The organism is Sphingomonas phyllosphaerae FA2 (assembly GCF_000427645.1).
In the GTDB taxonomy this organism is placed as follows: Bacteria; Pseudomonadota; Alphaproteobacteria; order Sphingomonadales; family Sphingomonadaceae; genus Sphingomonas; species Sphingomonas phyllosphaerae.
Genome location: NZ_KE386571.1, coordinates 2512099 through 2566857 on the forward strand (window position 1 = coordinate 2512099; position 54759 = coordinate 2566857).

Here is a 54759-nt window from a genome sequence, read left to right on the forward strand (position 1 = left end):
CCACACGCCCTCACAGCTGCCCCGTTCACATCATGGGTCACGACGCCGATCGCGCGGTACCACCGATACTGGCCATCCTTGTTTTGAAGACGATATTTCACATCATATCGCGCGACAGGTGCAGCACTCTTTACAGCTACGCCAACAGCTCGAAACGTACCTTCAGCGTCTTCCGGATATAGAGCATCAACCCAGGACGAGAAAACATCCGGAAATTCCTCAACTGTTTCGAAGCCTAGAAGTCTTCTAAATTCGCTCGACCATCTCCACCGCGACCTCGCATGGTTGGGGTCACTGTTATATAATACGGCATCCCATAGAGCCACGCCTTCATCGCTATACAAAATAGTAAGCAGCTCGGATCTATCATGCAGAGTACTCATGTCCACATAACGACCGAAACGGCTTTGGTGTCACGTGGCCCTGTTGATTCTAGCTGGTGGCCTCGGGCGGACGACGAAGCGCTGGTACTCGGCGGGTACGGAAGGCCCCAGCTATCCTACAACACGAGGGGAAGACCTCATTGAGGCGGAGGGTTCCTCCGCCTCGATGTCACGTTGTGGTAAACTCCGGCCTAGCCGCTTTAAAGAGCAGCGGGCTGCAAGCAGACCCTTGTTCAGGATGCCTGTCGTCACTTGCCGCCGGCGCCTGCCCGGATCGCTAACGGCCGGTGCTCAGGCCGGGGTGGGCCCCGGCTCGTCGCGGAAGCGCATCCGCTTCACCTTTTGGTCGGGGTTGACGTTCGCGCTCTTTGTGCACCTTCCGTTAGGGGTAATCGGACCAGTGGCCGCGCGCGAGCAGACCGGTCGGCGGTCGCTCGTCCTCGTCGCCGCACGCGCTCAGCCAAGCGCCGCGGCGTCCGCGGCCTCGCCGTCCGCGTCCGCTGCCGCGTCGCGATCGGGCAGGACGCCCCAGGCCTGCAGCCGTTGCCGCCGCAGCTCGGACCGGGCGGCGATCCGCCGCAGCGACTCGGCGCTCGCCGCCTCAATCGCGTCGCTGGCGGGTAGGTGGCTCCGGCCCATGGCCCGCACCATATCGAGCGCCGGCTTGAGGGCCGGCCCGCGCAGCGCCAGGAACATCCGCTCAAAGTCGTCGGCCCCCTGCCGTGCCATCAGCGCCGCGTCCTCGTCGTCCCAGCCCCGCCGCTCGCCAATGGACCGGAGCACCTCGAGCGGGTCTCGCGGGTCGACGTGGGCTGCCAGGCGCGCGGCGAAAGCATCGCGCAGCGCGTCGTCGAGACGGTCCCCCGCGGTGAAGTGGTGGCGGCCAATCTCGAAGAAGCCGGGCGCCTCGTCATCTCGCGCCGCCACGTAGTCGGTGACCAGCCGGTCCGCCTCGTCGCCGCGGCCCGCCTCCCGCAGCACCCTGACGGCACTGTTGATGTTCAGCGGCGAAATGGCGGCGGCCTCCGCCGTAGCGCTGTCGCGCAAGGCGTCGAGAAACTCGTGGTCCTCGGTGGCGAGTGAGCCGTGGTAGAGTTCCTCCCAGACGCGCGTGAAGGCGTTGTCCCGCGAGTTGACCCTTCGTTCGGCGGCGACCGCAGCAGCGGTGGCGCGCAGCGCGTCGTCGGCGAAGTAGCCTTGTTCGGCGCCGTCGATGATCGCGCGGTCAAGGTCGCTCGCCCAGCGGTACGGGTAGTCAGCGAGCATCGCACGGAAGCGCTGTGCGTCGGCGTGAAGCGGTTCGCGCCCGGCCCGCATCGTCATGGCGATGGAGTTGTAGTCGCGCAGGAAGCCGAGCGTGGGCGCCTGCCCGGGCTGCTGCACGGCCCAGCCCGCGAGCGCAATCGTCGCGACGGATTCCGCGACGAGCCCCTCGTCGTGGCCCGCCAGCAGGTCGAGCAGGCGGACCGCAAGCCGTTCGATCTTCTTGATGACGCGAATGTTGGTGATGCCGAGCTCGACGACGCGCGGGGTGAGCAGGTGCCCGGCGTCGCTAGCGGGGTCGAGCGCGATGGCGGCGGCCTCGGCGGGAGTGGGATCGAAGCGGACCGTGACATCGGCGACCTTCTCGAGCTGCCGCTCGAATTCGTCGCGCTCGTCGTGCTCCTCGTCGTTGAGCAGCAGCACGACCTTGCACTTGCGCTCCTCCTTGAGGAGCGACGAGAGGCCGAGCACGTCCCTAATCCTGATGCCGGTGCCGGCGCGCTCGAGGTCGTCCAAGCAGACCAGCTGGCGCCGGACCATCAGAAAGGCGGACTGGGCGAGCAGGTCGGCGACGCCCTTCCGGTTGAAGATGGTGCCGGCCCAGCCCACCAGTCGGCCGAGCTTCCGGGCGGTGTCGCGGTCGGCGACCAGCTCGCCGAAGGTCGCCTCGTCGGGCTCGCGGCCGATGTTCGCGCCGGTGACCGTGGTCTCGAACAGCGCGTAGCGCAGGCCGTCGACCGAGTTCTGCCCGAAAAGCGAGACGTAGGAGTAGCGTTGCATTGCGAGCGACCCGTCCGCTTGGGCGGCCCGCAGGAAGGCCCGCCAGCCGTAGGTTTTGCCGACCCCCCAGCGACCCTTGATGCACAGGACCTCCGGCGCGTCGGTCGACAGGAACCGCCGGATTTCGGCTTCGATCTGCGCTATCGACATGTGGTAGCCTCCTGGTCGCCCTGCCCTCAGCGAGCCCTTTGTTCGTTAGGACCGAGCTCTCGCCTCAACTATCTACATATTGGCATGCGACAAGCTGGGTCATCGTGCAGGTCGGTTGTGACGCATCGCGGACGTCGCCAGAGGCTCCCGTGTGGGTACAGGAGGTGTCGTCGGCTCCTTTTCGTTAGAGCATGCACGCCGCCTGGGCGGACGGCCTCTCCGCCGCTATACCCGCTTTTGCCAGGTTAGGTGCCACCGCCGGTAGCGATGCGTTCAGCTTCGTCTGCCAACGCTAGAAGCTCGCGTTTCCCGTCTGCGTCCACTGGTAGGTCCACATCGCTCGCCCGCAATCGAATGCTATCGATCAGCAGGTCGCGAAGGGAGCATGAAGTGAAATCATCCCAGTCGTATGAACCACATGTCTCATCCAGGAAGGTGCGGATAACGCGAGCGGCGTAAGCTGCCTCTTCCTGTTGGGTCTTCATCGGGCGAGTTTAGCAGTAGGGCTTCATGTCCGCCATTGGGCGCAAGCGGACGCCTGTGGGTACCCGGCGGGTATAATCGGGTTCGCCCCCGTATTGCACCGAGGACAAAGGGCCATTGAGGCGGAGGGTCTCTCCGCCTCGATCAGCCGAATGCCGCGTTGTGGTGGAAAGGGGACCGACGGCTTTTCAGAAGCCGAGGGCTAAAGCCGCCGTTGGAGCATCGCGCCTGTTGTCACTCAGTGACGTTCACGGAAATTGTATTAGACACCACCTGCGCATACCGAACAGGCTCCGACAGGAAGCTAAAAAGGAAGACTCTCGCCCTCAATTTATATCGCCCCGGTCCTGGAAAGATTGATCTCGCGCTTTCGTGAGTAAGGACGCGGTGTGGCGACGCCGCTGACACGGTAATCAGGTCCTCTTTTTTGAGAGGAGGTGGAGGTGGTGAACTTGCCATTGGCTGAGCAGGCACAGCCGGAAGCCCGTCGTCCGAAACGACTTCAAACGCTATGCCTCGTGTGGGCTGCAGAAAAGGCGACACTGCGAAGGTACCGTCTTTCCCGATGAGGTCGACCTCGATCGGCGCTTCACCGCGCATCGACAAGGAGGGCGCCTGCAAGCGGACCTCGATAGATGGTTTTTCGCCTACCCATGTGGCCTGAGCTGGAGGACTCCACGCCACGGCAGCCTGAAGACCTAAAAGCCAAATCAACGGCATATCGTCAGCCCTTTTTACGTCAGCACTTCGATAGAGCCTGCGAACGAACGACCGGTCTCGGGTATGCTGCACGATCCGCCAAACGGCAAATTATGAGGTGTTAGCGGACGAGCGGCTGCGGGTACCCGACGGGTATAATCGAGTCTGCCCGCACCTTTGCACGAGGGAAAAAGGCGACCGAGGCGGAGGAGTTCTCCGCATCGATCGCAGGACCACAGGTGCACTAGGTTGCTGAACCTCGCATTCGTCTCCGAGGAACCAACGAGCAAGCGAAGCGTCGCAGGATGATGCGCTACTTCTTTCACTCAGAGACGGACAACCGCTCGACTGATGGCGAGGGCGTGGAACTCGACACCCCTGAGCAGGCTCGACGAGAAGGAATCCAGATGTGCGCGCAGATGATGCACGATGCGCCGAAGAGCTTTTGGGGATCTCGTCCGTGGAGCGTCACCATCACAGACGAGGCGGGTCTGGTTCTGTGGAACATCAACATCGATGCGTCGGAGTCAGCTGCAGGACTATCTCTCCGGTAGGCGCAGCTGATTTTAGCTTCGCTCCGTCCTACCTCACTTTCTTTTCATCGAAAATCACATTATGTTCCCGGCATGGGCGTGCCGGTAGCGTTGACAATCGAGAATGCCCGTCCGGCCAGCCGGCGAGATGAGGCTTTCGACTTCATTCGCAGCTACATCGTGCAGCACGGACACAGCCCTTCAATGGAGGATGTCCGCGTCGCGCTGGGCGTGAGTAAGACCCGCGCGAAGGCGCTGGTCCATCAGCTTGCGACCGCCAAGATGATTGACCGGGTTCCTGGCGCTCAACGCGGCATCAGCATCCCTGGCCTGTTCCGCCAGCTGGTGCTCGAGGAGCTGCGGCGTGACGGCTTCGTTGTCGATAAAGACGTGGAAATCGGAGGACCGTGTCCTCAAGGTCATCTGCCGCTCATCGCCATCCTGGAGCATGTCCCCAGCATCGTAGCCGGGGACCATCATGACCAACCAGAACACGGCGGCGCTGCCCGCCTTTAGCGCGGCCGAGCGCGAGCAGCAGCGGATCACGCATTTGGTGCTGGGCGCGCCGCGCCCCCGCCGCAAGGTAACCGCCAAGCGGAAGAAGACGAAGGCACCCATCGTGCTGCTCGCTCCCGGTATTGAGGAGCGGGTGCGGCTGCGAGAGGACTGGTCGCACAAGCAAGGCACGCCTGAGACGCACGCGCATGCGGCGGCGATCGCCAAGCTGGAGGGATCGCTTGGCCGGCTTCAGCGCTCCGGCGCGATCGACGCGCACCAAGCGGCGGCGGCCGAGCTGATCGCCGCGGCGCACCAGCAGATCACCGCCGACGTGGCCGTGCGGACGGCGAAGCTCGAGCCGCGCGGATCCGGCGGTGGTGCGAACGCTGCTTCGGCCGAGCGGATCGCGGCCGTGATCCTCGAGCGGCGCTACACCGAATGGCGCGACCGTGTCGGGCCGTTCGCCGCCATGATGCTGGCGATCATCGTCGACGGGATGACGCTCGGCGCGGCCGCGCGGCGCTGGCGCATGTCCGATCGCCGAGCGCGCGCGCTCCTGGTCGACGCGCTCAACCAGTGGGGCCGCGCCCGCTGACGACAGGGGTGACCTTGTGGGCAGTGTCCCCAAGGTCACGGTGCAAAACGGTCGTGAGACCGGCACAAACGACCCCGCCATAACTGCGCCCGAAGCCCGCTGCTCAACCGAGCGAGCGGGCTTTTTCGTGGAGGTGTCCAGATGCCCTTGCCCCCGGCTCCCGACACCACCGCGTCAAAGGCGAGCGCGGTCCGTGGTGTCACGCCGCGCCCGAACGTAGCAGACCAGCTCGAACGCCTTACCCCGCGCTTCGACGAGCTGGCCTACCGGGCGCGGCTGGCAACCACGCAGGCTGACTTCGACGATATCGACGAGCTGGTCCTGACCTTCTGTCGGGACCTGCGCGCGGTCGTGCGATCGCCGGCGCCGAAAGCGGCGCCCCTCTACGTCACCCCATGCGGCACCGGAGTGCTCTTCTGATGAAGACCGACCAGATCCGCCTGCGCGATATCCTCGACGCAGGCCATCCCGACAGCGCGATCGTTGGCGTGCCGATCGGCACGCTGAAGGCGCTGGTAGCCGGCCAGCCGGCCGCGGCCGAGCTGGTCGCCACGCCCTATGTGGGCACGCTGCATGGTGCCGCGGCGTGACCAGCCCCGCTGCCCCCGCCAAGTTCGCGCTGCGAGTCAACGGCACGCTCGAGCAGGCGACGCCGCTCCTCGAGCGCTTTGCCCAGCTCGGCTTCGAGATTGCTGCGGCCGAGACCGCCCGCAACGAGCAGATCGCCAAGACGAACGCCGTGGCGGATGCGATCATCGCTCCGCTGACGCAGGAGCGCGATCGCCTGCGCGCCTCGATCGAGCCGTGGTGGCGGCGCACCGGCTTCGGCCTGCTGCCGGCGAAGAAGGCGACGATGAACGCCGTCCTCGACGACGTCGACGGCCGCCTGCGCGTTTCGGTGCTCCACAACGACCTCGCCGCGCCGATCGGCGACCTGTTCACCGGCGACGTGCTGGGTGCGTTCACCTGGCAGCAGACCCTGCCACTCAACGACAGCGTCAGCGTGATCCGCGGCGGCTATTCCGACCCGGGCTCGATCTCGCTCTACCAGACCGCCGACTATCCCGAGGTGACGATCGCCAGCCGCGACGGCATCGAGCGGTCGCAGACGGTCAACTATCCGCTGGTGCAGTCCGCCAGCCAGGCGCAGCGCCTCTCGAAGCAGAGGCTGCAGCGCATGCTGTACGGCGGCACCTTCACCGCGGTATTCCAGTCGACCGCGTGGAAGTTTCAGAAGGGCGACGTCATTCGCCTGACGTTCGCGCCGCTCGGCTGGAACCGTAAGCTGTTTCGGATCGCCGACATGGCGACGCAGGTCGACGGCAAGGTGCCGATGATGCTGCGCGAGAAGCACCCCGCGATCTATGCCTGGGACGCCAGCGACGCCGCGCCAGTGACCGGCGCCGAGCCGACCCGCTACGATCCGGCGCTGTGGCCGCTCCTGCAGGGGATCACCGAGGCAGGCACCACCGCCGATTGGGACAAGGTCGCCGATCCCAACAACACCAAGCCGCAGGATAATGCGACGGTCGGTGCGCCATCTGGCACCGAAGTCGGCGGTCGGCCGGTCGACGATGTCATCGCGGCGATCGACGCGGCGAAGACCCGACAGGACGAATTCGAGAGCGAGACGCTGCCTGCGATCGACCAGGCGGTTTCTGATGCCGTCAAGCGCGTCGACGATGCCGCGAAATCTATCACCGATTTTGATCAGCGCGTTACCACGGTCGAAAGCAGCTCGGTCAACGGCGGCAATCTGCTGTCCAACACCGATTGGGCGGTCGGTCCCGCAGGATGGGTTTTCACGCCCGAAGACGGCAGCACCGGCTATCTCGGCTCGTACGGGCCGGAAACTTACTGGCCGGTCGGCATGCTGCCGCTGCAAATCTACTCGCCAAACGGCTCTGGCAACCGGGCAGGCCACTGGCGGCAGACGGTGCGCGGGATCTAGGGCGGCGCACCTTACCAAGCCTCGCTGTATGTCGGGTCGCAACGTGCAACCGCCGGCCTCTACGTTGACTGTTGTCGCGCCGATGGATCGTACAACGGCTCGACCTTCGAGCTTTATTCCGGCCGGTTCAACACGGGCACGCGGAGCCTGAAGGACGATTACGAGCGCATCGTCCTCAACTTCACGCCGCCTGCGGACACCGCAATTCTGCAATTCTACCTGATGAAGAACGGCACTCTGCCGGGCTTCGACGATAGTTACACATGGTTCCTTCGGCCGCAGTTGGTAAAGCTGCGCAAGGGCGTGACTGAGGCAGTGCCGTACACGCCGGGCAGCGCGGATGCCGGAGCGGCTGCGCTTAACTCGCGGGTCGACACCGTGGAGAAAGCCGGCAACGATGGTCGCGTCGCGCTAGCCTCGCGTTCTGCGGCGCTGGAGGCGGCGGCGATGTCGCCGCGCAGCACGACGCTCAACGCCAACCCGGATTTCTCTTTCTGGCCCGACGCGAACGGCAACAAAGCGCCGGGCTGGGAATGGTGGAACGCCGCGATCGGAGATGCGCAGCGTATCCCGGCGGAAGGTCGGCGAAGCGGCTGGGCCTATCGTCACGACGTTCCGGCCGGCACCGATATGGGCTGGTGGCAAACCCCCATCCTGATCGATGCGGGCTGGTGGGTCTTCGAGGCCGACACGATCCTGCGGAGCGGTTCCTATTACGGCGTCGGGATCACGGTCGACGGCATCTACAATTTTGATTTCGCTCGTGAGAAGGACACGAACGGGACTGACGGGGCCTACGGCATCAACCAGCGACGGCGCTGGTCGAAGCTGATCAAGATCAACGAGGCCCACAACAACTTCCACCTCATGCAGAATTGGGCCGGCTTTGCTCCTATGGAGGCAAAGCAGATCGACTGGTACTATTGTGGCATCCGCCCTGCGACAGACGCGGAGATCGCGGCGCGCAAGGCGATCGACGTGACGATCCCGGCCGTCTCTGCCCGCGTGAAGGTGCAGGAAGACGCTCTCGCCGACCTGCCGAACCATTACGCCACGGCCAAGCAAGCCACCGATCTTGAAGCGCAGGTGAATGGCACCGCCGACAGCAACCTTCTGGCACGCGCAAACCAGCGGGCGGTGGTCATCGCCGATGGAGCGGTGGGCGCCGTCGCTGAACGGGTTGACGGGCTTGAAACCGATTATGGCGGGGGCATCGCCTCTGTAGAGGAGAAGGCCGCGACGATCTCCGGCATCGATGGCCGCACCGCGATTTATTGGGGCGTCACGGGATCGACGCCAAACGGCAGGACGGGGATCGGGCTCTACCTGAAGGACGGTTCGCCCGGCGACTTCATTGTCAACGCGAATATGCTGGTCGACGGCAACATCCTCGCGACCGGCTCGATCCGCAGTCTCGCTTTCGACTCCGATACGATGGGGCGCACTGGCTCAGCCAGCTGGGCAGGGTCGATTGAAGGCGTCGTCGGCGGTGCGAACATCCCGTTCTCGCTCACCCTGACGCCGATCTACCCGCGCGGTCGCTTCCTGATCGAGGCGGCGATCGCAATCTCGAGTGACGCAGGTCAGACGACGATCACGAACAACTATCAGGGGACTGGCAAGCAGCTCCGCGTCACCCGCGTGGCCGCAGGTGGCGGGCTCTTCCTGCGATCCTACGATGATCAGGGCAACGTCTATCAGGTCAGCAACGCGCCGTTTCAGTCGTTGCCGGTCCTGGCCACCACGACGTTCGGAACGACCTTCGTCGCGACGATCTCGAAGGCGAATTACGACACCGGCGTGACCGACCAGGGCGACTTCTACCAGCGCCTGATCGCCGCCTCGTACACCGTCACGTCCATCTCGATGAAAGCGACGTGGATCGCCACGTAGGAGACCGGCAGTGGAATATTGGATCATCTACCACGTTGCGACCGGCGAGCTGCTGATCCGTGGCAGCGGCGAGCGCGGATCGGCCGCGCAACAGCAGCTGCCCGACGGCACCGCGATCATCGCCGTGCCGCAGAAGGTCGTTGCTCAGCCCGAGATCGATCTTGCCGCGCTTCGCGCAGCCTGCATCTACTCGGTCGACGTGGAAGCCGAAGCGGCGCGCGGCCGCTTCCTGACCGCCGGTAGCGGTCAGGCCATGACGTACACGCGCAAGGAAACCGAGGCGCGAGCATGGACCGCCGATAACTCGATCGCCACACCGTTCCTTTCGGCCGAGGCGAACGCGCGAGGGCTGACGCTGGCGGATTTGATCGCCGAGGTCATTGGGCAGGCCGATGCCTGGGTGACGATCGGCGCCGCTATAGAGGCACGCCGCATGGGTGCGAAGGCCGCGATCGCGGCTGCCGCGACGTTCGGCGGCATCGTCGCTGCCCGCAACATCGACTGGAGCGCGCTCGATGCTGCGGCGGGCGCTTGAAGTCGCTCGCCAGCTGCTGCTGTCGATCGATCAGCTCGCGCAGGTCCTTGCGGTTGGTCTGATCTACATCGCGGGCCTGACCGCCATCTGCCCCTCGGCTGACGAGACGATCAGCAGCTACGTCGGCCGCGGCCAGCTGCGCGGCGCATGGTGGGCGCGGATCCTCGCGCCGGCGATCGACCGACTGTTCATCCTCCTCGGCGACGAACCCGGCCACTGCCGCCGCAACGTCGAGACTGCCTTCCTCGAGCTTCCCCCGACCCCGTAGCGCTGGCCGAGCGCGGAGATCCGACATGACCGACACTCCCACCGCCGCGGCCGTCGCCGTGGCGCCCTCCGCGCGCGTGTCCTGGCCCGCGATCGCCTCGCTGGTTATTTCCACGATGACGCTGCTGATCACCATCGCGACGGTCGTCTTCTACGGCGGCCAGCTCACGCAGCGTGTCGACGACGGCAAGCAGCGCACGCTGCAGCTCGAGGCGCGTGTCGATCGGATGGACGTCAACGCCCGCGACTCCGACCGGCTGCTCGCCAGCCTCGGTGCCAAGCTCGACCTGCTGATCGCGCGAAGCTCGCGCCCCTGATCTGACTCCGATGAAGGACGAAATCATGACGCTTCTTGCGAAGGGGCGCGCACTGGCGCGCGCCTGGTACCCCTATGTCGCCGCAGCCGCGGCCGGCGTGACCGGGCTGGTTATGGGGATCGATCCCACCATGCTGCAGCTCGGGTGGCAGACGATGCCGCTGGCGCTGAAGGCGCTGATCCCGGCGAAGCTCGCCTCCTACATCTCGCTCGCGCTCCTGACGCTCGTGTGGCTGTATGGCAGCGCACGCCGCACCAGCGGCGCACAGGTTCTCGGCCTGGTCGGCCGGGCCGGCGGGACGCCGATCGCAGTCGGTCCGCTGGCGATCGCGCTGATGCACCACTTCGAGCGGTGCGAGCTGGTCGCGTACCGCTGCCCGGCGGGCAAATGGACGATCGGCTGGGGGATGACCTATTATCCCGCCGGCGGCCGGGTGAAGCAGGGCGACCGCATCACGCAGGAGCAGGCCGACTCCATGTTCGTGCAGCTGCTCGAGCGCGACTTCGCGCCGGCGGTGCGCGCAGCGATCGGCGCGGCCGAGACCACCCCGGCGCAGTTCGGCGCGATGGTCGCGCTTTGCTACAACATCGGCGCGGTCCGCTTCATTTTCTCGACCGTCGCCCGCCGCCATCGCGCCGGCGACGTCGTCGGCGCCGCAGCTGCCTTCCTGCTCTGGAACAAGGTGAAGGGCACTGTCTCGAATGGCCTGGTGCGTCGCCGGCGCGCCGAAGCTGCGCTCTACCAAAGCCGCTTTGTTGAGCTGAAGGGCCTGACGAACGGCGAGGTTGCGGCGTGAGCGGCGCGCTAGCGGCGCTTACGCTGATCCGCAAGCACTGGCAGCTCGGCCTGGTCGCTTTCCTGGCTGGCCTTTGCCTAGTGTACCGCGGCGAGCGCGACGCCGCCCGGCAGGCCCACAGCACCGAACAGACCGAGCGCAAGGCCGAGCACGATCGCGCCGATCGCGACCGCGCCGACCAGGAGCGCGGCTTTGCGCAGCGCCAGGCGAGCGGGATCTCGATCCTCGCCGACAAGCTCGCCGCTCGCGAGCCGATCATCGTCCACTCCACCAACACTGTGAGGGAATATGCTCAGACCGATGCTGGCCGGGCTCGCTGCCTTGGCCCTGACCGCGTGCGTGCCCTCGACACGTACCTTTCCGCCCTTGCCAATCCGAACGCGGATTCCGCCCCCGCCGGCAGCCGCGCTGAAGCCGTGCCTGCCGACACCGATCCCGCGCCAGCCGGACGGTAGCGCCAGCTCGGCCGACAGCGAGGGCGGGCTGCGCGCCGCCTGGGCGGAGATCTTCCGCTGCGACGACAAACGCCAGCTGCTGCTGGACGCCTGGCCGCGCTGAGCGGCCTCGAATTCAAGAGGAGACCATGATGAAGAGCTTGTTCCAGCAGGCGGGTTTCGCGCTCGCTACCTTGTCCGCGCTGCCGGCCGCCGCGCAATCGCCGATCGCCGTCAACCCGGCTGTGATCGGCCTTCCGGGCCAGTCGGCTCCGGCGGGCGACGACCTAATCGAAATTCGCGGCGCGGCCGGCAAGCGCGTTGTCCCGGCGTCGTTCATGCGCCAGCGCCCGCTGCCGGTCTCCCGCTTCCGCGTGCTCGGGTCGAGCATGGCGTCGGGTGTGTCGAACGTGACGTTCCACATGCTGGTGCGCGCGCCGGCGGAGTACGACGCCATCCAGCTGGTGATGTCGGCGACGTCGAATGACAGCACCAACGCGGTAAAGTTCACGGTCGCCGCACCCGACGCCGTCGGTGACAGCGTGAACCCGACGGTGGGTGGCTCGGCGGTGACGCCGACGACCGTTACCTGGGGCACCACCAGCCCGCGCAACCCGCGCAATCCGGGCGGCGGTGCCGCCACTGTGCTTCAGTCGGGCTTCTCCGGCACTGCGCCGAACACGATCGAGGGTGTGACTTACTCAGACATCATCCCGCTCGCGTCGGTCGCTCGGACTGACCAGCCGGGCGTTCCGCCACTGCTCATGGTGCGGGAGTTCGCGGCCGCAAACGCCCCGATCTCCACGCAGCTGAACAATCTGAAGGTAGGCTTCGCCAACCCGGGGCAGGCGCTGCTACCGGACGCCATGTGCGGCTATATCAGTGGCGACGTGGCGAGCACCGCCTCGGGCGTGGCCGCGCCGCTCGTTGGGGCGCAGGGCTTCTGCCCGGGTGTGGAGGTGATCTACTACCTGCGCGGTCAGCGCATCTATACGATCGCGTCCGCCGGTGACAGCCTCGACCAGGGCTTCTGCGGCTCGACGGCCGTCAACTGCTCGCCGGGGACGATCGGCGGCATGACGCGCTCGCTGGCCGCGCAGATGACCGCGGCCGGTAACCCCACCGGCTTTGCAGCTTGGCATATGGCGGGGCAGGTGTCGGGCAACTTCAACGAGCGCGCGCTGAATGGCCTGATGCTCGGTGACTGCGCGGTCGGCGTCACGCACCTCTTCTTCAAGCCGTGGAGCGTCAACGAAGGCTCGGGCACCAGCACGATCGCCGGGGATCTCCGCCGTGCCGACCACATCCTCGACTGGGCGTACAAGTGCGGCATCACGCCGATCTTGGTTTACCCGCGCGCCGGCGAAGGCATGGGTACCGCGCCGAACGTGCAGGCTGTCGCGTACATCGATGCGGCGAAGGCTCGCGGCGTCCCGACCTTCGACGGCCGGGCGATCGTCGGCGCCGGCGGCTCGATCACGACCAACACGATCCGCCCGGAGTATCTGTCGTTGGCGAGCGACGGTTCTGTGGTTGATACCGTCCACCTGAACGGCGCCGGTCAGGCCGCGCTGGCAGCGTTAGCCTACGCGCAACGCGCGGCGTTCAATCTGCCGTGATTGGTTGGAGCGCTGCCCAACAGCAGACGCGATGTCGCCGCGCCCTCAATCGAGGGCGCGCTGACCCCGGCCGAGGATAATGTCGGAGTCCCTCATCGACTCGACAATGGGATCCTTGATGATGCGGCAGATCGCTACCAACGCCGGTCGCAGCTCCTCAAGAGACTGAGCCGAGGCGATGATCTGTTCTGCTGAAACAATGTCGGCGAGCTTCTGGTCGTCGAGGTAAAGTTGACGCATGCCGTTATCGATCCCCCCTTTGACGCCGCGCCGTTGCCCCCGGCGCGCCTGCCATCGGCCATTAACATATGCTGTTGGTTGCTCAATCAGGCACATCCTCTAGATGACAAAAACATGATTGATTTGAGGCAATTGCCGTCCTTGCCATAGCGATCCAACATTTGCTTGCGTCGGTGCGTGCCGACCGATTTTAAGCCATGAGCGCCAACTGGCGACCCGAGACACTGATGGAGTTGACCAGCCGCGGCAACGTCGCGCTGACGTGTCGCTGCGGGCATCGCGGCATCCTCGATGGGCCCAAGCTGACGAAATACTACTTCGCCCACCAATGGAACGGGCGGATGCACATGATCGGGGATCACCTGAAATGCAGCCGCTGCGGCGCGCGGCATCCGCGCATCCGCCTGACCGGTGACAATCCGACCAGCGACTTCGGACCGCGCGACGACCGCGGCTGGAACGAGCTACGCCGCCGACTTCGCGGGTAGGAAGCGGCTTTTCGGCCGACGATCATGGGTTATCGGCCGGGGTATAGACCCCAGCCGAACCAACGAAAAATGACCGAATTCTGCCAGCCGCTTACTGACGAAGGCGGAGTATACCTCCGCCTCTGTTCGCCTCAAGCGCCTTGCTGATTAAGCGACTTAAACGAAACGCAAAACCGTCTTACGGCGCATGGCGTAGCCCACAACACCAAAGCCGAGGATCATCATCATCCAAGATGCTGGCTCGGGCACAGAAGCAGCAAGGTTAGTAATCGTCAACGATCCGCCTGAGGAGGAGCCGAAACCCCTCAAGTTGTAAGTACCCGCGATAAAGGAGGGCTTGCTCAACGTCCCGGAGAAAAGAACAGTTCCTGCTGTACTGGCTCCCGAGTACTCGGAAAGAAATCCGCCTTGGCCGCTTCCCGAAAAAAAGTTCAATCTTCCTGTCGATACGCCCGCCCAAGTTTTCTGAGGTACACCTAAGATCTGAAAATAGGTGCCGTAGACATTGGATGGCGTAGGATCGCTGTCTAGCGTAAAGCTAACGCTCTCAGCGGGATCTTTAGACACGAAGTCGAAGAAGAACGGTGCAGCAGAAGCCGGCATCGCGACGATTGTACCGGCTAGTGCAGCAGCTGCGATGAAGCGCATCATTTCGATTCCCCCTGAGGCCCGTCACGAAGCGCGTCGAGCGCTCCTCGTTAGCACGCAACTGCAAGCGCGACACCGCGCTAATATTTCCATTTCAATACAGCCGCCTGCGTCCGAATGTGGGCACTGCATGGGTAAGGTTTGCTCGAACCCCGCCCCCGCACCTCAGGAATTGCATTGTTCGGGGTGACTGAGGCGGAGGACACCTCCGCCTCGGTCGACTGAAGATCGGGGTAAGCTCGACCGCAACCAGGAAAATTTGATTCCTCGGTTTTGTCGAGCTGACGGATCTCACCTTCAACTACCTGCCGAACGAGGCAGATGGATGCTCCGCCTCGTTAACGCGCCAATTGGTATCTGAAGCTAAGATTGCCGCCGACTCCTCATCGGCGGCTCTACGATCCGATGCGGGCTGACGTTACGCGTAGCGGACTGAGATCTTGCGGCGGCGCATCGAAGCGCCGACCATTCCGAAGCCTACTATCATCATTGCCCAGGTCGCGGGCTCAGGCACAGCCCCGGTAGCATTCGAGATAATAGTAATTTTGCGAATGGCGATAAACTCGTTGCTGAAACGCACAGTTGCGATGTCGCCGGCGGATCGGCTGAAACCATGGTATCCAGGCGCCACCTGATTGACCCCGCCACTCTCTAGCGTCAACGACTCTAGCAAAAGTCCAGTAGAATTGTAGGCGGCCATAGTAGCATTCTTTAAACTATAACCACCCCAGTTTACCTGCGCCAGAAAGGCGGTAATTGGATTGGCGAAGTTGATGTCGAATGAACCATCAGCGAGGTCCAAGCCAATCATCGGCGTTCCCGGGCTCCATTGCCCGTTGGGCTCGAAGTAGTAATTATCGGTCCACCCGTAGGTAAAACTGGTCCGCGGATCAGCAGTTATGCCGGCGGCCATCGTTTGAGTGGCCGTCGTAGATTTCCGATTTACGGCGGAAATTGGCACAGCAGTGCCGCCGGACAACGACGTGATGGTGGTCGCCGACGCCGGCGAGGTCATGGTGACGGACGCGGCAAACAGTGCCGCCGCTAAAGTGCTGATTCGCTTCATAATTTCGCCCCTTTACCGCGACGGTCTGAGCCCAAGAGCTTTTCACGAGCATCGCGTCACGGATTCTACATCCTTTGCGCGTTCTCCGCTCTCTTTATTTTCCTTGCGACAGGCCGCTCCGCCCGGGTCATCTTACGTTTTCCGCCTGAAAGCACGACCCCAGTGGGTTGTGGCTCAGTTATCGATCTGCCGGATCATGCATGCCGTCGCGAGAGCGTCCTGCATCGGCTCGCCGACGACGCCGCCGTTTGCGAGGTAGTGAGCGCGTAGATCCGCGTCGGCGATCGTCGGGTCGGTCAGCTTCTCAACACAGTCCCAACGCTCCTCCCGTTCCACCCCGTGCATCGCAGGTGGGACCAACGACTCGGCGATCGCGCGCGCGCTCGCAGCCGGGCTCTGTTTTTGCTCTTGCGTCATCCCGGCCAGCCTCAGCAGCCGGTGTCGACGCCTCAATCTCCGAGGATCATCATGCTGACCAACGCTGCCGTTAAGGCGGCGCGCGCCCGCGCGTCCGCCTACAAGATCAACGACGAGCGCGGCCTGCACCTGTTTATCGCGCCGACCGGCCGCAAGTCGTTCCGGTGGCGCTTTCGCCTTGCGGGGCAGGAGCAGTTGCTGACGATCGGCCAATGGCCGGATATCTCGCTCGATGCCGCCCGGGCCCGGGCTGAAGCGGCACGCGAGCAGCTCGGCCGGGGCGTGGATCCGCGAACGGCACCGGCGGTGATTACGTTCGAGCGCGCCGCGCGCGCTTGGCACGCGCAACAGCTCGCGGGCTGGACCGCGGTGCACGCGGCCGACGTCCTCGCCAGCCTTGAGCGCTACGTGTTCCCGGCGATCGGCACCGACGAGCTGGACGCGATTGATGCCCCGGCGGTGCTGCGCATCATCCGCGCAATTGAAAAGCCGAAAGGGCTGAAGCGCGGCGCGATCCAGACGGCGCGGCGCGTGCGCCAGCGGATCTCCGACGTGTTCGCGCTTGCGGTCAGTGAGGGCTGGGCCCTGGCGGATCCGGCGGCGATCGTCGGCCGCGCGCTCGCGCGCGTCCCGGCCGCGCGCCATCACCCGGCGCTGACGACGGTCGAGGAGGCGCGCGCGCTGCTCACCGCGGCCGAGCTGGTCGACGCCGGCGCCGCGGTGAAGCTCGCGTCTCGCTTCCTGGCGCTCACCGCGGTGCGCCTGGCGGCGGTGCGCGGCGCGCGCTGGTGCGAGATCGAGGAGCTGGACGGGGACGCGCCTGTCTGGCGCATCCCCGCGACGCGGATGAAGCTGGCGGCGACGAAGAAGCTCGATGCCGCCAACGATCATCTGGTGCCGCTCGCGCCGGCGGCCGTTGTGGTGCTGCGCGCCGCGCGCGCGCCGTATATGCATCGGGAGGATGCAAAATTGCACGGCGATCGCCTGATCTTCCCCGGTCGCGACGGCCGATCGCCGATCGGTGAGGGTACCATCAACGCGCTGTACGGGCGGACCCGCTTTGCCGGCCGCCATGTCGTGCACGGCTGGCGCGCGACATTCTCCACCGTGATGAACGAGCGTCGGCCGGGCGATCGCGGCGTTATCGACCAGGCGCTCGGGCACGTGCTGAAGCACGAGGACGGGACAACCGCGAAGGTTGAGGGCGCGTACAACCGGGCCCAGCATCTGGCGCCGCGTCGCCGCATCTTCGAGGAATGGGCCGAGATCCTGATCAATTGACCGCGCCGCAAGCGCCGCGGTCGGGGGCGGGTGGCACGGTCCGTGCTCATCCCCCCAGGCAGCCCGGGGCGGCGCAAGCCGCCACGCTCGACTGCCGGAACTTGGCGATCGAGTGGAGGGGGTGGGCCTTATCGGCGTTGGGGGATCACAAATTGGTGCATGGGATCGCCTTAGCGATCCCATTCCTCTTATCCTTGAACCCCTGAGAGGGGATACTGACCGCATGGTGGACTCGCGTTCACCCCTTCATCGCGGCGTGCGATCCCGGCCTTGATCCGGGCGAGCGTGCCGCGCAGATCTGGGCACGACGGCTCAGCCGTCGCTGCCGGCGAGGCCGCTGGCGTGGTGCCCGTCCGCCGAAGTCGCTTTCGTGCGAGCAGATCCCGCAGCCGTTGGGCGACGCGCGCAGGCAACTCGTGAGGCGTGAAGAAATAGGCGTTGGACACCTGCCGGCGCTGGGGGCCGAAGACGCCGTCGTTGCCGGTCCGCTCGGAGCGGCGAATCCAGTCGAGGATCTTCATGTCCTTCAACCGCGCGAGCGCCCGCACGACGGTGGTCTTCGTGACGCCAGCGGCGCGCGCGATCGTATCGAGCGCCGGATCCAGCCGGCCGCTCTTGAAGTCGAGTGCGATCTTGCCGTGTCGGCCGAGCAACGCCTCGAGGACGCGCAAGCCATGCAGGCCGAGCGGTCGAGCCCCGCCCTTGGCGCGCTGTTCGTTGTCCCACTCCGCGACGACCTTCAGCATGCAGTCGATCCACCCCATCGCGCCGGCCGTCGTACCGTCGCCGATCGGCTGGAACACGCGCGCGCGGCGATCAGCGACATCAACGCTACCGCGGCGGACCTTGCGGTCGGCACCGCGCTCCGCCTTGCCCGTGAGGCGAGCGGTGAAGCCCTTGGTGAGCTGGCGCGTCTGGCGCCCTATCGAGGCCGCGGTCACGCGCGGCCTCCGATCGTCAGGCGTGCTGGCGCTTGCCCTCGAGCAGCGACGCCGGCGGCGCCAAGCCGTCGGTCAGCAGATTCGCCCACTCCTGCGCCAGCTCGCGCCGGCGCGGCATGTACGCGGCGCGATTGTAGTCGCCCTCCACCCCCGCCGGGATGTAAGCGAGCATAAGGTCGATCGCGGCGCGATCGTCGCCCCTGCCCTGCTCTTTCACCAGCTCGTTCATCACCGTGGAAAAGGTCGCTCGCCAGCCGTGCGGGACGTGCACGCCCGAAAACCCCGCCTCCCGATACGCCTTGCTCAACGTGCTGTCGCTGATTGGCCGGCGCGAGTTGCGAACGCTGCGGAAGATCAACCCCGTCGCATCCCTGCCCGAGAAGCCGATCGCCACCTTCACCGTCTCGACCGCCTGCCTCGACAGCGGCACGATGAACTCGAAGGCATCGTCCTGCTTGCACTCCACGCCCAGCTTCATCTTCGCCGCCGGCACGCGCCAGATCGGCGCTGGGCCGTCCAGGTCCTCGAACTCGCTCACCTCCGCGTTGCGCAACGTGGCTGAGCGAACCGCGGTCAGGGCCAGCAGGCGCGATGCGAGCTTCGTCAGGGGCTGCCCGGGTTGCTTCTCCGATTCCTCGAGCACCGCCTGCGCGAGCTTGACGGTCCGCGCGGCCGGGAACTTGCCCTTGGTCTTGCGCCCCAGCGCGCGCTTCGTGACCGCCGCCGGATCGGCCGGCGCGATCCCCGCGCCAATCGCGCGCGCAAAGACCTCCGAGATCCGCTGACGCACGCGATGCGCAGTCTCGACCGCGCCGCGCGCCTCGATCGGCCGCAGCACCTCGAGCACCAGCGGCGTCGTGACCGCCGTGATCGGCAGCTTGCCGATGCGAGGGAAGACGTCGTTCTCGAAGCTGTTCAGCACGATCGCAGCGTAGCGAGCCGACCAGCCCGTTTTCTGGCTGGCATGCCAGTCCCGCGCGATCTTCTCGAAGGTGCTGCCGACCAGCGCCGTCTGCTCGGCGGCTCGCTGTCGCTTGCTCACCCCAGGGTCGGCACCCTCGCGCAGCACGCGCGCGGCATCCTCGCGCATCTCGCGCGCCTTCACCAACGTTATGGTCGGATAGGATCCGAAGACCAGCCGCTTCTCCTTGCCGCCGATGCGATACTTCCAGCGCCAAGACTTGAAGCCGGTCGGCAGCACGTAGAGATAGAGGCCGTGCGCGTCGGCCAGCTTGTACGGCTTGTCCTTCGCCGGCGCTTTCCGGCAGGCTACATCCGTCAGCATGCGGTGCCCCCAGCCGATTTAGGCTGTGCCCCCAAAATGCCCCCAGAATCGCCGCGCTCCATGCGTTCCATCTGGAACCATATGGTACAACGCACAAGTCTTCCCACGAGGGGAAAGGGGGCACCATCGGGCTGTTGGAGGACCCTTTGGAACAAAGGGTTGGTGGAAGGGGCTGGATTCGAACCAGCGTACACTTGCGTGGGCAGATTTACAGTCTGCTGCCTTTAACCACTCGGCCACCCTTCCACGAGCGGCGCTGTCAAAGCGAGGGGGCCCAATGCCCGCGCATCGGCGGCCTGTCAACGCCTGTGACGCGATGCCGCAACAATTTGCTCGACGGTTGCGCCGCGCCGCCGCCGCGCATAGCGTCCGCGCCCGCCCATCCCCTGTCGACAACCACGGACCCGACCCGTCATGCGCCTATCAACGATCGCCGTCACGCCCCGCGGGGGTCGCCGCTGATGGCGCGCCGCGGTCATCGCCCTAGCCAGGCGCAGGGCAACCGCCCCCGGCTGTGGGGCCGCCACGCGGTCACCGCCGCGCTCGCCAATCCCGAGCGGACGGTGCGCAAGATCTGGGGCACGCGCGAGGCACTGTCGTCGCTCAACCTGCCGGCGGTGCTGCCGGTGGTCTTCGCCGACGTCGCCGATCTGGGCCGGCTGGTGCCGTCCGACGCACCGCACCAGGGATTGGTGGCGGAGGTCGACCCGCTCGAGGACGTGTGGCTGGGCGATCTGCTCGAACAGGGCGCGACCGACGATCCCGAGCGGCCCCGCCCGCTGGTAGTGCTCGATCAGGTCACCGACCCGCACAATGTCGGCGCGATCCTGCGCTCCGCCGCCGCGTTCGACGCGCTGGGCATCATCACACAGGACCGCCATGCGCCGCCCGAATCCGGGGCGCTGGCGCGCGCGGCGAGCGGCGCGCTGGAGACGGTGCCGTGGGTGCGCGTCGTCAATCTCGCCCGCGCGCTGGAGGAAATGGCCGAGGCGGGTTGCTGGCGGATCGGGCTGACCGGCCATGCGCCGCAGACCTTGCAGCAATCGCTCGCCGACATCGGTCCCAGCCGCCGCATCGCGATCGTGCTGGGCGCGGAAGGCGAAGGGATGCGCCAGAACACCGAGGCGCATTGCGACGAGCTGGCGAAGCTGCCGATCTCCGGCAAGGTCGAGAGCCTCAACGTCTCGAACGCCGCCGCGATAGCGCTCTACGCGGTTACCGCGCGCTGACGGGTTCTCCGCGCTCACATATCATCGGTCATCCCCGCGCAGGCGGGGATCCAGAACCTCTGACGTCTGCGCTTCTATCGAGAGACCTGCGCTTCTGGATCCCCGCCTGCGCGGTATTGACGTTGGTTTGTGCAGATGACGGTGGCGCGATCAATCCTCCGCGGCAATCCGCACGCGCAGGCCGTCGAGCGCCGGGCCGAACTCGATCTGGCACGACAGCCGCGAGGTCGCGTCGCGATCCGATGCCGCGTCGAGCAGATCGTTCTCGTCCTCGCTCATCTTCGGCAGCTTGTCGGCAAACGCCGGATCGACATGGACGTGGCAGGTCGCGCAGCTGCAACAGCCGCCGCACAGCGCCAGCACCTCGTCGATCCCGCCGTCGCGGATTACCTCCATCACCGAAAAACCCGCCTGCCCCTCGAGTTCGCGTTCTTCCCCGTTGCGGGTCTCGACGATAAGCTTGGCCATATGAACTCCACCGATAATCGCTCCGCCCATGACGGCAAGCCATGGCCCGCGCAATGGGGCTGAGCGCCGCCGACCTCAACGCCGGGCTCGACGTGCTCGCCGCGCGCGAGCCTGCCTTCGCCGCCGCGCTGGAGCGGGTCGGCTATCCGGCCCCACGCATCCGCGCGCGCGGCTATGCCACGTTGCTGCGCACGATCGTCGGGCAACAGGTGAGCGTGAAGGCAGCCGACGCGGTGTGGCGCAAGCTGGAGGCGCTGGGCGACCCCACCGATCCGGCGGTGGTCGCGAAGCTGGACGACGATATGCTCCGCGCCTGCGGCTTCTCGCGCCAGAAGACCGGCTATGCCCGCAGCCTGGCGGACGAGGTGTTGAGCGGCCGGCTCGATCTCGGCAAGCTGCCCACCGACGACGAGGAAGCGATCGCGCAGCTCGTCCGCGTGAAGGGGATCGGGCGCTGGTCGGCGGAGGTCTATCTGCTGTTCGCGGAAGGCCGTCCCGACATCTGGCCGGCCGGCGATCTGGCGGTGCAGATCGAGACCGGGCGCATCCTCGGCCACCCCGAACGCCCCAGCGAGAAGCTGACCCGCGAACTGGCGGAACCGTGGCGACCCTATCGCGGTGCGGCGGCGATCTTCACCTGGCATCATTACGGCGCGGGTGCCGACGCCGCGCCGGTATGAGCGCGCGTCGCATTTACGCGGTTTTAATCACGTTGCCGAATAGAGGGGCGACGCCACGGCTGCGGAAGAAGGGGTGATGAGGACATCGTTCGATCGCGCGCGTCGCGCGCTCAACTTCCTCGAACTGCATCAGCTCGATCCATCGCCATCGCATTACGAATTCGCGCTGGCGGTGATCGGCGCACCCGGCTCGAAATTGTCCGAAGCGGTGGCGGTGCAAACCGATGGCGGGCTGCGCCTGACCACCGCGATCGTCCAGTCGCTGGTCGAACGCTATCTCTCACCGCCGCGCGAACAGACGCTCGACCGCCGCGAGCGCACCGTAATGCGGCAGGCGCAGGAACTCGGCACGCTGACCAGCGACGCGCATCATCTGACCGAGGCGCTGGGCCGCGACATGGGCGCGATGGTCGAGCAGGCGGGTGGTGGTCACGCCGCCGATCTGCCGGACGGCGCAACCGACTTCATCGACCGCCTGTCGGATGCCGAACGCGAGCTGGCGGCGCTGCGCAGCGAGGTGATCCAGCTGCGCGACAATATCGTCCCCGCGCCGCCGCCGGAGAGCGACGATCGCGACAATCTGACGCAGGCGCTCAATCGCAGCGGCGCGCGCGACGTGATGGCGCGCGCGGGCGCGGGCGGCGAGGAGTATGTCGTGGTGGCGTTCGGCGTCGATGCGCTGGAGGCGATCAACGATCGCTACGGTCGCGCGGTCGGCGACAACATCCTCAACGCCTTCGCGGCGACGCTGCAACAGACGTTCGCGGAGGAAGAGCTGATCCGCTGGAGCGGCAACGAATTCGTCTTCATCACCCGCGGTATCCCGATCAGCACCGTGCGGCTGCTGACCGAGCAGGCACTGGAATCGTTCGCGGCGCGCCGGCTGCGGCTGCGCGGTACGGGCGAGCCGATCGGCACCGTCACCGCTTCCGCTGGCATCGCGACCGGCGCGGCGGGCGGGCAGGAAAGCTCGCTGATCGCCGCCCGCGCCAACGCCGCGCTGGCCTCCAGTCATGGCGGCAATCAGATCGAGGGGTAGGCCGCTCGTCGTCACCTCCGTCATCCCGGACTTGATCCGGAATCCCGCTTCTTTCTTCTGGCGACAAGAAGCGGGGCCCCGGATCAAGTCCGGGGCGACGAAGGCGAGACGTTACTTCGCCGGCCGCCACGTCTGCGTCTGGCAGAAGAAGGCGATGCAGCCCTTCACCGCCAGCGTGCCGTCGGCGTTCTTCGCGACGATCGACTTGTAGGTCTTGCCGTTGCGCGGATCGTAGATCTTGCCGCGCCAGTCCTTGCCCGCGTCCCTGAACTCCGACAGGATCGGCATTCCCAGAACGGGACGGCTGCGCAGGCTCGCGTCGCTGTTGTTGACGTCGGTGTCGGCAGCGCCGGGGCGCTTCTTTAGGATCGTCGTCAGCTTGCCGCAGGTCAAGCTGCCGCACGGACCGACCGTGATGACGCCCGCACCATCCTCGGTGACGTAGCGACCGGCGATCGGGGTGGCGGCGAAGGCGGTCGCGGGGACGGCGGCGGCGAGCAGCGCAAGCGCGGCGGGGAGCATGATACGCATGGCGCGAACTATCGGAGATCAGTGATGAACACGCAATGGACCATCGGGATCATCGGCGGCTCCGGCCTTTATGCGATCGACGGGCTGGAGGACGCCGAATGGCGCAGCGTCGACACGCCATGGGGCATTCCCAGCGACCAGATCCTGTTCGGACGCGTCGGCGACGTCGCGATCCGCTTCCTGCCGCGCCACGGCCGCGGGCACGTCCATCTGCCCGGTGACATTCCGGTGCGCGCCAATATCGACGCGCTCAAGCGCGCGGGCTGCACCGACCTGCTCGCGATCTCCTCGGTCGGGTCGCTGCGCGAAGAATTGCCGCCCGGCACGTTCGCGATCGTCGAACAGTTCGTCGACCGCACCGTACAGCGCCCGGCCTCGTTCTTCGGCAGCGGGCTGGTCGCGCATGTCTCGCTCGCCGATCCGACCTGCGAGCGGCTCGGCGCGTTCGCGGCGGCGGCGCTCACCGCGGCGGGCGGACGGGTCGCCGAGGGCGCGACCTATCTGGCGCTGGAAGGGCCGCAATTCTCGACCCGCGCCGAAAGCCGGCTGTACCGCGGTTGGGGCTGCGACGTGATCGGGATGACCGCGATGCCCGAGGCGCGGCTCGCGCGTGAGGCGGAGTTGCCCTATGCGCTGGTCGGGATGGTCACCGATTACGATTGCTGGCGCGACGATCGCGCCGCGGTCGACGTGGCCGAGATCGTCGCGCAGATGGCCGCGAACGGCCGCGTCGCGCGTGCGGCGGTGGCGCATCTGCTCCGCCACCTGCCACCCGAGCGCACGCCCTCGCCGATCGACACTGCGCTGGACGGCGCGATCATGACCGCGTCGGGGCAGCGCGACGCCGGGCTGATCGCGCGGAACGAGGCGGTTTTGGCGCGGGTGCTGGGGATGGATTCGGCGGCGGGGTGATGACAGGGATGCCTACACCGGTCGTCATTGCGAGCGTAGCGAAGCAATCCAGGGCGTCCTGGTCCGGCTCTGGATTGCTTCGCTACGCTCGCAATGACGAAGAGTAAGGTCACCACTCCTGTCATCCCGGACTTGATCCGGGATCCCGCTTCTTCGTCGATCGTCGGCAAGAAGCGAGGCCCCGGATCAAGTCCGGGGCGACGAGAGGGGTGGGTTGACGAATGTCGATCGGTCTTAAGTTGAAACCATCGCGCTTCTCCCGCATTCCTCGCGGCGCATGACGCTCCCCACTCGCTCGCTCGGCGACAGTTTCGCCTCCGTGCCCGTTCCAAAGGGCGCGGGCTTCTGGCGCAAGCTGCTGGCGTTCGTCGGGCCGGGCTGGCTGGTCGCGGTCGGCTATATGGACCCGGGCAACTGGGCGACCGACATCGCCGGCGGCTCGGCGTTCGGCTATACGTTGCTCAGCGTCGTGCTGCTGTCGAACCTGATGGCGATCGTGCTGCAATCGCTGTCGGCGCGGCTCGGCGTCGGCGCGGGGCTCGATCTGGCGCAGGCGTGCCGGCAGCATTCGTCGCGCCCGGTGGCGTGGATGCTCTGGGCGCTTGCCGAGATCGCGATCGTCGCCTGCGATCTGGCCGAGGTGCTCGGCACCGCCATTGCGCTCAAGCTGCTGTTCGGAATGCCGCTGCTGTACGGCGTGCTGGTCACCGCGCTCGACGTGTTCCTGATCCTCGCGCTCCAGCGCTACGGCTTCCGACGGCTGGAGGCGTTCATCGCTGCGCTGCTGATCGTCATCGCCGGGTGCTTCGCGTTCGAACTGTTCTGGGCCCACCCGGACTGGAGCGCCGCGGCGGCGGGGCTGGTGCCCTCGCCCGAGATCATCCGCAACCCGGCGATGCTCTACATCGCGATCGGCATCCTAGGCGCGACGGTGATGCCGCACAACCTCTACCTGCACTCCTCGATCGTCCAGACCCGCGCCTATGGCGACGACGAAGCCGACCGGCACGAGGCGCTGAAGCTGGCGACGATCGACTCGACCGTCGCGCTGGGGCTGGCCTTCTTCATCAACGCCGCGATCCTGATGCTCGCGGCGGCGGCGTTCCATAGCGCGGGACGGTTCGAGGTCGCCGAGATCGAGGACGCGCACCGGCTGCTCGCGCCGATGCTCGGGGTTGGGGCGGCGAGCGTGCTGTTCGCGGTCGCCTTGCTTGCGAGCGGGCAGAATTCCACCGTCACCGGCACACTCGCCGGGCAGATCGTGATGGAAGGGTTCCTCGACATCCGGCTCGCGCCGTGGCTGCGGCGGCTGATCACGCGCGCGATCGCGATCGTGCCGGCGGTGGCGGTGGTCGCCTCGGCGGGCGACCGCGGCGCGACCGACCTGCTGGTGCTCAGCCAGGTGGTGCTCAGCCTGCAACTGCCGTTCGCGGTCATTCCGCTGGTGCTGTACACCGGCAACCGGCGGCTGATGGGCAGCTTCGCCGCGCCGCGCTGGCTGGCGGCGCTGGCGTGGGTGATCGCGGCGGTGATCGTGGTGCTCAACGGCTATCTGCTGTGGGGGATGGCGGCGGGCTGAACCGCCCCCTAGCCACGGCCCGCGCGCTGGCCTATCTGGCGCGCTTTCCTCATCACACAGGTTTTCCCCATGGGTTTCCGCTGCGGCATCGTGGGCCTGCCCAACGTCGGCAAGTCCACCCTCTTCAACGCGCTGACCGAGACGGCCGCGGCGCAGGCGGCGAATTATCCGTTCTGCACGATCGAGCCGAACGTCGGCAACGTCGGCGTCCCCGATCCGCGCCTGTCGAAGCTGGCGGCAATCGCCGGATCGGGCAAGATCATCGAGACGCAGCTCGGCTTCGTCGACATCGCCGGCCTCGTGCGCGGCGCGAGCAAGGGCGAAGGGCTCGGCAACCAGTTCCTCGGCAACATCCGCGAGGTCGACGCGATCGTCCACGTGCTGCGCTGCTTCGAGAACGACGACATCCAGCACGTCGACAATCGCGTCGACCCGATCGCGGATGCCGAGACGGTCGAAACCGAATTGATGCTGTCGGACCTCGAAAGCCTCGAAAAGCGCGTCCCCAATCTCGCCAAGAAGGGGCAGCAGGGCGACAAGGAAGCCAAGCTCGGCGCGATGGTGCTCGGCCGCGCGCTCGACCTGCTGCGGGACGGCAAGCCCGCGCGGCTGACCGAGACCAACGACGCCGACGAGAAGCGCGTGCTCGATCAGGCGCAATTGCTCACCGCCAAGCCGGTCCTCTACGTCTGCAACGTCAACGAGGAGGATGCCGCGAACGGCAATGCCTTGTCGCAGAAGGTGTTCGAAAAGGCCGCCGCCGAGGGTGCGCAGGCGGTGGTCGTCTCCGCCGCGATCGAGGCCGAGATCGCGACGATGCCGCACGAGGATCGCGGCGAGTTCCTGTCCGAGCTGGGGCTGGAGGAAACCGGGCTCGCGCGCGTGATCCGCGCCGGGTACGAGTTGCTCCACCTGCTGACCTTCTTCACGGTCGGCCCCAAGGAAGCGCGCGCCTGGACGGTCGAGGCCGGCTCGAAGGCGCCGCAGGCGGCCGGCGCGATCCACTCCGACTTCGAGCGCGGCTTCATCCGCGCCGAGACGATCGCGTTCGACGATTATGTCGCCTTCAACGGCGAGGCCGGCGCGCGCGAGGCGGGCAAGCTGCGCCAGGAGGGCAAGGAATATGTCGTCCACGACGGCGACGTGCTGCTGTTCCGCTTCAACGTGTGATGCCGGCATCGGCGGCGGTCACCACGATCGCCGCCGACACGAAGAAATTTCTTACAAGATGAATTTTCGAGCCATTTCGGATGAAATGGCTCAAAACGACATTCCGCCAGTAACTTGGCCTGATCTTCCCTGTCACGATCGACCACTTCGGGTCATCGCCGGCGTTTCGGCCGTGCAACGATCCCGAAATCGCACCGTTTGCCGCCCGTAACAAGATCCGGTGCCCGGCAAGCGGCTCGATGCAGAACGTCTTTGCCTGTCGCCGGTCAACGGCCGCGCCTTTTACGACAGGGAGAGACGAGAATGCGCAAACTACCGCTGTTGCTTCTGCCGCTACTGCTGACATCCTGCGGCTCCGACGACGACGATCGGTCGGCCCCGACCACCGCCGCCACGCCGACGCCCAGCCCCAGCCCGACGCCTTCGCCATCCCCCACCCCGTCACCCACCCCGACTCCGACGCCGACCGCCTCCAGCGGATCTTCGACCTACGCGCAGCTGACCGGGGAGACGTCGCTGTCGACGGCGCAGGCCAGCTACAACGTCACGGCGACGCCGCCGCAATTCCGGTCGTTCAACGCGTTCGGCAGTGGTCCCACGCTGCGCTACAACGCCACCAATCGCAGCTACGACGTGACGGTCGGCACCACCACCGAGTCCTTTGCCGCCAGCGAGATCGACGGCAGCGCGCCGGCCGGCACGACCCGCTATGCCAAGGCGAACGGCCACACGCTGGCGGTGGTACAGCCGAGCGCGGGTGGACGCGGCTTCGATTACCTTCGCTTCGCACGGTGGACGTCACAGGACGCCACGGGACCGTTCGCCGCCACCTTCCTCACCGGCCTTCCGACGCTCGGCACTGACGTGCCGACGACGGGCACGGTCACGCTGTCGCGGACCGTCGTCGCCGGTGAGGCCTATGTCACCGCCAATGGCACGACGACCGCCTACTCGCTCGGCAACAGCCAGCTGACGATCACGATCGATTATGCCAACGGGCTGGTCACCGGGCGGCTGACGTTGATCGGCACCCCGGTCAATGGCGGGGCGGACGTGCCGCTGACGACGCTCGACGCCAAGTTCGACTTCTCGGGCCTTGGCGGGTTCACCGTGGCCAGCGGCAGCTATGCGGCTGATTCCACGTCCAAGCTGGCCGGCGTCTTCTTCGGACCGAAAGCAGCCGAAACCGGGCTGCTGTTCCACCTGAGCGCGCTCAACCCGTCAGGCGCGACGCTGAAGCTGGTCGCGACCGGCGCGGGCGGAAGCTGACCGGCATGCCGGATCGCGGACGCGCCGCGATCCGGCGTCACCGCGCCGGGCGGCGCTCGACCACCGGATCGGTCAGCAGGTCGGCATGCGGCGCGCGCAGATTGGCCCCCTGCCCCGGGCGCGGCTTCAGCCACGCAGGCGTGGCCCCGGGCGCGGGCGTGACCTGCATCACCGGGGTGCGCGGCGCGGGGGCGGTCGCGCTGGGCAGCGGCGCGGGGGGCGGCGTCTTGTCTTCGTCGCCCTTTCTGCAGGCGGCGACCGACAGACACAGCAAGGGCAGAAGCGCACGGATCATGCCCTCACAAAGCGCGAAGCCGCACCCGCGTTCCGCCGCCCCGCAACGGGTCTTTGTTCTGCAAGATGTGCCGCGTAAGGGACTGGAATGTCGTTCCGCGTTCCCCTGATCGCCGCGCTGGCCAGCCTGTCCGCCTGCGCCTTTCCCCACACGCCCCCCGCGCTGCCGCCGGTCACCAGCCCCGCTAAGGCCGGCACGGGCGCAGTCGCCGCACCGACTGCCCCGACCGCCGCACGCGGGCCGGTGACGATCCTGATCTCGATCGACGGCTTCCGCCCCGATTACCTCGACCGCGGGGTGACGCCCAATCTGTCGCGGCTCGCCGCCACCGGCGTCAGCGCGGCGATGCGGCCCTCCTTCCCGTCGAAGACCGCGCCGAATCACTGGACGCTCGTCACCGGGCTCGTCCCCGATCATCACGGCGTCACCGCCAACAACGTCGAGGACCCGGCACGCCCCGGCGAAACCTTCACGATGGCGACCGAGGACCCGTTCTGGTGGAATGGCGGCGAACCGATCTGGGCGACGGCCGAACGCGCCGGGATCCGCACCGCGACGATGCTCTGGCCCGGCTCCGCGGTTGCCTGGGGCGGCACGCGCGCGAAGGACTGGCCGAACGACACGACCGGCGGCACGCGCCCGCACGACTGGCAGGCGTTCAGCATGGCGATCGACAACCGTCAGCGGGTCGATGGCGTCATCGACTGGCTGCGGCGCCCGGCCGAGACGCGTCCGCGTTTCGTGACGCTCTATTTCGATGCGGTCGATACCGGCGGGCACCTCTATGGCCCCCGCGACCCCCGCACGTTGCAGGCGGTCGCGGGGGTCGATGACGCGATCGGGAAGCTGGTCGACGATCTCGCCGCGCTCGGTCAGCCCGCCAATCTCGTCATCGTCTCCGATCACGGCATGGCCCCCGCCGACACCAGCCGCGTCGTCGCGCTCGACACGATCGTCGCCGCCAGCGACGCGCGCGTGATCGAAACCGGCTCCTTCGCCACGCTCGAACCATTGCCCGGCCGCGACGCCGCGGTCGTCGCCGCGCTGCTGCGCCCGCATCCGCACATGCAATGCTGGCGCAAGGGCACGATCCCGCCGCGCTTCCGCTATGGCACGAACCCGCGCATCCCCCCGTATTTCTGTCTTGCCGAGGACGGCTCCGCCGGCGCGTGGACGATCCTGAAGACCGCGCCGACCAAGCCCGTTTCGCTCGGCGCGCATGGCTACGACAATGACGCGCCCGACATGCGCGCATTGTTCATCGCCAACGGCCCGGCGTTCCGCGCGGGCAAGCGGTTGCCGACCTTCGACAATGTCGATGTCGCCCCGCTGCTGCGCGATCTGCTCGGGCTGCCCGCCGGTCAGGGGCTCGACGGCAGCGACCGCCCGTTCCGCAACGTGCTGATCGCTGGACCGCAGCGTTCCGCCCTGCCAAACGGGGCGCGATGAACGCGACGATCCTCCACAATCCGCGCTGCTCGAAATCGCGCGCGGCGCTGGCCCTCCTGACCGGGGCCGGTGCCGAGGTGACGGTGGTCGAGTATCTCAAGACCCCGCCGTCGCGTGACGAACTCGCGCGGCTGTGCGCCCGCGCGGGGATCGCACCGCGCGCCGCGCTGCGCCCCGATGCGCCCGCCGTCGCCGATGATGACGCGGCGCTGGACCTGATGGCGCACGATCCTGCCAACATCGAACGGCCTTTCGTGGAGACCGAGAAGGGCGCGCTGATCGCCCGCCCGCCCGAGCGCGTGCGCGAGCTGCTGTGAAGCTGCCGCACGATACCCGCTGGCGGGTGGCACGCGCGACCCGCGCCGCCGCCGTCGTCGACGCCGACAATTACTTCCGCGCCGCGCGGCAGGCGATGCTGAAGGCGAAACATCAGATTTTGCTGGTCGGCTGGGACTTCGACGCGCGCATCCGGCTGGCATGGGACGACGACCATCCCGAGGCGCCTGCCGACGTCGGCGCGTTCATTACCTGGCTGGTGAAGCGCACCCCCGGATTGCAGGTCCACATCCTGCGCTGGGATACCGGCGCAATGAAGACGCTCGGCCGAGGCAAGACGCTGTGGACGTTACTTAACTGGCGGTGGCGCCAGCCGCGCATCCATCTCAAGCTCGACGGCCACCATCCGGTCGCGGCGTCGCAGCATCAGAAGATCGTCGTGATCGACGACTGCCTCGCCTTTTGCGGCGGGATCGACATGACCGACGAGCGCTGGGACACGCGCGAACACCGCGACGACGATCCGCACCGCCGTTCCCCCAACGGCTTCCGCTACAAGCCGTGGCACGACGTCACCACCGCGTTGCAGGGCCCGGTCGCGAAGGCGCTCGGTGATTTGTGCCGGACGCGTTGGGAGATCGCCGGCGGCGCACCGATCACCCCGCCCTCGCCCGCGTCCGGCAGCGATTGCTGGCCCGAAAGCCTGCCCGAGCAATTCACCGACGTCGAGGTCGCGATCTCGCGCAGCCAGCCCGAGCATGACGGGCAAGAGGAAGTGCTCGAGATCGAGCGGCTGTATCTCGCGCTGATCGCGGGCGCGAAGAAGCGCATCTACGCCGAAAGCCAGTATTTCGCCTCGCGCCGGATCGCCGAGGCGATCGCCAAGCGGCTGGTCGAGGACGATCCGCCCGAGATCGTCATCATCAACCCGGTCACCGCGCAAGGCTGGCTGGAGCCGATCGCGATGGACACCGCGCGCGCACGGCTGGTCGCCGAACTGCGCAAGCGGGACCGTCATGGGCGCTTCCGCATCTATCACCCGGTCACCGCGGCTGGCGAAGGCATTTATTGCCACGCCAAGGTGACGGTGATCGACGAAACCGCGATCCGCATCGGCTCGTCGAACTTCAACAATCGCTCGCTGCGGCTCGACACCGAATGCGACGTGACGATCACCGAGGAACCCGAAACGATCGCCGCGATCCGCGCCGACCTGCTCGCCGAGCACCTGGGCGCCAACATCGACGAGGTTTCCGCAAGGATCGAGCGCGACGGGCTGATCGCGACGATCGAGGCGCTGCGCGGAAGCGGACGGACGCTGGTGCCGTATGAGATCGACGACCTGAACGGCGTCGAGAAATGGCTGGCCGACAACGAGGTGCTCGATCCCGAAGGACCGGGCGAGATGTTCGAGAGCTTCGAAAAACGCGGGCTGCTCAGGCGCTTGCGGCGGCGGCGGCGCAGGTAAGCCCGACCCCGTCATTCCCGCGCAGGCGGGAATCCAGAACCTCTGACCTCGCGGCTCTTACGAAACCCGCGCGTCTGGATCCCCGCCTCCGCGGGGATGACGGAAAGGGGAGGTCGCCCGTCACCCTCCACCGTCGCCCCTGCGCAGGCAGGGGCCCATGTCTGTATCCTCCGTCGCAACGGCCTGACACGAACGCGGCGCTGCTGTGTCGACCCGCCCACCCGAACGCGACAGCCATAGGCCCCTGCCTTCGCAGGGCGACGGTGGGCGCGGCACCGCCTGTCCTACACTCTCCAACATCTGCTACCCTCGACACGCGCCGACACCCCACCCCGCGCGAACCAACCGCCCCCACACCCCGTTTGGCGCAAACATCGCCAACATCCACCCGCCACCACGCCGCATCTGGCATCCTGTCCCCCGTCCCGCTATGCGCGCGGGCATGACCGTCATCACGCCCCAGATCGTCGCCGACCACGGCCTGTCCCCCGAGGAATATGAGCGCGTCCTGGGTGCGCTCGGCCGCGAGCCTAATCTGGTCGAACTCGGCATCTTCTCGGTGATGTGGTCCGAGCATTGCAGCTACAAGTCGAGCCGCATCCACCTGAAAAAGCTCCCGACCGAGGGACCGCAGGTCATCTGCGGCCCCGGCGAGAATGCCGGCGTGGTCGATATCGGCGACGGGCAGGCGGCGATCTTCAAGATGGAGAGCCACAACCACCCCTCGTACATCGAACCGTATCAGGGCGCGGCGACCGGGGTCGGCGGGATCCTGCGCGACGTGTTCACGATGGGCGCGCGGCCCGTGGCCAATCTCAATGCCTTGCGCTTCGGTCGCCCCGACCATCCGAAGATGCGCCACCTGATCTCGGGCGTCGTCCACGGGATCGGCGGCTACGGCAATTGCGTCGGCGTGCCGACCGTCGGCGGCGAGGTCAATTTCCACCCGGCGTATGACGGCAACATCCTCGTCAACGCGATGACGGTCGGCGTCGCCGAGACCGACAAGATCTTCTATTCGGCCGCTTCCGGCATCGGCAATCCGATCGTCTATGTGGGCTCGAAGACCGGGCGCGACGGCATCCACGGCGCGACGATGGCCTCGGCCGACTTCGGCGAGGATGCCGATGCCAAGCGCCCGACCGTGCAGGTCGGCGACCCGTTCACCGAGAAGCTGCTGATCGAGGCGTGCCTCGAATTGATGGCCTCCGACGCGATCGTCGCGATCCAGGACATGGGCGCGGCGGGCCTCACCTCCTCGTCGGTCGAGATGGCGTCGAAGGGCGGCGTCGGGATCGAGCTGGTCATGGACGACGTGCCGCAGCGCGAAGAGGGCATGACCCCCTATGAAATGATGCTGAGCGAGTCGCAGGAGCGGATGCTCATGGTCCTGAAGCCGGGCCGCGAGGATTTCGCGCGCGCGATCTTCGAGAAGTGGGAGCTGGACTTCGCGGTGATCGGGCATGTCACCGACACCGGCCGCATGGTCCTGAAGTTCAAGGGCGAAACCGTCTGCGACATTCCGCTCGGCCCGCTTGCCGACGACGCCCCGCTCTACGATCGCCCGCACGTCCCCACCCCTGCGCCCAAGGCGCTGGTCGACGTGCCGGAGAGCAAGGATCCTGCCGCCGATCTGCTCGCGCTGATGGGCTCGCCCGACATCGCCAGCCGCCGCTGGATCTGGGAGCAATACGACCACATGGTCGGCGCCGACACCGTCCAGCGCCCCGGCGGCGACAGCGCGGTGGTGCGCGTCCACGGGACGGGCAAGGCGCTGGCGATGACCACCGACTGCACCCCGCGCTATTGCTTCGCCGACCCGGTCGAGGGCGGGAAGCAGGCGGTCGCCGAGGCGTGGCGCAACCTCACCGCGGTCGGCGCGACCCCGCTGGCGATCACCAACTGCCTCAACTTCGCCAATCCGCAGCGCCCGGAGATCATGGGCCAGATCGTCGGCTGTCTCGACGGCATGGCGCAGGCGTGCCGCGCGCTCGACTTCCCGATCGTGTCGGGCAACGTCAGCCTCTACAACGAGTCGAAGGCGACCGGCGGCGGCTCGGCGATCCTGCCGACCCCGGCGATCGGCGGCGTCGGCTTGCTCAAGGACTGGCAGAAGAACGCGACGATCGCCTTCAAGCAGACCGGCGATATCATCGTCGTGGTCGGCACGCGCCAAGGGCATCTCGGCCAGTCGTTGTGGCTGCGCGAGTTGCACGGCCGCGAGGAAGGCCCGCCGCCGCGCGTCGACCTCGATCTGGAGCGCCGCGCGGGCGATTTCATCCGCGCGCAGATCGCCGCCGGGCATCTCGGCGCGGTCCATGACGTGTCCGACGGCGGCATCGCGGTGACGATCGCCGAAATGGCGCTGGCGGGCGGTATCGGCGCGATGATCGACCGCGCGCTCCCCTATGACACCGCAGCGTCGCTGTTCGCCGAGGATCAGGGCGTCTACGTCGTGACCGTCCACGATCATGCGCTGCTCGATTTCCTGCAAGCGGCGCTCGACGCCGGCGTCGAGGCCGAACCGCTCGGCCGCACAATCGGCACGCGGATCATCTTCGAACTGGCCGGCGGCGACTTCTGCGTGCCGCTCGACGCGCTGCGCGCAGCGCATGAGGGCTTCTTCCCCAAGCTGATGAGCACCGAGGCGGCGCTATAGGCTTTTCGGCCGGGCGGGCGGCGTTGACGCGATGTTGCCCCCCACTTCTCCCAGTCACTCCCGCGCAGGCGGGAGTCCAGACGCGCGGCCGTCGCGCTTCTTGCTGAAACCGCGGCGTTTCTGGATTCCCGCCTTCGCGGGAATGACGGAGGGAGTTTGACCCGATGACCGACGCCCCCTCCCGCATCGTCGCGCTCGACCATCTGCGCGGCGCGGCGGTGCTCGGCATCCTGATCGCCAACCTGCCCGGCTTCGCCTTGCCGGTCGCAGCCTATTTCTCCCCCGCTGCCTGGGGCGGAACGACCCTCGCGGACGTGACCGCCTGGGCGCTCACCTATGTGCTCGTCGAGGGCAAGATGCGCGGGCTGTTCGCGATGCTGTTCGGCGCGTCGATGCTGCTCGTCATCGACCGCGCCGATGCGCGGGGCGGCAATGGTGCGGCGCTCCACCTGCGCCGCATGGCGACATTGTTCGTCATCGGCTGCGCGCACCTCTATTTCGTGTGGAGCGGCGACATCCTCAGCCTCTACGCGCTGGTCGGCTATGTCGCGCTGCTGTTCAGCGCCGCGCCGCTGCGACTGCTGCTGTTCGCCGCCGCCGCCTGCCTGTTGATCGCACTCGCCAACGGCCTGGCGATCGCCGGGCTCGGCACCGTCGTCGAGCGCGTGTTCGGCCGCTCCACCCCCGCCGATCTGGCGCGCGAGATCGCCGCGATGCGGGGCGGATGGCGCAGCAACGTCGCATGGCGCTGGCACGAGGAAGCCGGGCCGTTCACCGCCTTCCTCGCCAACGGCCCGGAAACGCTTGCATACATGCTGCTCGGCATGGCGGGGCTGCGCAGCGGCTTTCTGACCGGTGCGTGGCCGCGGCGTCGCTATGCGATGATCGCGGCGGTGGCGCTGCTCACCACGCTCCCGATCTTCGCGCTGGTTGCTGCGCACACGATCGTGCGTGACTTCGACGCGCATACCGTGGTCCTCGCCAGCTTCGTCGTGTCGCCGCTACTCCGCCCCTTGACGGTTGCAGGCTATGCCGCACTGTTGCTGATGACGGTGCAAGAGGGTCGCGTCGCCGCCGCCGGTCGCGTGGCGCTCAGCAATTATCTGGCGTGCAGCATCGCCTCTACCGCCCTGTTCTACGGCTCGGGTGCGGGACAGTTCGCCCGCTGGGACCGCGCGGCGCTCTACCTGCTGCTCATCCCCGCCTGGGCGGCGATGCTGGCGTGGCCGCGCTGGTGGCTGGCGCGGTTCTCTCATGGACCGGCGGAGTGGCTGTGGCGGTGCGCAGCACGTGGCACATGGATCAGGTTTCGTCGCAGTTCTTGCGAACGCGACGCAAATTAGCTTGCGACACATTCGCATTATCGCTACTTGGAGGAGAATAAGAAGGAGCGGTTATGGTCGTTTGCGTCTGCAATGCGATTCGCGAATGTCAGGTCCGCGAGGCGGCACGCGCCGGCGCAACCACCGCCTGTCAAGCGTATCGCTGCTATGGTCGTCAGGCCAAATGCGGACAATGCGTCGCGTTCGCACGTGAGATCATCGAGCAGGAACGTGCGGCTGCGTAACGCTTTCATCTTCGCACTTCAGAGTTTTCAGGCTTTCTTCGATACACCCGCGCATGTATTCGGCTTCCATTCCATTGGAGGCAGGTACGATGAAGGGTGACCCGAAAGTCATCGAGTTTTTGAACGAGTCACTCAGGAACGAGCTGACCGCCATCAACCAATATTGGTTGCATTACCGTCTGTTCGACCACTGGGGCGTCTACAAGCTCGCCGAGTTCGAACGCCACGAATCCATCGACGAGATGAAGCACGCCGACTGGCTGGCGGAGCGCATCCTGTTTCTTGATGGCCTTCCCAACTTCCAGCTACTTGGCCGGTTGCGGATCGGCGAGACGGTCGAGGAGATCCTCAAGGCCGATCTGGCGATGGAAATCGAGGCCGTCGCGCAGCTCAAGGCCGCGGTCGCTTATTGCGAGGAAGTGAAGGACTTCGTCAGCCGCGAACTGTTCGCGCGCATTCTCGCCAGCGAGGAAGAGCATGTCGATACGCTGGAGCGCCAGTTCGAGATGATCGAGCGGATGGGCATCCACAATTACATCCAGCTCAATTCGATCAGCGAGCATGACAAGCCGGAGAGCGGCGCGGCACCCTATCTGAAAGGGTAACGCGGGACGGCGGCGGGTTCTGCCCCGCCGTCCTACCTCCGTGCCCGAACCTGATGCGGGATGGTGAGAGAAGCCTTGTCGCCAGCACACCGACCGTTCGTGCTGAGCTTGTCGAAGTACGTGGCCAGCGGCGCACCTTTCGACAAGCTCGGGGCAAACGGTAGATTATAGCCACCGGCGGGCGGAATGCCGTTCTTCAGCCGATCTTACGTCCGAAACCGCCCGGGCCACGCGGACGCACTGGCGGTACAAAAGCCGGTGCGGCAGGTGCCGGCGGCGCAACCGCCACCGATGCCGGTGCCGCTGCTACCGTCACCCCCGCCTCACGCTCCAGCAGGCCCAGCGTCTGCAACAGAACCGGGCGCAGCGCGACGACATCCTCGATCGCGCCCTCGGGCGAATCATGATGCTCGATGCACAGCCGTGCGTGATCCTCGATCTTCTCTGCAATCGCCGCCAGCGCCAAGGCGCCGAACTGCCGCGCCTCGCCTTTCAGCGTGTGCGCCGGGATGACCATCGCCACCGCGTTGGCCTTGCGCACCGCCTCTTCCAGCGCGGTGAGCGACTTGATGCCATCTTCCCGAAAATAACCGAGGATGCGGGCGAAATCGGTACCCAGCTCGGCCTTGGCACGCGCCAGCGCCGGACCATCGACCAGATTGCTCGTTTCCACCGACACCTTCGTCTCCCGCCGCCCTCCGGACACCTGGGTCCGGGGATAAAGGCGATCGGTAAACGGCCGGTAAGCGCGCCTTACTTGCCGAACGGATTTTTCGGAGCGCGTAGCATCAGCCGCACCGGCACCGCGCCGAACCCCAATTCGCGGCGGATGCCGTTAATGAGGTAGCGCTGATAGCTCATCGGCAATTCGTCGACGCGCGTGCCGAACAGCACGAAACCCGGCGGTCGCGTCTTCGCCTGCGTCAAATAGCGCAGCTTGATCCGCTTGCCACCCGGTGCCGGAGGCGGGTTGGCTTCGATCGCGCGCTCGAACCAGCGGTTCAGCTCACCGGTACCTACCCGCCGCGACCATGCCTCGCGCGTCTCGAACGCGGCCGCGATCAGCTGGTCTATGCCCTTGCCGGTCGCCGCGGAGACCGCGAGCAGTGGCACGCCCTTGACCTGCGCCAGCCCCTCGTCGAGCGCCTTCTTGACGCCGTTGAACAAGCTGGAGGCGTTCTCCGCCACGTCCCATTTGTTGAGCGCAATCACCAGCGCGCGGCCTTCCTCAAGCACGCGGTCGGCGATGCGCAGGTCCTGCGCCTCCAGCCCCAGCGTCGCGTCGAGCAGCAGCACCACGACCTCGGCAAAGTCGACCGCGTGCAGCGCATCGGCGACCGAAAGCTTTTCCAGCTTGTCCTGCACCTTGGCACGCTTGCGCATCCCGGCGGTGTCGATCAGCCGCACCTGGCGGGGGCCGTCGGGCCCCTCCCACATCCAGTCGATCGCGATCGAATCGCGCGTGATCCCGGCTTCGGGCCCCGTGATCATCCGGTCCTCGCCCAGCATCCTGTTGACCAGCGTCGACTTGCCCGCATTCGGCCGCCCGACGATCGCCAGCTTGAGCGGCGCGTCGGGGCTTTCGAGGTCATAGGGTTCCTCGGGCTCCGGCTGGAGCGGGTCGAGATGCGGCAGCAGCGCCTCGAACAGCTCGACGATCCCCTCGCCATGCTCGGCGGAAAAGGCGACCGGGTCGCCAAAGCCGAGCGCCATCGCCTCATAGAAGCCGCCGTCGCCCGCGCGCCCCTCGGCCTTGTTGGCCAGCAGCACGATCGGCGTGTCGGACCCGCGCAGCCAACGCGCGATTTCCTCATCGAGCGGTACGATGCCGGCGCGCGAATCGATCACGAACAGCGCGACGTCGGCGGCATCGACCGCGGCCTGCGTCTGCTGGCGCATCCGACCGGGCAGCGTGTTGGGGTCTTCGTCCTCGTAACCGGCGGTGTCGATGATGCGGAAGTCGAGCCCGAGCAGATGCGCATCGCCTTCGCGCCGGTCACGCGTTACGCCGGGACGGTCGTCGACCAGCGCGAGCTTCTTGCCGACGAGGCGATTGAACAGCGTCGACTTGCCGACGTTGGGGCGGCCGACGATCGCGACGGTGGGAAGACGGGACATGCGGGTGACCTAAAGACTTATCGGCGTGCGCGATAGGGGCGGGCGGCGTGAGGCACATCAAAGGCCTCAGACCGGCGCGTCGCCCCGTGCTTGACCCGGGGCCCCGCTTCTTCCCTGCCTGAGAGGGAAAGCGGGGCCCCGGATCAAGTCCGGGGCGACGAAAACTATTCGGGTTGCCGACTTAACGCCAGGCGGTGATCACGCCCTTTTCATCGAGCGTGTAGAGCGTCTGGTTCGCGATGATCGGCGCCATCGAGAATTGGTCGCCCGCTTCGATCGTCGTCTGGACGCTGCCGTCGGTCACCGAGGTGCCGACCAGTTCGCCGCGCGAGTTGGTAAGCCACAATTTGTCGCCCGCCAGCACCGGCCCGAACCAGTTGTAGGGATCGTTGCGCTTTTCCTCGTTCTTGAAGGCGCGCAACTGGCTCACCCAGCGCAGCTTGCCGTTGGCGCGCGAGAGGCAGACCAAACGCGCATCGTCGGTGACGAGGAAGATCCACTCGCCCGCGACCCACGGGGTCGAGATGCCGGCGAGGTTCTGCTCCCACATCCGCTGCCCGGTTGCGATCTCCAGCGCGACCATCCGGCCGCCCTCGCCGATCGAATAGACGCGGCCATCGTCAATCACCGGATCGGCGTCGATATCGGCAAGGCTCGACACCGAGGTGGTGATCGAGGTGCGCGACAGCGCGTCCTGCCACAACGTCCGGCCGTTTTCGTAGCGATAGGCGTTCAGCTCGCCGCTCGAAAAACCCGCGATGACCGTGCCCGAGCTGGCGGCCGGGGCGGCGACGCCGAACACGCCCTGCGTCTCGAGACTCGCCGACTGCGTCCAGACGACCTTGCCGTCGCCCTGATCGAGCGCGAAGATCTGATTGTCCTGGCTCAGCACATAGACCTGACCGTTGGCGACGGTCGGTGCGCCGCGCAGCGGACCGCCCGGCTTCGCACGCCATACCACCGCACCATCGGCCGCGTTGACCGCGACGACATCGCCCAGGCCATCGGTGGCGTACAGCTTGCCCTCGTCATAGCTGACACCGCCGCCGAACCGCGCGCTCTTGTTCTCCTCGGTTTCAGTCAGCGCGCGCGTCCACAGCTTCGTTCCGGTGTCGGCGGCGAAGGCGTGCAGCGTCGCATCGACATCGACGACGAACAACTTGTTCTCGGCGACGACCGGCCCGGCGGCGAGCCGCGCGCGATTGTTGCCGCCGTTGATCTGCGCGGTCCATGCCTTCGCCGGGGTCGCCGAGGCGAGCAGCAGATTGCCCATCGACTTGGCGGCATTGCCGCCCGGCTGCGTCCAGGCGTCGTTAGCGACACCGACCGGCAACGTGACCGGCACGTTCTCCAGCCCCTTGTCGACGGTCGCCTGATTCTCCGACATCAGGATCGGGACACGCTGCCCCACGGTCGGGGTCTTCTTGGGCGCGCCCTTGAAGATGCCGCAGCCGCTCAGCCCCACCAGCGCGGCGAGCGCCAGGCCGGTCGCCACCCGTGTCGTCATCGCGTCGTGCTACCTTCGTTCTTGGCCGGCGCAGCGGCACCGGCGGCCGTCGGCGACGCAGGCGTCGCCTTTTCGTCCAATACGCCCGCCATCTGAACCGCACGTTGACGCAGCGAGGACGGCACCTGCGTGTCGGCGGCGATCCGCGCGAACACCTGTCCGGCCAGGTCGCGACGCCCCTGTTGCAGATAGGCGGCGGCCATCAGCTCGCCCGCGCTGCCCAGCCACGGATTGCCCGCGACCGCCAGCGGGCGCATCCGCTCCGCCACGACTTCGGGCTTCAGCGTGTCGAACTCGGCGCTGGTCTGGCGGATCAGCGCGAGATCGCGGAACGGCTGCGCCACGGACGTATCCTGCGCGACGCTGGCGAACTTGGCCGCCGCGCCCTTCAGATCGTTCTTCTGCAGCAGCACATCGGCCTGCGTCAAGGTCGCCAGCACGCGATAACCGTCGCGCTTCGACTGCGTCAGCGTCGCCAGCGTGTCGCTCGCCGACTTGGTGTCATTGGCGGCAAGCGCATCATAGGCGGTCTGCAACTGCTCGCCCTCGCGCCCGGCGGCCTGTTCCTGACGATGCTGCCAGAACAGATACGCGCCGAACGCCGCGAGCGCGATCACGACGGCGGCGATCAGCGCGACGCCATAGCGACGCCAGACGTGCAATGCCTGATCGCGACGCAGCTCGTCGTCGACCTCACGCAGGAACGCTTCATTGTTTTGGGGCGTCAGGGCCACCGAATACTCCGGGCTTCACGGAAAAACGCCCGGCGTGTAGCGGTTCGCCGGGATAAACGGAAGGCCCGCCTAGTCCTTGGGCGGATACAGCTGCTCCGGACCGGGAAAGGCGCGCGAGCGGACTTCGGCGGCGTACTGCTCCGCGCGTTCGGCGACGAAGCTCGCCATGTCGCCATAACGCTTCACGAAACGCGGCGTGCGCTCGAACAACCCCAGCATGTCCTCGGCGACCAGCACCTGCCCGTCGCAGGCCGCCGACGCACCGATGCCGATCGTCGGAATGTCGATCGTACGCGTGATCTCGACCGCGATCGGCTCGACCACGCCCTCGATCACCAGCGCGAACGCGCCCGCCTCCGCGACCGCGCGTGCATCCGCGACGATCTTGCGCGCCTCCGCCGGGCTGCGCCCGCGCGCGCCATAGCCGCCCAGCGCATTCACCGCCTGCGGGGTGAGTCCGATATGGCCGACCACGGGAATGCCGCGCTCCGCCAGGAACTGCACGGTGGAAGCCATCGCGATCCCGCCCTCCAGCTTCACCGCCGCCGCGCCGGTCTGCTTCATCAACAGCGCCGCGCTTTCGAACGCCTGCGCGGGCGACGCCTCGTAGCTGCCGAACGGCATGTCGATCACCACCGTCGCATGATGGCTGCCGCGCACCACCGCCGCGCCATGCGCCGCCATCATCTCCAGCGTGACCGGCACCGTCGAGGGCAAGCCGTAGATCACCTGCCCCAGACTGTCGCCGACCAGCAGCATGTCGCAATGCGGGTCCATCAGCTGCGCCATCCGCACCGTATAGGCGGTCAGCATCACGAGCGGTTCGCCCTTGCCCGCAGCGATCGCCGCCTTGCGCGCGCGGATCGCCGGGACGGTCAGCCGCTTCATCGGCGCGGCGACCGGAGTCGCTCGGCTGGTGGCGGTGTCGATGGTGAAGGTCGTGGACATCGCGCCCTGCTACGCCACGCGCGTCAAACGATCCAGCCGCGTCGACGCGCGACATGCGCCAGATGCAGCGCCAGCGCGCCGATCGCCAGGATCAGCAGCGGAAAATAGAGCACATACGGCCCCTTCACCGCGATGATGTCGGTCATCGCGAACATCCAGCCGAACTGGATCATCACCGCCACCAGCGAGACGGTCAGCAACGCGACCGCAAATCGGGTCCGCACCAGCAACGCCAAGGCGCCGAGCAACATCGTGCCGGTCGCGATCGCGTAATCGGCCCGGTACCAGAGCGGGAGTTGCGCGAACAACGCGCGGTCATAATCGCTGGCCGCCCCCATCGCGTCCGCGCCGTCGCGCAGCTGGCTGATGCACGCGGCGACGCCCATAATGCCCCACAGCACCAGCACCGCCGCAGCGGCATAGAACCACCAGGGTGCGCGCGTCTTACCTTCGCCTTGCATGGCTCACCGCATAGCAACCAGGTGGTCGGCCGACGACACATAATCCGCCATCCGCGCCAGTTCGGCGGGCAGCAGCAGCGTGACCACCCGCCCCTCCAGTTCGATCAGCTGCTGTTGCCGCATCATCTGCAGCGTACGGTTGACGTGCACACTGGTCAGCCCGAGCGTGTCGGCCAACATCTCCTGCGTCAGTGGCATCTTGAAGTGCGTGTCGCTCGCCAACCCGACGCAGCGCAGTCGGTCGCGCAATTCCAGCAGCAGATGAGCGAATCGCTCGATCGCGACCTGTCGCCCAAGCCGCGCGGTAGCGTCGAGCAGATGATGCACCGTCGTCATCGCATGCCGTCGCAGCGCCGCGTCAAGCGACGCGCCATCGGGCAACCATGTGCCGTCGAGGTCGATTAGCGTCACCGGCGTCAGCGCGACGATCGTCGCCGGATAGGCCGCGTCGCGCTCCAGCGGCAGCGGATCGCCCGGCAGCAGCAGATGCTGGATCTGCCGTCGGCCATCGGCGAAATGGCGGACCAGCGCCGCCCAGCCGGCCCGCATCGTCCAGATGCCCGCGACCGCCTCCCCCTCGTGCACGATCTCGCGGCGCGAGCGGACCACGCGCGGCGCGAATCGACGGTGGGTCAGGCCGATCGACGCCGACAGCCCCGGTGCGAGCTGCTCAAGCCGGCGGTGCACCGGATCGTGGCGATCGATCGTCACGCGCGGCGGAGTCGGGCCAGCCGACGTGCTCATGGCGGCGGGCGCGAATGATCCGCGCGGCAGGAGACAACGGCTTTGGCGGATGACGCCATCTGACCTCCACGCGCCGGAGGTGCGGGAGCCGGGTCGGAATCCCGGAGTCGCGCCGAACGGAGCGACGCCCATCGTACCAGCCGCGCAGCGGCGAAGGAACGGAAATCATTGAATTGTAACGATTGGTCGGGGCGACAGGATTCGAACCTGCGACCCCCACACCCCCAGTGTGATGCGCTACCAGGCTGCGCTACGCCCCGACCGAGGGGGGGCCTCTACGCCCGGTCGCGACACGATGCAAGCGGGTTGGCCGCATGTTGCGCGCGACGCGCCGCAATGATAGCGGCAGCGACTTCGCGCGGCCGTCTCCCGGCCGCCCAACGGTCATGCACGGAAACCGATGCTCATCTCTCCCGCTTATGCGCAGACCGCCAGCGGCGCCGCCCAGGGCGGCGGCCTCGCCGGCTTCATCAGCCTCGCGCCGCTGCTCCTCGTCTTCGTCGTCTTCTACTTCCTGATGATCCGCCCGCAGCAGCGCCGCATGAAGTCGCTCCAGTCCGCGGTCGCGGGCGTGAAGAAGGGCGACACGGTCGTCACCGCCGGCGGACTGATCGGCAAGGTCACCCGTGTGGAGGACGACGCCGTCGAGGTGGAGATCGCGCCGAATACCCGCGTGCGCGTCGTCAAGGCGACGCTCGCCGAGGTTACGCCGCTCGGCGGCAAGCCGGCAAACGACTGACATGCTGGACTTTCCCCGCTGGAAGGTCGCCGGCATCTGGCTGCTGCTCGCGGCATTGGTGTCGCTGTCGATCCCGACCTTCATTCCCGAAAGCGTGACGCAATCGTGGGGGATCAACCTTCCGCGCGTCAACAAGGGGCTGGATCTGGCCGGAGGCAGCTATCTGCTGCTGGAGGCTGACACCAACGACGTCGCCGCGACTCGCGTCGAGGCGATGCGCGAGCAGGTGCAGACTGAGATGCGCCGCCAGAACCCGCGCATCGAAATCGGTGAGATCTCCAGCCGCGGCGGGCAATTGTCGTTCCTGCTGCGCGATCCCGCACAGGTCGACGCCGCGCGCGAGCGGCTGCTCCAGATCACCGGCACCGGCGCGGGGATGACAGGGCAGCGCCAGTGGGACATCCAGGTCGTCGATACCAGCCGCTTCGTGCTGACGCCGACTGCCGAGGGGCTGAAGCAGGCGGTCGAGACCGCGATGGGCGACGCGACCGAAGTCGTGCGTCGCCGTATCGACGAAATGGGCACGCGCGAGCCGACGATCATCCGGCAGGGTAGCAACCGCATCGTCGTACAGGTGCCGGGGCTGCAGGACCCGCAGGCGCTCAAGGACCTGCTGGGCAAGACCGCCAAGCTCGAATTCAAGCTGGTCGACGTCAATGCCGATCCGCAGGCGCTTGCCAAGGGTCAGGCACCGGCCGGCGACCAGATCCTGCCCTATCCGAACAATCCCTCGGGCATCCCGCTGATCGCGGTGAAGCGGCAGGCGATCATCACCGGCGACATGCTGAGCGACGCGCGACAGGAGTTCGAGCCGCAGACCAACGCCCCGCAGGTATCGATGACCTTCGACAGCCAGGGCGGCCGTCGCTTCGCGCGCACCACGCAGGAGAATGTCGGCAAGCCGTTCGCGATCATCGTAGACAACAGCGTGATCTCCGCGCCGAACATCAACGAGCCGATCATCGGCGGTCGCGCCGCGATCAACGGCGGGTTCACGGTCGAAAGCGCCAACCAGCTCGCGATCGCGCTGCGCTCGGGCAAGCTGCCGGTCGACCTTAAAATCGTCGAAGAATCGACGGTTGGCCCTGACCTCGGCGCCGATTCGATCCGCGCCGGCATTCTCGCCTCGGCGGTCGCGGTCGCGCTGGTCGTGGCGTTCATGCTGGTCACCTACGGCCGGTTCGGCGTCTATGCGAACCTCGCAGTCGTCATCAACGTGTTTGTCATCCTCGGCGTGATGGCGCTGCTCAAGGGCACGCTGACGCTGCCGGGCATCGCCGGCTTCGTGCTGACGATCGGCACCGCAGTCGACGCCAACGTGCTGATCAACGAGCGCATCCGCGAGGAACGCCATCGCGGGCGCAACGTGGTGCAGGCGGTCGAGCTGGGCTATAAGGAAGCCAGCCGCACGATCTTCGAGGCGAACGTGACGCACGCGATCTCGGGCATCATCATGTTCGTGCTCGGCTCCGGCCCGGTGAAGGGTTTCGCGGTCGTGCTGCTGATCGGCATCGCCACCAGCGTGTTCACCGCCGTCACCTTCACGCGCATGCTGGTCGCGGGCTGGCTGCGCCGCGCCAAGCCGAAGACGATCAACATATGATCGCCCCCGCCCTTCTCTCCCCTAACCGGACCCCGGCTGCGGCCGGGGCGGCGAGGCCGTCATGAAACTGCTGAAGCTCGTCCCCGACGACACCAATATCGATTTCGTCCGCCTGCGCGGGCTCGCCTTCGGCCTGACGCTACTGCTCAGCGTGCTCGCGGTCGGGATCACCTTCTACAAGGGGTTGAATCTCGGCGTCGACTTCGAAGGCGGCCTGATGATCGAGGAACGGTTCGCGCAGACTCCCGATCTCGACCGTGTTCGTAGCGTAGTCGATAAGCTAGGTGTAGGCGAAGCTGCACTCCAGCAGTTCGGTGACCCACGGACCATCACCATCCGCCTCCCCGTCCAGCAAAGCGGCGACGAAGGCGCAACCAACGCCGCCGTCCGCAAAGTCGAAGGCGCGCTCGCAAAGGCGTTCCCAGGTACGGAATTCAGGCGCTACTCGACGGTAACCGGCAAGGTGTCGGGCGAGCTGATCCGCAACGGCGTGCTTGCGGTGGTGCTCGCAGTCCTTGGCATCGGCCTGTTTGCGATCTTCCGATTTGAGTGGCAGTTTGGCGTGTCGACGATCGTTGCGATCGTCCACGATCTGCTCATGACGCTCGGCTTCTTCGCGCTGACGCAGTTCGAGTTCGACCTCAACATCGTCGCAGCGGTGCTGACGATCATCGGTTATTCGATCAACGACAAGATCGTCATCGACGACCGCATCCGCGAGAACATGCGCCGCTATCGCAAGATGGACATGCGCGAGATCATCAACCTGTCGGTCAACGAGACGCTGCCGCGCACCGTGATGACCTCGGTGACGATCCTGCTCGCGCTGCTCGCATTGCTGTTCCTGGGCGGTCACGTGCTGCGCGGCTTTACTGCCGCGATGACGCTCGGCATCATCGTCGGCACCTATTCGTCGATCTACGTCTCCTCCTCGCTGCTCATCACGCTCGGGCTCCGCGCCGAGCCAGAGAATGAGAAGCTGGCGCGCGGCACCAGCGTCGCCGACAATGCGGAGCGCGTCGGGCCGCGCGCCTGACCCGCGCCGGGGAGCACGCACGATGAGAATGGACCGCGAGCGCGACGCCGCCGGCCCGCTGGTCCGCGGCTTCGGCCCGGCCGGCTTCAAGGTCGACGCGCCGGACGGTACGATGGGCGTCTATCCGGCGCTGCTGCTGACCGCGACGCGAGCCGATGGCTGGACCCCGCCGCCGTTCGATGCGCTCGACGCGGCGGCGCTGGCGCCGTTGCTGGGCGAGGAGATCGAGTTCGTACTGCTCGGCACCGGCGCCGATCTGCGCCGCCCGCCGCGCGCGCTGGTTGCCGCGCTGGAGAAGCGTGGGATCGGCGTGGAGGCGATGGACAGCCGCGCCGCTGCACGCGCCTGGGGGGTGCTGCGCGCCGAGGAACGCCGCATCGCCGCCGCGCTCTACCCGCTGGAGGGCTAAGCGCCCGGCGCGCTCAGTCTTCCTTGACCAAGCGCCCTTCGCGCGCCTTGAAGTAGAATTGGCTCGCCACCAGCAAGCCCTTGATCGGCCGCAGCGGCAGCACCGTGCTGACCAGCAGCACCGGCAGGCTGACCAGCACATGCATCCACCACGGCGGATCGGCCAGGATCTGCAACATCAGCGTGAAGATCACGCCGGGCAGACACGCGAACAATTGTACGAACACCGCCGGTCCGTCCGCAGGATCGGCATAGGAATAATCGAGCCCGCACACCGGACAGCGGTCGCGGATCGACAGAAAGCCGCGAAACAGCGGCCCCTTCCCGCAGCGCGGGCAGCAACCACGTATCCCTGTCGCGAGCGGCGACAGGCGCGGCCAGACATGGCCGGCGTCGTCGACAAGGCGCGGATCACTGGCGTTGGTCATTATCACCCCTTGCGCCGCCCAGCGACGCGTCGCCACAACCCGCGTCAGTCGATCGCGTTCGCCACATCCATGACGTCGAGCGACTGCACCGTGACCCAGCCGAACTCATAATTGGCGACGAACAGCGCGAACAGCGCCGTCGCGACGATCGTCGTCCGCACGATGACCCGTTTTAGCGAGAATTCGTGCGGCGCGCTCTCGGCGGTGCCGGGCATGTGCGCCTCGCCGGCTTCCGCCGAGGTACGCACCCCGAACGGCAGCACCAGAAAGACCGAAAATGCCCAGAAAAGGATGTAGATCGCCAGCAGCGATGTCCAGCGCATCCCCATCCTCCCCCTTTGCTGCCGATCAGACCTGGACGATCACGACGTCGACGATCGGCTTCTTGCCGGTCCATCGCGTTGCGACCTTGCGGACCGCCATCCGCACGTCCTCGCGCAGCCGCTCGCGATCACGCTGGCGCCCGGCCATCGCCTCCGCCGCCGCTTCGATCGCCTCAGCGAGGAACGGCTCGCGCTCTTCCTCGACCGGCACGCCCTGTACGCGCACCTCGGGCGTCCCGCCGGCGCGGCCGTTGCGATCGACCGCGATCCCGACCGAAATCTGGCCGTTGACCGCGACGCGCCGCCGCTCGTTGATCGTGCTGCCGTCGGCCGGCAGGATCACATCACCATCGAGCACCAGCCGCCCGATCGGCACGTTGCCGATCTTCTTCGGCGCACCCGGTGCCAGCCGCACCATGTCGCCGTTGGTCTGCACCACAGCGTTGGCAATGCCCTGCGACAGCCCGTAGCGCGCGTGCTCCATCAGGTGCCGCATCTCGCCGTGCACTGGCACCAGCGAGGTCGGACGCAGCCAGCCGTACATCTTCGCGAGTTCCGGCCGCCCCGGATGCCCCGAGACGTGAACATGCGCCTGCTTTTCGGTGACCATCTCGACACCCTTGGCGGCAAGCTGGTTCTGGATGCGCCCGATCGCGACCTCGTTGCCGGGGATCTGCTTCGACGAGAAGATCACCATGTCGCCCATGTCGAGCTGGACCGGGTGGCTCCCCGCCGCGATCCGCGCCAGCGCGGCGCGCTCTTCGCCCTGCCCGCCGGTGGCGACGATCAGCACGCGGTTCTTGGGCAACCGCATCGCCGCATCAACATCGACGGTCTGCGGGAAGTTCTTGAGATAGCCAGTCGCCTTGGCGACGCGGATGATTCGATCGAGCGAGCGCCCGGTCACGCACAGCTTGCGCCCGGTCTCCTCCGCGACCTGCCCGAGCGTGTGGAGCCGTGCGGCGTTCGACGCGAAGGTCGTCACCACCACGCGACCGCGCGCGCGCGCGACGCTCTTGGCGAGCCCCTCGCGGACGCTCGCCTCGCTGGGCGAAGCTTCGGCGTTGAAGACGTTGGTCGAATCGCAGACGAGCACGTCTATGCCTTCCGCACCGATCTCGGCGAGTTCCTCGGGAGTCGCCGGCTGGCCGATAACCGGGGTCGGATCGAGCTTCCAGTCGCCGGTGTGGAACACCTTGCCCGCCGGGGTGCCGATCACCAGCGCGTTGGCCTCAGGGATCGAGTGCGACAGCGGCACGACCTCGACCTCGAACGGGCCGACCTTGAAGGACTTGCGCGCCTCGACCAGCCGGATCTTCACCCGGTCCTCGATCCGCTCTTCCTCCAGCTTGCCACGCACCAGCCCGGCGGTGAACGGCGTGGCGTAGATCGGCACGCCAAGGTCTTCGGCAAGGTACGGCAGCGCGCCGATGTGATCTTCGTGCCCGTGAGTCAGAACGATCCCGACCAGATCGTCGATTCGCTCCTCGATGAAGCGCAGATCGGGCAGGATCACGTCGATCCCCGGATAGTGCGCGTCCGCGAACGTCACGCCGCAGTCGACCATCAGCCATTTGCCGGCATGACCGTACAGGATCACGTTCATGCCGATTTCGCCGGACCCGCCCAGCGCGCAGAAAAGAAGCTCGTTATTCTTCGGTGTCATTACATTCCTTTGAGTGCCGGCACCGCGGCCCGTCCGCATCATCGCGGCAGGCGGAAAAGACGGACGATCGCGCCGGCAAAGCGGTCATGCGTCGATATGGGCGCGCGCGTACATGATCGCCAGACCCTGGATTGTCAGGTCGGGTTCGATCGCGTCGAACGCGTCGGTATGTTGTTCGAACAAAGTGGCGAGGCCGCCGGTGGCGATCACCTTCACGGGGCGTGCGATCTCGCGCTTCATGCGCGCGACCAGCCCCTCGATCATCGCGATATAGCCCCAGTAGATGCCGATGTTCATCTGATCGACGGTGTTGCGGCCGATAACGCTGTCGGTGGCGGGCGCCTCGATCGCGATCCGCGGCAGCTTGGCCGCAGCCATCACCAGCGCGTCGAGCGACAGGTTGATTCCCGGCGCGATGATCCCGCCCTTGTACGCGCCATCGAAGTCGGAATGGTCGAAGGTCGTTGCGGTCCCGAAGTCGATCACGATCAGGTCGCCGGCATGGAGCGCGTGCGCCGCGATCGTGTTGACCGCGCGATCGGCACCGAGGCTGCGCGGCTCGTCGACGTCGACCGACAGCTGCCACTCGACCGGCGCGCGCCCGGCGATCAGCGCCTCCGTGCGAAAATATTTGCTGGCGAGCACCTCGAGATTATGGAGCGCGCGCGGCACCACGGTCGAGATGATGACCGCGGTCACATCCTCGCGTGTGTATCCCTCCAGCTGGAGCAACTGGCTGAGCCACACCGCATATTCGTCGGCGGTGCGGCGCGGGTCGGTGGCGATCCGCCAGCGCGCGCGGATCTCGCGCGTTGCCGGCTGGACGAGCGCGAAGACGATATTGGTGTTGCCGGCATCGACCGCGAGCAGCATCGCCTTCCTCTCCCTAGACCACGAACACGTCACCGGCATGGATGACATGCCGCGTACCGTCCGCCAAGCCGAGCAGCAGCGCGCCGCCCACATCGAGCCCGAGGAATTGGCCCTGAAGCGTGGTCTGGTCGGGTAGCCGCACGCTCAGCGCGGTGCCGACCGGGTGTGCGCGTGCGCTCCATTGCGCAGCGACCAGTCCGATCCCCTGCGCGCGCCACACGCCCAGCCACGATGCGAAACGATCGGCAAGGCGTTCGAGCAGGGTGGCGGCGTCGACCGTCGCCCCGGCTGCGCGCAGGCTGGTCGTGGCGCGATCGGGAAGCGCCGGATGATGCGCGACATTGACCCCGATCCCGACGACGACATCCGCCACGCCGCGTTCGAGCAGGATTCCCGACAGCTTCGCGCCATCGAGCAACAGGTCGTTGGGCCATTTCAACTGTAACGCCCGCGCGTCGGGCAATACGCCACGCACCGTCTCCTCCAGCGCGACCGCCGCGACCAGCGCCAGCCCCGCGGCCGGCGGATCGTCCGGACGGATCGCGACCAACGCGCTCGCATAGAGATTGCCGGCGGGCGAGTCCCAGACGCGCCCCTGCCGCCCACGCCCGGCGGTCTGCTGCTCGGCGCGCAGCCATGTGCCCTCGTCGACCGCGCGGTCGCCCGCGAGCGCCAGCAGGTCGGCGTTGGTCGACCCGGTCGCCGGTACCGTCAGGATCCGGGGCAGCGCCGCCGCCTTAGAAGAGGCTGTTGGCGGCAGCGAGCGTCCAGGCCGACAGCGCCGGGATGGCGAGATAGCCCAGCGGCGAGACGAACACCGCCGCGACCGCGATCAGCCCGCCCTCGAGCTTGTCGCCCTCGCCGAACGCACCGGTCGGCTCGTCGAAATACATCGTCTTGACGAGGCGCAGGTAATAATAGGCACCGATCACGCTGAACACGACGCCAACCACCGCCAGCGGGAACAGCCCCGCCTGCACCGCGGCATAGAAGACCGCGAACTTGGCATAGAAGCCGAACAGCGGCGGGATGCCGGCGAGCGAGAACATGAAGATCGCCAGCGCCGCGGCTAGCCCCGGCCGCGTCCGCGACAGGCCCGCAAGGCTCGCGATCGTCTCGATAGGCTGCCCGTCGGCATCGCGCATCTGGAGCACGACGAGGAAGCTGCCCAGCGTCATCGCCAGATAGATCGTCATATAGGTCATCACCGAGGCGACACCTTCCGGCGTCCCCGCCGCGAGACCGATCAGCGCGAAGCCGACGTTGTTGATCGACGAATAGGCGAGCAGGCGCTTGACGTTCTGCTGTCCGATCGCCGCGACCGCGCCGAGCAGGATCGAGGCGAGCGACGCGAAGATCACGATTTGCCGCCACTGCACCTCGGCCGGCCCCATCGCCTCGACCGCGACGCGCACCGCGAGCGCGATCGCCGCGACCTTGGGCGCGGAGGCGAAGAAGGCGGTGACCGGGGTCGGCGCGCCTTCGTAGACGTCCGGGGTCCACATGTGGAACGGCACCGCCGAGATCTTGAACGCCAGCCCGGCGAACACGAACACCAGTCCGAACAGCAGCCCCAGCGAACGCCCGCTGCCCGTCAGCGGCGCGGCCGCATAGGCCCCCGCGATCTCGTTGAACAACGTCGAACCGGTGAAGCCGTAAACGAGGCTGATCCCGTAAAGCAGGATGCCGCTCGCCAGCGCGCCGAGCACGAAATATTTGAGCCCCGCTTCCGCCGAGCGCGTGTCCTGCCGCATGAAGCTCGCCAGCACATAGGCGGCAAGGCTCTGCAGTTCGAGCCCGACATAGAGCGTCAGCAGATCGCCCGCCGACACCATCATCCCCATGCCGCACGCCGACAGCAGGATCAGCACCGGATATTCCGGCCGCAAATCCGCGCCCGCGGTGCGCCGGAAGAAGTCGGGCGCCATCAGGATCGCAACCGCGGCGCCGACGTATATCAGCACCTTGGCGAACGCTGCGAAGGCGTCGGCGCGGTACAGGCCGTAGAAGGCGTCACCACCGCTCGACGCCGGGCCAGTCAGCGCGATCAACGCCCCGCCCAGCACCGCGACCGATACCCACGACACCGCTTTGGTCGAGGCCGGTCCGCCCCAGGCGGCGACCAGCATCAACGCGATCGCCCCGACCGCGAGCACCAGCTCGGGTAGCGTCATCGCCAGATTGGCGGCGTAATCCATCAGTGCGCGCTCCCATGCGCAGAAGTTTCGGCATGTGCGGCCGGCACAATCCCACTGCCCTTCGTGGGCAGCGAGTCACCCGCCGGCTTGGCGCGGTCGATCCGCGCCAGCAGGATCTGCGTATCCTTGCGCATCGGCGCGAGGAAGCTCTCCGGATAGACGCCCATCCACAGCACCGCCGCCGCGATCGGGACGAGCAGCCACAGCTCACGCGGGGTCAGGTCCGACATCGCGCGGACTTCGGCCGACTTGATCTCGCCGAACACGACACGGCGATACAGGTAGAGCATGTAGCCCGCACCGAGGATGATCCCGGTGGTGCACAGCAGCGCGACCGTCGTCGACACCTGATAGGTGCCCATCAGGCTCAGCAATTCGCCGACGAAGTTGCTGGTGCCCGGCAGGCCGATCGAGGCCATCGTGAACAGCAGGAACAGGATCGCATAGCACGGCATGTTGATCGCCAGCCCGCCGTAGCGGCTGATCTCACGCGTGTGCAGCCGGTCGTAGATCACGCCGACGCACAGGAACAGCGCGCCCGACACCAGACCGTGGCCCAGCATCACCATCATCGCGCCCTCAATCCCCTGAGCGTTGAACGCGAACAGGCCGATCGTCACGATCGCCATGTGCGCGACCGACGAATAGGCGATCAGCTTCTTCATGTCGGACTGCACCAGCGCGACGAGGCTGGTGTAGATCACCGCCACCGCGCTCAGCCCGAACACAAGCCACACGAGGCTCGCCGACGCTTCGGGGAACATCGGCAGGCTGAAGCGCAGGAAGCCGTAACCGCCGAGCTTGAGCAGCACGCCCGCCAGGATCACCGACCCCGCGGTCGGTGCCTGCACGTGCGCGTCGGGCAGCCAGGTGTGGACCGGCCACATCGGCATCTTGACCGCGAACGACGCGAAGAACGCCAGCCACAGCCACGTCTGCACGCTGGCCGGGAAGTCGTAGTTGAGCAGCACCGGGATGCTGGTCGTCCCCGCGGTGATGCTCATGTAGAGCATTGCGATGAACATCAGCAGCGAGCCGAGCAGCGTGTACAGGAAGAACTTGTACGACGCGTAGATGCGGTTCGCGCCCCCCCAGATGCCGATGATCAGGAACATCGGGATCAGGCCGGCTTCGAAGAAGATGTAGAACAGGAACAGGTCCTGCGCCGCGAAGGTGCCGATCATCAGCACTTCGGTGAACAGGAACGCCGCCATATATTCCGGCACGCGCTTCTCGATCGCCTGCCAGCTGGCGCCGATACATATCGGCATCAGAAACACCGACAGCACGATCAGCAGCAGCGCATAGCCATCAATGCCGAGCGCCCAGCCGAAGCGGCCGAACAGCGGGGCATATTCGACGAACTGCCATTGCGCGCCACCGACGTCGAAAGACGTCCACAGCACCACGCCAAGCGCGAGGTCGATCAGCGTCGCGGCCAGCGCGGTGAGGCGCGCCGCGGGGGCGGAGAGAAACAGGCACGCGATGGCGGCGACCGCAGGGACCGCCAGCATCAGCGAGAGGATCGGGAACGACATCTTCCTTCTCCCCCGCTCAGCCCGCGATCGCCCAGGTGATCGCGGCGGTGAGCCCGATCAGCATGACGAAGGCATAAGTATAGACATATCCGGTCTGGAGACGAACCGCCGCGCGGCTTCCCACCTGCACCAGCCACGCCGAGCCATTCGGCCCGAAGCGGTCGATCGTCCCTTCGTCGCCACGGTGCCACAGCAGGCGACCGATCGCGAACGCCGGGCGCACGAACAGGAAGTGGTAGAGCTGGTCGAAATACCATTTGTTGAGCAGGAAGCGGTACAACGGCTGGAACGTGTCCGCGAACTTCGCGGGCGCCCCCGGCGAGCGGATGTACGTCAGGTACGCGATCAGCAGCCCCGACAGCATCACGATCGTCGCCGCCAGCTGCACCAGCAGCGGGACCTGATGCATTTCGTGCATCAAATGCTCGTTAAAGAACAAGGCGCCGTTCCAGAACCCGCCCGCGCTCTCCGGATCGATGAACCAGCGATGGAACACGAACCCGGCCGCGACCGCGCCAATCGACAGCACGATCAGCGGGATCAGCATCACGATCGGGCTCTCGTGTGGATGATAGCCGCCGGTGCCCTTCGGGATCTCGTTGAACCCGCGCGATTCGACGTGTGGTGTATGCCCGGCGTCCTCACCCGCAGGATCGGGATGATGCGCATCGTCATGC

The 54759-nt window shown here is 66.8% G+C and carries 60 protein-coding genes and 2 tRNA genes (2 of these 62 cut by a window edge); 33 read left to right on the plus strand and 29 right to left on the minus strand.

Features of this window, described 5'->3' with window-relative positions; all coding sequences use genetic code 11:
* The 3 genes from SPHPH_RS21575 to SPHPH_RS21580 form a co-directional block, all read right to left on the minus strand.
* On the minus strand, window positions 1-383 hold the 5' portion of the coding sequence (locus SPHPH_RS21575; protein WP_081668619.1) for a PAS domain-containing protein. 229 nt of this gene lie to the left of the window's left edge; 383 of the gene's 612 nt are visible here — the first part of the coding sequence; its start codon is at window positions 381-383; its stop codon lies beyond the left edge, outside the window.
* Window positions 384-839: 456 nt separating this feature from the next.
* Entirely contained in the window at window positions 840-2576 is a 1737-nt protein-coding gene (locus SPHPH_RS0112145) for a hypothetical protein (protein ID WP_028966928.1), read from the minus strand.
* A 245-nt stretch (window positions 2577-2821) separates the two neighbouring features.
* Complete coding sequence (locus SPHPH_RS21580) at window positions 2822-3061, minus strand: hypothetical protein (protein WP_028966929.1); 240 nt, start codon at window positions 3059-3061, stop codon at window positions 2822-2824.
* 1002 nt (window positions 3062-4063) lie between these two features.
* Between SPHPH_RS21580 and SPHPH_RS0112155 the strand changes: the two genes are divergently transcribed.
* From SPHPH_RS0112155 to SPHPH_RS0112220, 13 genes are all read left to right on the plus strand, one after another.
* Window positions 4064-4312: a DUF6894 family protein gene (locus SPHPH_RS0112155; RefSeq protein ID WP_028966930.1), complete on the plus strand. Its 249-nt coding sequence runs from the start codon at window positions 4064-4066 to the stop codon at window positions 4310-4312.
* A 72-nt stretch (window positions 4313-4384) separates the two neighbouring features.
* Window positions 4385-4807 carry a LexA family protein gene (locus SPHPH_RS20845; protein ID WP_081668620.1) on the plus strand — a complete coding sequence of 141 codons (423 nt, stop codon included), beginning with the start codon at window positions 4385-4387 and terminating at the stop codon, window positions 4805-4807.
* Window positions 4770-5384, plus strand: coding sequence for a hypothetical protein (locus tag SPHPH_RS19675; protein WP_051272988.1), 615 nt, complete (start codon window positions 4770-4772; stop codon window positions 5382-5384). Before SPHPH_RS20845 ends, SPHPH_RS19675 begins: the two co-directional genes overlap by 38 nt.
* Before the next feature lie 141 nt (window positions 5385-5525).
* Complete coding sequence (locus SPHPH_RS0112170; protein WP_028966932.1) at window positions 5526-5804, plus strand: hypothetical protein; 279 nt, start codon at window positions 5526-5528, stop codon at window positions 5802-5804.
* Window positions 5804-5974: a hypothetical protein gene (locus tag SPHPH_RS21190; RefSeq protein WP_156026000.1), complete on the plus strand. Its 171-nt coding sequence runs from the start codon at window positions 5804-5806 to the stop codon at window positions 5972-5974. The genes SPHPH_RS0112170 and SPHPH_RS21190 overlap by 1 nt, the downstream gene beginning before the upstream one ends.
* Window positions 5971-7335 carry a phage tail protein gene (locus tag SPHPH_RS20510; protein WP_051272989.1) on the plus strand — a complete coding sequence of 455 codons (1365 nt, stop codon included), beginning with the start codon at window positions 5971-5973 and terminating at the stop codon, window positions 7333-7335. Before SPHPH_RS21190 ends, SPHPH_RS20510 begins: the two co-directional genes overlap by 4 nt.
* A gap of 222 nt (window positions 7336-7557) precedes the next feature.
* On the plus strand, window positions 7558-9228 hold the full coding sequence (locus SPHPH_RS0112185; RefSeq protein ID WP_028966933.1) for a hypothetical protein: 1671 nt from the start codon (window positions 7558-7560) through the stop codon (window positions 9226-9228).
* Between the two features lie 10 nt (window positions 9229-9238).
* Window positions 9239-9763, plus strand: a complete 525-nt coding sequence (locus tag SPHPH_RS19685; protein ID WP_051272990.1) for a hypothetical protein — start codon at window positions 9239-9241, stop codon at window positions 9761-9763.
* On the plus strand, window positions 9744-10031 hold the full coding sequence (locus SPHPH_RS0112195; RefSeq protein ID WP_028966934.1) for a hypothetical protein: 288 nt from the start codon (window positions 9744-9746) through the stop codon (window positions 10029-10031). The genes SPHPH_RS19685 and SPHPH_RS0112195 overlap by 20 nt, the downstream gene beginning before the upstream one ends.
* Window positions 10032-10056: 25 nt before the next feature.
* The gene (locus SPHPH_RS0112200; RefSeq protein ID WP_028966935.1) at window positions 10057-10347 is read left to right on the plus strand and encodes a hypothetical protein; all 291 of its coding nucleotides are present in this window, start codon (window positions 10057-10059) and stop codon (window positions 10345-10347) included.
* Window positions 10348-10372: 25 nt separating this feature from the next.
* Window positions 10373-11143, plus strand: coding sequence for a lysozyme (locus SPHPH_RS21585; protein ID WP_238303068.1), 771 nt, complete (start codon window positions 10373-10375; stop codon window positions 11141-11143).
* Window positions 11140-11598, plus strand: a complete 459-nt coding sequence (locus tag SPHPH_RS21195; RefSeq protein WP_156026002.1) for a hypothetical protein — start codon at window positions 11140-11142, stop codon at window positions 11596-11598. The genes SPHPH_RS21585 and SPHPH_RS21195 overlap by 4 nt, the downstream gene beginning before the upstream one ends.
* A gap of 131 nt (window positions 11599-11729) precedes the next feature.
* Window positions 11730-13196 carry a hypothetical protein gene (locus tag SPHPH_RS0112220; RefSeq protein ID WP_156026003.1) on the plus strand — a complete coding sequence of 489 codons (1467 nt, stop codon included), beginning with the start codon at window positions 11730-11732 and terminating at the stop codon, window positions 13194-13196.
* A 45-nt stretch (window positions 13197-13241) separates the two neighbouring features.
* On the opposite strand, the gene SPHPH_RS0112225 is transcribed toward SPHPH_RS0112220, so the two are convergent.
* Window positions 13242-13436: a hypothetical protein gene (locus tag SPHPH_RS0112225; RefSeq protein WP_028966939.1), complete on the minus strand. Its 195-nt coding sequence runs from the start codon at window positions 13434-13436 to the stop codon at window positions 13242-13244.
* Window positions 13437-13633: 197 nt separating this feature from the next.
* Here SPHPH_RS0112225 and SPHPH_RS0112230 point away from each other — a divergent pair, with 197 nt between their 5' ends.
* Window positions 13634-13924, plus strand: coding sequence for a hypothetical protein (locus SPHPH_RS0112230; RefSeq protein WP_028966940.1), 291 nt, complete (start codon window positions 13634-13636; stop codon window positions 13922-13924).
* Between the two features lie 156 nt (window positions 13925-14080).
* On the opposite strand, the gene SPHPH_RS20855 is transcribed toward SPHPH_RS0112230, so the two are convergent.
* From SPHPH_RS20855 to SPHPH_RS0112245, 3 genes are all read right to left on the minus strand, one after another.
* Window positions 14081-14575, minus strand: a complete 495-nt coding sequence (locus tag SPHPH_RS20855; RefSeq protein ID WP_081668621.1) for a PEPxxWA-CTERM sorting domain-containing protein — start codon at window positions 14573-14575, stop codon at window positions 14081-14083.
* A 415-nt stretch (window positions 14576-14990) separates the two neighbouring features.
* Entirely contained in the window at window positions 14991-15638 is a 648-nt protein-coding gene (locus SPHPH_RS21590; protein WP_238303070.1) for a PEPxxWA-CTERM sorting domain-containing protein, read from the minus strand.
* Window positions 15639-15812: 174 nt separating this feature from the next.
* Window positions 15813-16055: a hypothetical protein gene (locus SPHPH_RS0112245; protein ID WP_028966942.1), complete on the minus strand. Its 243-nt coding sequence runs from the start codon at window positions 16053-16055 to the stop codon at window positions 15813-15815.
* A gap of 51 nt (window positions 16056-16106) precedes the next feature.
* Here SPHPH_RS0112245 and SPHPH_RS0112250 point away from each other — a divergent pair, with 51 nt between their 5' ends.
* The gene (locus SPHPH_RS0112250) at window positions 16107-17336 is read left to right on the plus strand and encodes a tyrosine-type recombinase/integrase (RefSeq protein ID WP_028966943.1); all 1230 of its coding nucleotides are present in this window, start codon (window positions 16107-16109) and stop codon (window positions 17334-17336) included.
* A gap of 188 nt (window positions 17337-17524) precedes the next feature.
* Here the strand turns inward: SPHPH_RS0112250 and SPHPH_RS20525 are convergent, their stop codons facing one another.
* From SPHPH_RS20525 to SPHPH_RS0112265, 3 genes are all read right to left on the minus strand, one after another.
* On the minus strand, window positions 17525-18277 hold the full coding sequence (locus SPHPH_RS20525) for a hypothetical protein (RefSeq protein WP_051272993.1): 753 nt from the start codon (window positions 18275-18277) through the stop codon (window positions 17525-17527).
* 16 nt (window positions 18278-18293) lie between these two features.
* The gene (locus tag SPHPH_RS0112260) at window positions 18294-19562 is read right to left on the minus strand and encodes a tyrosine-type recombinase/integrase (RefSeq protein WP_028966944.1); all 1269 of its coding nucleotides are present in this window, start codon (window positions 19560-19562) and stop codon (window positions 18294-18296) included.
* Window positions 19563-19722: 160 nt separating this feature from the next.
* Window positions 19723-19808 (minus strand) — tRNA-Tyr (locus SPHPH_RS0112265).
* A gap of 215 nt (window positions 19809-20023) precedes the next feature.
* Here SPHPH_RS0112265 and rlmB point away from each other — a divergent pair.
* Entirely contained in the window at window positions 20024-20791 is a 768-nt protein-coding gene (gene rlmB / locus SPHPH_RS0112270) for a 23S rRNA (guanosine(2251)-2'-O)-methyltransferase RlmB (protein WP_028966945.1), read from the plus strand.
* Window positions 20792-20941: 150 nt separating this feature from the next.
* On the opposite strand, the gene SPHPH_RS0112275 is transcribed toward rlmB, so the two are convergent.
* The gene (locus SPHPH_RS0112275) at window positions 20942-21259 is read right to left on the minus strand and encodes a 2Fe-2S iron-sulfur cluster-binding protein (protein WP_028966946.1); all 318 of its coding nucleotides are present in this window, start codon (window positions 21257-21259) and stop codon (window positions 20942-20944) included.
* 53 nt (window positions 21260-21312) lie between these two features.
* On the opposite strand from SPHPH_RS0112275, the gene SPHPH_RS0112280 reads away from it, so the two are divergent.
* Together SPHPH_RS0112280 and SPHPH_RS0112285 are read left to right on the plus strand one after the other, a co-directional pair.
* Window positions 21313-21939, plus strand: coding sequence for a DNA-3-methyladenine glycosylase family protein (locus tag SPHPH_RS0112280; protein WP_028966947.1), 627 nt, complete (start codon window positions 21313-21315; stop codon window positions 21937-21939).
* A gap of 76 nt (window positions 21940-22015) precedes the next feature.
* Window positions 22016-22978, plus strand: a complete 963-nt coding sequence (locus tag SPHPH_RS0112285; RefSeq protein ID WP_028966948.1) for a GGDEF domain-containing protein — start codon at window positions 22016-22018, stop codon at window positions 22976-22978.
* A 111-nt stretch (window positions 22979-23089) separates the two neighbouring features.
* On the opposite strand, the gene SPHPH_RS0112290 is transcribed toward SPHPH_RS0112285, so the two are convergent.
* On the minus strand, window positions 23090-23509 hold the full coding sequence (locus SPHPH_RS0112290) for a DUF2147 domain-containing protein (protein WP_037488534.1): 420 nt from the start codon (window positions 23507-23509) through the stop codon (window positions 23090-23092).
* A gap of 24 nt (window positions 23510-23533) precedes the next feature.
* On the opposite strand from SPHPH_RS0112290, the gene SPHPH_RS0112295 reads away from it, so the two are divergent.
* The 4 genes from SPHPH_RS0112295 (at window position 23534) to SPHPH_RS0112310 (ending at window position 28439) form a co-directional block, all read left to right on the plus strand.
* Window positions 23534-24421, plus strand: coding sequence for a phosphorylase family protein (locus SPHPH_RS0112295; protein ID WP_028966950.1), 888 nt, complete (start codon window positions 23534-23536; stop codon window positions 24419-24421).
* A 277-nt stretch (window positions 24422-24698) separates the two neighbouring features.
* Window positions 24699-26000: an Nramp family divalent metal transporter gene (locus tag SPHPH_RS0112300; RefSeq protein ID WP_028966951.1), complete on the plus strand. Its 1302-nt coding sequence runs from the start codon at window positions 24699-24701 to the stop codon at window positions 25998-26000.
* 69 nt (window positions 26001-26069) lie between these two features.
* The gene (ychF, locus tag SPHPH_RS0112305; RefSeq protein WP_028966952.1) at window positions 26070-27170 is read left to right on the plus strand and encodes a redox-regulated ATPase YchF; all 1101 of its coding nucleotides are present in this window, start codon (window positions 26070-26072) and stop codon (window positions 27168-27170) included.
* A 303-nt stretch (window positions 27171-27473) separates the two neighbouring features.
* A complete protein-coding gene (locus tag SPHPH_RS0112310) occupies window positions 27474-28439 on the plus strand; it encodes a HupA family protein (protein ID WP_028966953.1) in 966 nt (321 codons plus the stop codon).
* Between the two features lie 37 nt (window positions 28440-28476).
* Here SPHPH_RS0112310 and SPHPH_RS19705 read toward each other — a convergent pair whose 3' ends face one another.
* Window positions 28477-28734: a hypothetical protein gene (locus SPHPH_RS19705; protein ID WP_037488535.1), complete on the minus strand. Its 258-nt coding sequence runs from the start codon at window positions 28732-28734 to the stop codon at window positions 28477-28479.
* An 87-nt stretch (window positions 28735-28821) separates the two neighbouring features.
* On the opposite strand from SPHPH_RS19705, the gene SPHPH_RS19710 reads away from it, so the two are divergent.
* The 7 genes from SPHPH_RS19710 to bfr all read left to right on the plus strand — a co-directional run bounded on the left by SPHPH_RS19710 (window position 28822) and on the right by bfr (window position 36758).
* Window positions 28822-30183, plus strand: coding sequence for an alkaline phosphatase family protein (locus SPHPH_RS19710; protein ID WP_051272994.1), 1362 nt, complete (start codon window positions 28822-28824; stop codon window positions 30181-30183).
* Entirely contained in the window at window positions 30180-30500 is a 321-nt protein-coding gene (locus SPHPH_RS0112325) for an ArsC/Spx/MgsR family protein (protein WP_028966954.1), read from the plus strand. Before SPHPH_RS19710 ends, SPHPH_RS0112325 begins: the two co-directional genes overlap by 4 nt.
* Entirely contained in the window at window positions 30497-31927 is a 1431-nt protein-coding gene (locus SPHPH_RS0112330; protein WP_028966955.1) for a phospholipase D-like domain-containing protein, read from the plus strand. Before SPHPH_RS0112325 ends, SPHPH_RS0112330 begins: the two co-directional genes overlap by 4 nt.
* Window positions 31928-32369: 442 nt before the next feature.
* Window positions 32370-34586, plus strand: a complete 2217-nt coding sequence (gene purL / locus SPHPH_RS0112335; protein ID WP_028966956.1) for a phosphoribosylformylglycinamidine synthase subunit PurL — start codon at window positions 32370-32372, stop codon at window positions 34584-34586.
* Window positions 34587-34750: 164 nt separating this feature from the next.
* Window positions 34751-35929 (plus strand): DUF418 domain-containing protein, encoded by a 1179-nt coding sequence (locus SPHPH_RS19715; RefSeq protein WP_037488537.1) that lies wholly within the window; start codon window positions 34751-34753, stop codon window positions 35927-35929.
* A gap of 53 nt (window positions 35930-35982) precedes the next feature.
* Entirely contained in the window at window positions 35983-36153 is a 171-nt protein-coding gene (locus SPHPH_RS21595) for a (2Fe-2S)-binding protein (protein WP_028966957.1), read from the plus strand.
* 89 nt (window positions 36154-36242) lie between these two features.
* Window positions 36243-36758 carry a bacterioferritin gene (gene bfr, locus SPHPH_RS0112350; RefSeq protein ID WP_028966958.1) on the plus strand — a complete coding sequence of 172 codons (516 nt, stop codon included), beginning with the start codon at window positions 36243-36245 and terminating at the stop codon, window positions 36756-36758.
* Between the two features lie 196 nt (window positions 36759-36954).
* Here bfr and SPHPH_RS19720 read toward each other — a convergent pair whose 3' ends face one another.
* The 8 genes from SPHPH_RS19720 to SPHPH_RS0112395 all read right to left on the minus strand — a co-directional run bounded on the left by SPHPH_RS19720 (window position 36955) and on the right by SPHPH_RS0112395 (window position 43530).
* Window positions 36955-37437 (minus strand): Hpt domain-containing protein, encoded by a 483-nt coding sequence (locus SPHPH_RS19720; protein WP_238303072.1) that lies wholly within the window; start codon window positions 37435-37437, stop codon window positions 36955-36957.
* A 74-nt stretch (window positions 37438-37511) separates the two neighbouring features.
* Window positions 37512-38876 (minus strand): ribosome biogenesis GTPase Der, encoded by a 1365-nt coding sequence (der, locus tag SPHPH_RS0112360; RefSeq protein ID WP_028966959.1) that lies wholly within the window; start codon window positions 38874-38876, stop codon window positions 37512-37514.
* Window positions 38877-39057: 181 nt separating this feature from the next.
* Window positions 39058-40383, minus strand: coding sequence for a PQQ-like beta-propeller repeat protein (locus tag SPHPH_RS0112370; protein WP_028966960.1), 1326 nt, complete (start codon window positions 40381-40383; stop codon window positions 39058-39060).
* Complete coding sequence (locus tag SPHPH_RS19725) at window positions 40380-41117, minus strand: tetratricopeptide repeat protein (RefSeq protein WP_051272995.1); 738 nt, start codon at window positions 41115-41117, stop codon at window positions 40380-40382. Before SPHPH_RS19725 ends, SPHPH_RS0112370 begins: the two co-directional genes overlap by 4 nt.
* Window positions 41118-41186: 69 nt before the next feature.
* Window positions 41187-42065: a 3-methyl-2-oxobutanoate hydroxymethyltransferase gene (gene panB / locus SPHPH_RS0112380; protein WP_028966961.1), complete on the minus strand. Its 879-nt coding sequence runs from the start codon at window positions 42063-42065 to the stop codon at window positions 41187-41189.
* A gap of 23 nt (window positions 42066-42088) precedes the next feature.
* Window positions 42089-42526: a hypothetical protein gene (locus SPHPH_RS0112385; RefSeq protein WP_051272996.1), complete on the minus strand. Its 438-nt coding sequence runs from the start codon at window positions 42524-42526 to the stop codon at window positions 42089-42091.
* Window positions 42527-42529: 3 nt separating this feature from the next.
* On the minus strand, window positions 42530-43270 hold the full coding sequence (locus tag SPHPH_RS19730; RefSeq protein ID WP_051272997.1) for a Crp/Fnr family transcriptional regulator: 741 nt from the start codon (window positions 43268-43270) through the stop codon (window positions 42530-42532).
* A gap of 183 nt (window positions 43271-43453) precedes the next feature.
* Window positions 43454-43530, minus strand: a tRNA-Pro gene (locus SPHPH_RS0112395).
* A gap of 140 nt (window positions 43531-43670) precedes the next feature.
* On the opposite strand from SPHPH_RS0112395, the gene yajC reads away from it, so the two are divergent.
* The 4 genes from yajC to SPHPH_RS0112415 all read left to right on the plus strand — a co-directional run bounded on the left by yajC (window position 43671) and on the right by SPHPH_RS0112415 (window position 47057).
* Window positions 43671-44009 (plus strand): preprotein translocase subunit YajC, encoded by a 339-nt coding sequence (yajC, locus tag SPHPH_RS0112400; protein WP_028966963.1) that lies wholly within the window; start codon window positions 43671-43673, stop codon window positions 44007-44009.
* A 1-nt stretch (window position 44010) separates the two neighbouring features.
* Complete coding sequence (gene secD, locus SPHPH_RS0112405; protein WP_028966964.1) at window positions 44011-45612, plus strand: protein translocase subunit SecD; 1602 nt, start codon at window positions 44011-44013, stop codon at window positions 45610-45612.
* 61 nt (window positions 45613-45673) lie between these two features.
* Window positions 45674-46648: a protein translocase subunit SecF gene (gene secF / locus SPHPH_RS0112410; RefSeq protein ID WP_028966965.1), complete on the plus strand. Its 975-nt coding sequence runs from the start codon at window positions 45674-45676 to the stop codon at window positions 46646-46648.
* A gap of 22 nt (window positions 46649-46670) precedes the next feature.
* Window positions 46671-47057, plus strand: coding sequence for an Mth938-like domain-containing protein (locus tag SPHPH_RS0112415; RefSeq protein WP_028966966.1), 387 nt, complete (start codon window positions 46671-46673; stop codon window positions 47055-47057).
* A gap of 13 nt (window positions 47058-47070) precedes the next feature.
* On the opposite strand, the gene SPHPH_RS19735 is transcribed toward SPHPH_RS0112415, so the two are convergent.
* The 8 genes from SPHPH_RS19735 to nuoL form a co-directional block, all read right to left on the minus strand.
* Window positions 47071-47484, minus strand: coding sequence for a DUF983 domain-containing protein (locus SPHPH_RS19735; protein WP_051273295.1), 414 nt, complete (start codon window positions 47482-47484; stop codon window positions 47071-47073).
* A gap of 44 nt (window positions 47485-47528) precedes the next feature.
* Window positions 47529-47807, minus strand: coding sequence for a DUF1467 family protein (locus SPHPH_RS0112425; protein ID WP_028966967.1), 279 nt, complete (start codon window positions 47805-47807; stop codon window positions 47529-47531).
* A gap of 25 nt (window positions 47808-47832) precedes the next feature.
* A complete protein-coding gene (locus SPHPH_RS0112430) occupies window positions 47833-49473 on the minus strand; it encodes a ribonuclease J (protein ID WP_028966968.1) in 1641 nt (546 codons plus the stop codon).
* An 84-nt stretch (window positions 49474-49557) separates the two neighbouring features.
* Window positions 49558-50346, minus strand: a complete 789-nt coding sequence (locus tag SPHPH_RS0112435; protein WP_028966969.1) for a type III pantothenate kinase — start codon at window positions 50344-50346, stop codon at window positions 49558-49560.
* 13 nt (window positions 50347-50359) lie between these two features.
* Complete coding sequence (locus tag SPHPH_RS0112440) at window positions 50360-51142, minus strand: biotin--[acetyl-CoA-carboxylase] ligase (protein ID WP_337587828.1); 783 nt, start codon at window positions 51140-51142, stop codon at window positions 50360-50362.
* On the minus strand, window positions 51084-52544 hold the full coding sequence (gene nuoN / locus SPHPH_RS0112445; RefSeq protein WP_028966971.1) for an NADH-quinone oxidoreductase subunit NuoN: 1461 nt from the start codon (window positions 52542-52544) through the stop codon (window positions 51084-51086). Before nuoN ends, SPHPH_RS0112440 begins: the two co-directional genes overlap by 59 nt.
* Window positions 52544-54082, minus strand: coding sequence for an NADH-quinone oxidoreductase subunit M (locus SPHPH_RS0112450; RefSeq protein ID WP_037488541.1), 1539 nt, complete (start codon window positions 54080-54082; stop codon window positions 52544-52546). Before SPHPH_RS0112450 ends, nuoN begins: the two co-directional genes overlap by 1 nt.
* A gap of 16 nt (window positions 54083-54098) precedes the next feature.
* A protein-coding gene (gene nuoL, locus SPHPH_RS0112455) for an NADH-quinone oxidoreductase subunit L (RefSeq protein ID WP_028966973.1) crosses the window boundary here: on the minus strand, window positions 54099-54759 show its 3' portion. 1457 nt of this gene lie beyond the right edge of the window; 661 of the gene's 2118 nt are visible here — the last part of the coding sequence; its start codon lies beyond the right edge, outside the window; it ends in the stop codon at window positions 54099-54101.

What these genes read in the sequence shown, in the direction of transcription:
- SPHPH_RS0112145 (WP_028966928.1), bottom strand. Translation starts at nt 2,576, where the DNA reads ATGTCGATAGCGCAGATCGAAGCCGAAATCCGGCGGTTCCTGTCGACC.
- SPHPH_RS21580 (WP_028966929.1), bottom strand. Translation starts at nt 3,061, where the DNA reads ATGAAGACCCAACAGGAAGAGGCAGCTTACGCCGCTCGCGTTATCCGC.
- SPHPH_RS0112155 (WP_028966930.1), top strand. Translation starts at nt 4,064, where the DNA reads ATGATGCGCTACTTCTTTCACTCAGAGACGGACAACCGCTCGACTGAT.
- SPHPH_RS20845 (WP_081668620.1), top strand. Translation starts at nt 4,385, where the DNA reads ATGGGCGTGCCGGTAGCGTTGACAATCGAGAATGCCCGTCCGGCCAGC.
- SPHPH_RS19675 (WP_051272988.1), top strand. Translation starts at nt 4,770, where the DNA reads ATGACCAACCAGAACACGGCGGCGCTGCCCGCCTTTAGCGCGGCCGAG.
- SPHPH_RS0112170 (WP_028966932.1), top strand. Translation starts at nt 5,526, where the DNA reads ATGCCCTTGCCCCCGGCTCCCGACACCACCGCGTCAAAGGCGAGCGCG.
- SPHPH_RS21190 (WP_156026000.1), top strand. Translation starts at nt 5,804, where the DNA reads ATGAAGACCGACCAGATCCGCCTGCGCGATATCCTCGACGCAGGCCAT.
- SPHPH_RS0112185 (WP_028966933.1), top strand. Translation starts at nt 7,558, where the DNA reads ATGAAGAACGGCACTCTGCCGGGCTTCGACGATAGTTACACATGGTTC.
- SPHPH_RS0112195 (WP_028966934.1), top strand. Translation starts at nt 9,744, where the DNA reads ATGCTGCGGCGGGCGCTTGAAGTCGCTCGCCAGCTGCTGCTGTCGATC.
- SPHPH_RS0112200 (WP_028966935.1), top strand. Translation starts at nt 10,057, where the DNA reads ATGACCGACACTCCCACCGCCGCGGCCGTCGCCGTGGCGCCCTCCGCG.
- SPHPH_RS21585 (WP_238303068.1), top strand. Translation starts at nt 10,373, where the DNA reads ATGACGCTTCTTGCGAAGGGGCGCGCACTGGCGCGCGCCTGGTACCCC.
- SPHPH_RS0112220 (WP_156026003.1), top strand. Translation starts at nt 11,730, where the DNA reads ATGAAGAGCTTGTTCCAGCAGGCGGGTTTCGCGCTCGCTACCTTGTCC.
- SPHPH_RS0112225 (WP_028966939.1), bottom strand. Translation starts at nt 13,436, where the DNA reads ATGCGTCAACTTTACCTCGACGACCAGAAGCTCGCCGACATTGTTTCA.
- SPHPH_RS0112230 (WP_028966940.1), top strand. Translation starts at nt 13,634, where the DNA reads ATGAGCGCCAACTGGCGACCCGAGACACTGATGGAGTTGACCAGCCGC.
- SPHPH_RS20855 (WP_081668621.1), bottom strand. Translation starts at nt 14,575, where the DNA reads ATGATGCGCTTCATCGCAGCTGCTGCACTAGCCGGTACAATCGTCGCG.
- SPHPH_RS21590 (WP_238303070.1), bottom strand. Translation starts at nt 15,638, where the DNA reads ATGAAGCGAATCAGCACTTTAGCGGCGGCACTGTTTGCCGCGTCCGTC.
- SPHPH_RS0112245 (WP_028966942.1), bottom strand. Translation starts at nt 16,055, where the DNA reads ATGACGCAAGAGCAAAAACAGAGCCCGGCTGCGAGCGCGCGCGCGATC.
- SPHPH_RS0112250 (WP_028966943.1), top strand. Translation starts at nt 16,107, where the DNA reads ATGCTGACCAACGCTGCCGTTAAGGCGGCGCGCGCCCGCGCGTCCGCC.
- SPHPH_RS0112260 (WP_028966944.1), bottom strand. Translation starts at nt 19,562, where the DNA reads ATGCTGACGGATGTAGCCTGCCGGAAAGCGCCGGCGAAGGACAAGCCG.
- rlmB (WP_028966945.1), top strand. Translation starts at nt 20,024, where the DNA reads ATGGCGCGCCGCGGTCATCGCCCTAGCCAGGCGCAGGGCAACCGCCCC.
- SPHPH_RS0112275 (WP_028966946.1), bottom strand. Translation starts at nt 21,259, where the DNA reads ATGGCCAAGCTTATCGTCGAGACCCGCAACGGGGAAGAACGCGAACTC.
- SPHPH_RS0112280 (WP_028966947.1), top strand. Translation starts at nt 21,313, where the DNA reads ATGGGGCTGAGCGCCGCCGACCTCAACGCCGGGCTCGACGTGCTCGCC.
- SPHPH_RS0112285 (WP_028966948.1), top strand. Translation starts at nt 22,016, where the DNA reads ATGAGGACATCGTTCGATCGCGCGCGTCGCGCGCTCAACTTCCTCGAA.
- SPHPH_RS0112290 (WP_037488534.1), bottom strand. Translation starts at nt 23,509, where the DNA reads ATGCGTATCATGCTCCCCGCCGCGCTTGCGCTGCTCGCCGCCGCCGTC.
- SPHPH_RS0112295 (WP_028966950.1), top strand. Translation starts at nt 23,534, where the DNA reads ATGAACACGCAATGGACCATCGGGATCATCGGCGGCTCCGGCCTTTAT.
- SPHPH_RS0112300 (WP_028966951.1), top strand. Translation starts at nt 24,699, where the DNA reads ATGACGCTCCCCACTCGCTCGCTCGGCGACAGTTTCGCCTCCGTGCCC.
- ychF (WP_028966952.1), top strand. Translation starts at nt 26,070, where the DNA reads ATGGGTTTCCGCTGCGGCATCGTGGGCCTGCCCAACGTCGGCAAGTCC.
- SPHPH_RS0112310 (WP_028966953.1), top strand. Translation starts at nt 27,474, where the DNA reads ATGCGCAAACTACCGCTGTTGCTTCTGCCGCTACTGCTGACATCCTGC.
- SPHPH_RS19705 (WP_037488535.1), bottom strand. Translation starts at nt 28,734, where the DNA reads ATGATCCGTGCGCTTCTGCCCTTGCTGTGTCTGTCGGTCGCCGCCTGC.
- SPHPH_RS19710 (WP_051272994.1), top strand. Translation starts at nt 28,822, where the DNA reads ATGTCGTTCCGCGTTCCCCTGATCGCCGCGCTGGCCAGCCTGTCCGCC.
- SPHPH_RS0112325 (WP_028966954.1), top strand. Translation starts at nt 30,180, where the DNA reads ATGAACGCGACGATCCTCCACAATCCGCGCTGCTCGAAATCGCGCGCG.
- purL (WP_028966956.1), top strand. Translation starts at nt 32,370, where the DNA reads ATGACCGTCATCACGCCCCAGATCGTCGCCGACCACGGCCTGTCCCCC.
- SPHPH_RS19715 (WP_037488537.1), top strand. Translation starts at nt 34,751, where the DNA reads ATGACCGACGCCCCCTCCCGCATCGTCGCGCTCGACCATCTGCGCGGC.
- SPHPH_RS21595 (WP_028966957.1), top strand. Translation starts at nt 35,983, where the DNA reads ATGGTCGTTTGCGTCTGCAATGCGATTCGCGAATGTCAGGTCCGCGAG.
- bfr (WP_028966958.1), top strand. Translation starts at nt 36,243, where the DNA reads ATGAAGGGTGACCCGAAAGTCATCGAGTTTTTGAACGAGTCACTCAGG.
- der (WP_028966959.1), bottom strand. Translation starts at nt 38,876, where the DNA reads ATGTCCCGTCTTCCCACCGTCGCGATCGTCGGCCGCCCCAACGTCGGC.
- SPHPH_RS0112370 (WP_028966960.1), bottom strand. Translation starts at nt 40,383, where the DNA reads ATGACGACACGGGTGGCGACCGGCCTGGCGCTCGCCGCGCTGGTGGGG.
- panB (WP_028966961.1), bottom strand. Translation starts at nt 42,065, where the DNA reads ATGTCCACGACCTTCACCATCGACACCGCCACCAGCCGAGCGACTCCG.
- SPHPH_RS0112385 (WP_051272996.1), bottom strand. Translation starts at nt 42,526, where the DNA reads ATGCAAGGCGAAGGTAAGACGCGCGCACCCTGGTGGTTCTATGCCGCT.
- SPHPH_RS19730 (WP_051272997.1), bottom strand. Translation starts at nt 43,270, where the DNA reads ATGAGCACGTCGGCTGGCCCGACTCCGCCGCGCGTGACGATCGATCGC.
- yajC (WP_028966963.1), top strand. Translation starts at nt 43,671, where the DNA reads ATGCTCATCTCTCCCGCTTATGCGCAGACCGCCAGCGGCGCCGCCCAG.
- secD (WP_028966964.1), top strand. Translation starts at nt 44,011, where the DNA reads ATGCTGGACTTTCCCCGCTGGAAGGTCGCCGGCATCTGGCTGCTGCTC.
- secF (WP_028966965.1), top strand. Translation starts at nt 45,674, where the DNA reads ATGAAACTGCTGAAGCTCGTCCCCGACGACACCAATATCGATTTCGTC.
- SPHPH_RS0112415 (WP_028966966.1), top strand. Translation starts at nt 46,671, where the DNA reads ATGAGAATGGACCGCGAGCGCGACGCCGCCGGCCCGCTGGTCCGCGGC.
- SPHPH_RS19735 (WP_051273295.1), bottom strand. Translation starts at nt 47,484, where the DNA reads ATGACCAACGCCAGTGATCCGCGCCTTGTCGACGACGCCGGCCATGTC.
- SPHPH_RS0112425 (WP_028966967.1), bottom strand. Translation starts at nt 47,807, where the DNA reads ATGCGCTGGACATCGCTGCTGGCGATCTACATCCTTTTCTGGGCATTT.
- SPHPH_RS0112430 (WP_028966968.1), bottom strand. Translation starts at nt 49,473, where the DNA reads ATGACACCGAAGAATAACGAGCTTCTTTTCTGCGCGCTGGGCGGGTCC.
- SPHPH_RS0112435 (WP_028966969.1), bottom strand. Translation starts at nt 50,346, where the DNA reads ATGCTGCTCGCGGTCGATGCCGGCAACACCAATATCGTCTTCGCGCTC.
- nuoN (WP_028966971.1), bottom strand. Translation starts at nt 52,544, where the DNA reads ATGGATTACGCCGCCAATCTGGCGATGACGCTACCCGAGCTGGTGCTC.
- SPHPH_RS0112450 (WP_037488541.1), bottom strand. Translation starts at nt 54,082, where the DNA reads ATGTCGTTCCCGATCCTCTCGCTGATGCTGGCGGTCCCTGCGGTCGCC.